At 54.4% G+C, this 48976-nt stretch carries 45 protein-coding genes; 22 read left to right on the forward strand and 23 right to left on the reverse strand.

The annotated features are described in order from the left end of the window. From JTI98_RS03175 to ppiA, 5 genes are all read right to left on the reverse strand, one after another. On the reverse strand, positions 1 to 1210 hold a 1210-nt coding region (locus JTI98_RS03175), incomplete at its 3' end, for an aspartate aminotransferase family protein (protein WP_216081908.1). An 85-nt stretch (positions 1211 to 1295) separates the two neighbouring features. Next, positions 1296 to 1859 carry an aminodeoxychorismate synthase component 2 gene (pabA, locus tag JTI98_RS03180; RefSeq protein ID WP_058587483.1) on the reverse strand — a complete coding sequence of 188 codons (564 nt, stop codon included), beginning with the start codon at positions 1857 to 1859 and terminating at the stop codon, positions 1296 to 1298. Between the two features lie 31 nt (positions 1860 to 1890). After that, positions 1891 to 2493: a putative adenosine monophosphate-protein transferase Fic gene (locus JTI98_RS03185; protein WP_042998398.1), complete on the reverse strand. Its 603-nt coding sequence runs from the start codon at positions 2491 to 2493 to the stop codon at positions 1891 to 1893. Then, positions 2483 to 2650 (reverse strand): YhfG family protein, encoded by a 168-nt coding sequence (locus JTI98_RS03190; RefSeq protein ID WP_044253468.1) that lies wholly within the window; start codon positions 2648 to 2650, stop codon positions 2483 to 2485. Before JTI98_RS03190 ends, JTI98_RS03185 begins: the two co-directional genes overlap by 11 nt. A gap of 108 nt (positions 2651 to 2758) precedes the next feature. Next, on the reverse strand, positions 2759 to 3331 hold the full coding sequence (ppiA, locus tag JTI98_RS03195; protein ID WP_044328150.1) for a peptidylprolyl isomerase A: 573 nt from the start codon (positions 3329 to 3331) through the stop codon (positions 2759 to 2761). A 265-nt stretch (positions 3332 to 3596) separates the two neighbouring features. Here ppiA and tsgA point away from each other — a divergent pair, with 265 nt between their 5' ends. The 6 genes from tsgA (at position 3597) to JTI98_RS03225 (ending at position 10711) form a co-directional block, all read left to right on the forward strand. Beyond that, a complete protein-coding gene (tsgA, locus tag JTI98_RS03200) occupies positions 3597 to 4778 on the forward strand; it encodes an MFS transporter TsgA (RefSeq protein ID WP_044263792.1) in 1182 nt (393 codons plus the stop codon). 320 nt (positions 4779 to 5098) lie between these two features. Then, positions 5099 to 7642 carry an NADPH-nitrite reductase large subunit gene (gene nirB, locus JTI98_RS03205; RefSeq protein WP_044263793.1) on the forward strand — a complete coding sequence of 848 codons (2544 nt, stop codon included), beginning with the start codon at positions 5099 to 5101 and terminating at the stop codon, positions 7640 to 7642. Next, complete coding sequence (nirD, locus tag JTI98_RS03210; protein ID WP_042998403.1) at positions 7639 to 7965, forward strand: nitrite reductase small subunit NirD; 327 nt, start codon at positions 7639 to 7641, stop codon at positions 7963 to 7965. The genes nirB and nirD overlap by 4 nt, the downstream gene beginning before the upstream one ends. Positions 7966 to 8101: 136 nt before the next feature. Beyond that, positions 8102 to 8911 carry a nitrite transporter NirC gene (gene nirC / locus JTI98_RS03215; RefSeq protein WP_042998404.1) on the forward strand — a complete coding sequence of 270 codons (810 nt, stop codon included), beginning with the start codon at positions 8102 to 8104 and terminating at the stop codon, positions 8909 to 8911. An 11-nt stretch (positions 8912 to 8922) separates the two neighbouring features. Next, positions 8923 to 10296: a siroheme synthase CysG gene (gene cysG / locus JTI98_RS03220; RefSeq protein ID WP_044328716.1), complete on the forward strand. Its 1374-nt coding sequence runs from the start codon at positions 8923 to 8925 to the stop codon at positions 10294 to 10296. A 247-nt stretch (positions 10297 to 10543) separates the two neighbouring features. After that, positions 10544 to 10711 carry a DUF4223 family protein gene (locus tag JTI98_RS03225; protein WP_042998406.1) on the forward strand — a complete coding sequence of 56 codons (168 nt, stop codon included), beginning with the start codon at positions 10544 to 10546 and terminating at the stop codon, positions 10709 to 10711. A gap of 67 nt (positions 10712 to 10778) precedes the next feature. Here JTI98_RS03225 and trpS read toward each other — a convergent pair whose 3' ends face one another. The 12 genes from trpS to JTI98_RS03285 form a co-directional block, all read right to left on the reverse strand. Beyond that, entirely contained in the window at positions 10779 to 11783 is a 1005-nt protein-coding gene (gene trpS / locus JTI98_RS03230; protein ID WP_216081909.1) for a tryptophan--tRNA ligase, read from the reverse strand. Next, positions 11776 to 12534, reverse strand: a complete 759-nt coding sequence (gene gph / locus JTI98_RS03235; RefSeq protein ID WP_042998408.1) for a phosphoglycolate phosphatase — start codon at positions 12532 to 12534, stop codon at positions 11776 to 11778. The genes trpS and gph overlap by 8 nt, the downstream gene beginning before the upstream one ends. Further along, positions 12527 to 13204 (reverse strand): ribulose-phosphate 3-epimerase, encoded by a 678-nt coding sequence (rpe, locus tag JTI98_RS03240; RefSeq protein ID WP_042998409.1) that lies wholly within the window; start codon positions 13202 to 13204, stop codon positions 12527 to 12529. The genes gph and rpe overlap by 8 nt, the downstream gene beginning before the upstream one ends. 17 nt (positions 13205 to 13221) lie before the next feature. Then, positions 13222 to 14058 (reverse strand): adenine-specific DNA-methyltransferase, encoded by an 837-nt coding sequence (gene dam / locus JTI98_RS03245; protein ID WP_042998410.1) that lies wholly within the window; start codon positions 14056 to 14058, stop codon positions 13222 to 13224. Between the two features lie 66 nt (positions 14059 to 14124). Then, positions 14125 to 15405, reverse strand: a complete 1281-nt coding sequence (damX, locus tag JTI98_RS03250; RefSeq protein WP_216081910.1) for a cell division protein DamX — start codon at positions 15403 to 15405, stop codon at positions 14125 to 14127. A gap of 96 nt (positions 15406 to 15501) precedes the next feature. Continuing rightward, complete coding sequence (aroB, locus tag JTI98_RS03255) at positions 15502 to 16590, reverse strand: 3-dehydroquinate synthase (protein WP_042998412.1); 1089 nt, start codon at positions 16588 to 16590, stop codon at positions 15502 to 15504. A gap of 58 nt (positions 16591 to 16648) precedes the next feature. Next, the gene (aroK, locus tag JTI98_RS03260; protein WP_042322869.1) at positions 16649 to 17170 is read right to left on the reverse strand and encodes a shikimate kinase AroK; all 522 of its coding nucleotides are present in this window, start codon (positions 17168 to 17170) and stop codon (positions 16649 to 16651) included. Between the two features lie 306 nt (positions 17171 to 17476). Then, a complete protein-coding gene (gene hofQ / locus JTI98_RS03265; protein WP_216081911.1) occupies positions 17477 to 18715 on the reverse strand; it encodes a DNA uptake porin HofQ in 1239 nt (412 codons plus the stop codon). Then, a complete protein-coding gene (locus JTI98_RS03270) occupies positions 18627 to 19031 on the reverse strand; it encodes a HofP DNA utilization family protein (RefSeq protein ID WP_044253488.1) in 405 nt (134 codons plus the stop codon). The genes hofQ and JTI98_RS03270 overlap by 89 nt, the downstream gene beginning before the upstream one ends. Further along, complete coding sequence (locus tag JTI98_RS03275; RefSeq protein ID WP_058587478.1) at positions 19021 to 19479, reverse strand: hypothetical protein; 459 nt, start codon at positions 19477 to 19479, stop codon at positions 19021 to 19023. The genes JTI98_RS03270 and JTI98_RS03275 overlap by 11 nt, the downstream gene beginning before the upstream one ends. Beyond that, a complete protein-coding gene (locus JTI98_RS03280; protein WP_042998416.1) occupies positions 19463 to 20002 on the reverse strand; it encodes a PilN domain-containing protein in 540 nt (179 codons plus the stop codon). Before JTI98_RS03280 ends, JTI98_RS03275 begins: the two co-directional genes overlap by 17 nt. Beyond that, the gene (locus JTI98_RS03285) at positions 20002 to 20781 is read right to left on the reverse strand and encodes a DNA utilization protein HofM (RefSeq protein ID WP_216081912.1); all 780 of its coding nucleotides are present in this window, start codon (positions 20779 to 20781) and stop codon (positions 20002 to 20004) included. Before JTI98_RS03285 ends, JTI98_RS03280 begins: the two co-directional genes overlap by 1 nt. 120 nt (positions 20782 to 20901) lie before the next feature. Here JTI98_RS03285 and mrcA point away from each other — a divergent pair, with 120 nt between their 5' ends. Then, positions 20902 to 23454: a peptidoglycan glycosyltransferase/peptidoglycan DD-transpeptidase MrcA gene (mrcA, locus tag JTI98_RS03290; RefSeq protein ID WP_044327315.1), complete on the forward strand. Its 2553-nt coding sequence runs from the start codon at positions 20902 to 20904 to the stop codon at positions 23452 to 23454. A gap of 48 nt (positions 23455 to 23502) precedes the next feature. Here mrcA and nudE read toward each other — a convergent pair whose 3' ends face one another. Next, positions 23503 to 24063: an ADP compounds hydrolase NudE gene (nudE, locus tag JTI98_RS03295; RefSeq protein WP_042998419.1), complete on the reverse strand. Its 561-nt coding sequence runs from the start codon at positions 24061 to 24063 to the stop codon at positions 23503 to 23505. A gap of 324 nt (positions 24064 to 24387) precedes the next feature. Here nudE and igaA point away from each other — a divergent pair, with 324 nt between their 5' ends. The 5 genes from igaA to pckA all read left to right on the forward strand — a co-directional run bounded on the left by igaA (position 24388) and on the right by pckA (position 30562). After that, entirely contained in the window at positions 24388 to 26520 is a 2133-nt protein-coding gene (gene igaA / locus JTI98_RS03300; protein WP_042998420.1) for an intracellular growth attenuator protein IgaA, read from the forward strand. Positions 26521 to 26585: 65 nt separating this feature from the next. Beyond that, the gene (gene yrfG, locus JTI98_RS03305) at positions 26586 to 27254 is read left to right on the forward strand and encodes a GMP/IMP nucleotidase (RefSeq protein WP_216081913.1); all 669 of its coding nucleotides are present in this window, start codon (positions 26586 to 26588) and stop codon (positions 27252 to 27254) included. Positions 27255 to 27264: 10 nt separating this feature from the next. Continuing rightward, positions 27265 to 27666: a ribosome-associated heat shock protein Hsp15 gene (hslR, locus tag JTI98_RS03310; protein WP_058587475.1), complete on the forward strand. Its 402-nt coding sequence runs from the start codon at positions 27265 to 27267 to the stop codon at positions 27664 to 27666. Positions 27667 to 27690: 24 nt separating this feature from the next. After that, complete coding sequence (gene hslO / locus JTI98_RS03315) at positions 27691 to 28569, forward strand: Hsp33 family molecular chaperone HslO (RefSeq protein WP_043001765.1); 879 nt, start codon at positions 27691 to 27693, stop codon at positions 28567 to 28569. A gap of 373 nt (positions 28570 to 28942) precedes the next feature. After that, positions 28943 to 30562: a phosphoenolpyruvate carboxykinase (ATP) gene (gene pckA / locus JTI98_RS03320; protein WP_042998423.1), complete on the forward strand. Its 1620-nt coding sequence runs from the start codon at positions 28943 to 28945 to the stop codon at positions 30560 to 30562. A 51-nt stretch (positions 30563 to 30613) separates the two neighbouring features. On the opposite strand, the gene envZ is transcribed toward pckA, so the two are convergent. Beyond that, positions 30614 to 31966, reverse strand: a complete 1353-nt coding sequence (gene envZ, locus JTI98_RS03325; protein WP_042998424.1) for a two-component system sensor histidine kinase EnvZ — start codon at positions 31964 to 31966, stop codon at positions 30614 to 30616. Beyond that, positions 31963 to 32682: a two-component system response regulator OmpR gene (ompR, locus tag JTI98_RS03330; protein WP_001157751.1), complete on the reverse strand. Its 720-nt coding sequence runs from the start codon at positions 32680 to 32682 to the stop codon at positions 31963 to 31965. Before ompR ends, envZ begins: the two co-directional genes overlap by 4 nt. A 226-nt stretch (positions 32683 to 32908) precedes the next feature. Between ompR and greB the strand changes: the two genes are divergently transcribed. The 5 genes from greB (at position 32909) to feoC (ending at position 38984) form a co-directional block, all read left to right on the forward strand. Continuing rightward, positions 32909 to 33382, forward strand: a complete 474-nt coding sequence (greB, locus tag JTI98_RS03335) for a transcription elongation factor GreB (RefSeq protein WP_042998425.1) — start codon at positions 32909 to 32911, stop codon at positions 33380 to 33382. Positions 33383 to 33480: 98 nt separating this feature from the next. Continuing rightward, complete coding sequence (locus JTI98_RS03340) at positions 33481 to 35796, forward strand: Tex family protein (protein WP_216081914.1); 2316 nt, start codon at positions 33481 to 33483, stop codon at positions 35794 to 35796. Between the two features lie 374 nt (positions 35797 to 36170). Further along, complete coding sequence (feoA, locus tag JTI98_RS03345) at positions 36171 to 36398, forward strand: ferrous iron transporter A (RefSeq protein ID WP_012908346.1); 228 nt, start codon at positions 36171 to 36173, stop codon at positions 36396 to 36398. A gap of 18 nt (positions 36399 to 36416) precedes the next feature. Further along, positions 36417 to 38738 carry a Fe(2+) transporter permease subunit FeoB gene (gene feoB, locus JTI98_RS03350; protein ID WP_044326698.1) on the forward strand — a complete coding sequence of 774 codons (2322 nt, stop codon included), beginning with the start codon at positions 36417 to 36419 and terminating at the stop codon, positions 38736 to 38738. Between the two features lie 9 nt (positions 38739 to 38747). Beyond that, the gene (gene feoC / locus JTI98_RS03355; protein WP_044326699.1) at positions 38748 to 38984 is read left to right on the forward strand and encodes a [Fe-S]-dependent transcriptional repressor FeoC; all 237 of its coding nucleotides are present in this window, start codon (positions 38748 to 38750) and stop codon (positions 38982 to 38984) included. 158 nt (positions 38985 to 39142) lie between these two features. Here the strand turns inward: feoC and bioH are convergent, their stop codons facing one another. Further along, complete coding sequence (gene bioH / locus JTI98_RS03360) at positions 39143 to 39913, reverse strand: pimeloyl-ACP methyl ester esterase BioH (protein WP_216081915.1); 771 nt, start codon at positions 39911 to 39913, stop codon at positions 39143 to 39145. A 37-nt stretch (positions 39914 to 39950) separates the two neighbouring features. On the opposite strand from bioH, the gene gntX reads away from it, so the two are divergent. The 3 genes from gntX (at position 39951) to gntT (ending at position 42907) form a co-directional block, all read left to right on the forward strand. Continuing rightward, positions 39951 to 40634, forward strand: a complete 684-nt coding sequence (gntX, locus tag JTI98_RS03365) for a DNA utilization protein GntX (protein WP_216081916.1) — start codon at positions 39951 to 39953, stop codon at positions 40632 to 40634. A gap of 58 nt (positions 40635 to 40692) precedes the next feature. Continuing rightward, positions 40693 to 41268, forward strand: a complete 576-nt coding sequence (gene nfuA / locus JTI98_RS03370) for a Fe-S biogenesis protein NfuA (protein ID WP_042998432.1) — start codon at positions 40693 to 40695, stop codon at positions 41266 to 41268. A gap of 322 nt (positions 41269 to 41590) precedes the next feature. Next, a complete protein-coding gene (gene gntT / locus JTI98_RS03375) occupies positions 41591 to 42907 on the forward strand; it encodes a gluconate transporter (protein ID WP_042998433.1) in 1317 nt (438 codons plus the stop codon). Between the two features lie 37 nt (positions 42908 to 42944). Here gntT and malQ read toward each other — a convergent pair whose 3' ends face one another. Both malQ and malP read right to left on the reverse strand, forming a co-directional pair. Next, entirely contained in the window at positions 42945 to 45032 is a 2088-nt protein-coding gene (gene malQ / locus JTI98_RS03380) for a 4-alpha-glucanotransferase (protein WP_216081917.1), read from the reverse strand. A 9-nt stretch (positions 45033 to 45041) separates the two neighbouring features. Further along, a complete protein-coding gene (gene malP / locus JTI98_RS03385; protein ID WP_216081918.1) occupies positions 45042 to 47435 on the reverse strand; it encodes a maltodextrin phosphorylase in 2394 nt (797 codons plus the stop codon). A 376-nt stretch (positions 47436 to 47811) separates the two neighbouring features. Between malP and JTI98_RS03390 the strand changes: the two genes are divergently transcribed. After that, positions 47812 to 48291 carry an Hcp family type VI secretion system effector gene (locus JTI98_RS03390; RefSeq protein WP_042998436.1) on the forward strand — a complete coding sequence of 160 codons (480 nt, stop codon included), beginning with the start codon at positions 47812 to 47814 and terminating at the stop codon, positions 48289 to 48291. A gap of 28 nt (positions 48292 to 48319) precedes the next feature. Next, entirely contained in the window at positions 48320 to 48952 is a 633-nt protein-coding gene (locus JTI98_RS03395) for a hypothetical protein (RefSeq protein WP_231500465.1), read from the forward strand. Positions 48953 to 48976 lie beyond the last annotated feature (24 nt).

Here is a 48976-nt window from a genome sequence, read left to right on the forward strand (position 1 = left end):
CAACCTTCGCGACAGCCTGTGCAAAACGCTGCATCCCTTCGTCGATATCCGCCTCTTCCACCACCAGCGATGGAGCAAAGCGCATCACATCAGGACCGGCATTCAACACCATCACACCCGCGTCGGCTGCCGCATAGAGGAAATCACGCGCACGCCCTTTGTATTGTGATTTCAGCTCGGCCCCAATCAACAGCCCCATACCGCGAATATCGCTGAACACGTGGTACTGCTCATCAATCTGCTGCAGATGTTGAACGAATCTCTGGCGTTTTGCATTCACGCCTCCCAGAACCTCTGGCGTGTTGATGATGTCGAACGCGGCTTCCGCCACCGCGCAGGCCAGCGGGTTACCGCCGTAGGTCGAACCATGAGAGCCGACATGAAACGCCGAGGCGATTTCCTGCGTCGTCAATACCGCGCTCACCGGGAAGCCGCCGCCCAGCGCTTTCGCGCTGGTGAGGATATCCGGCGTCACGCCATAGTGCATATAGGCAAACAGATCGCCGGTACGCCCCATTCCGCTTTGTACTTCATCAAACACCAGCAATGCCTGGTGCTCGTCGCAGAGCTCGCGCAGCCCTTGCAGGAACTCCGGCGTCGCGGCCAGAACGCCACCTTCTCCCTGTACCGGCTCAACCACCACCGCGCAGGTATGGTCATCCATCACCGCTTTCACCGCATGGAGATCGTTAAACGGTACATGGATGATATCCGCCGGTTTCGGCCCAAAGCCATCGGAATACTTCGGCTGACCGCCCACCGTGACGGTAAACAACGAGCGACCGTGGAACGCGTTATGAAAGGCAATGATTTTGGTTTTGAACGGGCTATGGCGCACGCAGGCGTAATGACGCGCCAGCTTGAACGCCGTTTCGTTGGCTTCTGTTCCCGAGTTCATAAACAGCACGCGCTCAGCAAAGGTGGCATCGATTATTTTTCGTCCCAGACGCAGCGCGGGTTCGTTGGTGAAGACGTTACTGGTATGCCAGAGCGTTTCGCCCTGCGCTTTTAACGCATCGACCAGTACAGGATGGCAATGCCCCAGCGCGGTCACTGCAATTCCGCCCGCGAAATCAACATAGTCTTTGCCCTGCTGATCCCAGACCCGGCTGCCTTTGCCTTTTACCGGAATAAATTCCGCCGGTGCATAAATCGGCAGAATGACTTCATCGAAAGTTGCCCGGGTTACTGCCGTTTGTTCAGTTGCCATCTCATGCCCATCCAGTTATGCAAAAATGAATGTGAAAATATAATCACAAAATATGCATAAAAAATCACAGGATAGCAACCACAAATCACCGATTGAGGAAATTTGCCAGCAATTGATGTCCCTGCTCGCTGAGAATACTTTCCGGGTGGAACTGCACCCCTTCCAGATCCCACATCGTATGGCGAATCCCCATAATTTCCTGTGTTTCGCTCCAGGCGGTCACTTCAAAGCAGTCTGGCAGTGTGGTGGGGTCGATGACGAGCGAGTGATAGCGGGTGACGGTAAGCGGGTTAGTTAACCCCTGAAACACGCCCTGTCCCGTATGGTGAATGGGCGACGTTTTTCCGTGCATCACTTTTTCGGCGCGTATGATCGTTGCGCCAAAAGCCTGCGCCATCGCCTGATGCCCCAGGCAGACGCCCAGTATCGGCAAACGTCCGGCATAGTGGCGAATCACCTCCAGCGAAATTCCGGCATCATCCGGGGTGCAGGGACCGGGCGAAATGACGATTTTTTGCGGCTGTAGCGCATCGATCTGCGACAGCGTCAATTCATCATTGCGCTTAACCTGCACGTCAGCGCCCAGCTCACAAAAATACTGGTAGAGGTTCCAGGTGAAAGAATCGTAGTTATCGATAAGCAGGATCATGGCGGCTCCGGTCGAGGAAAACCGCGCTATTCTACTCAGTTTCCTCGGCTTCGCTTACCCCTTTACGAAATATCGCCTGCAATGCGCTAAGGTCGCCCATCGCCCCTTCCTGATTCGCCCGACGCCACTCCGCCACCGGCACATCTGCCCAGTGAAGAAGATAACCCGCATGAATAGCCAACTGCTCGAAGAAAATCCGCTGCGCCATGCCGCTGCCAAGACGAAACGGATGTAGTACGTTGATCTCACAGTAATAATGGGCAAGGCGACTGACGAACTTCTCTTTCGGCAGCCCCATCAGGTAGCCCTCTTCTTCCAGATCCTGCATCAGGGCATTTCCCTCTTTTTCGATGTACGCGAAATGGCAGAAACGGGTATCCCCCTGATAGATATCCACTTCACGCAGATGACCCGCCCAGTCAAAGACGTCCTGGTAAAGCTGCCGATGAATCGCACACAGATGAGGCAAGCCACGCTTCGCCGGGCCCAGTTCGATAGTCGCCGCTCGTAGCGCAGTCAGTTCATAAGCGGCCTGTTCCAGACGTGCAACCTGGTGGATCCCCAGACGGTTACGCATCACATTCAGTCCGGGGTAAAGATACGGATCGCGGTCGTCGCCGATTTTATCGCTCATAGTGCCTCCGGAGTTCTTCCAGACGCGCCAGCGCCTCTGCGGCATTAAGCGTGACTAACGGACTTTCGACGCCCTCAAGACGGCGGCTGGCCTGGAAATTCACGTTGCGCTGCTGTTCCCAGAGCCGGGATTTTTGCCTGTCGGTGAGTTTTTTCACTTTACACCTCCCTGATTGATCCATGTTTGCCACAAGTATAAGCAGCAAAACGCGGTTACGCAGGGAAGATAAAGCAACGCGGGCCTGCAATGCCCGCGCGGGGAAGGATTACGGCAGAACTTTTGCGGAGAGGATAACCACTGGTTTTGACGGCACATTCTGGTAAGGGCCGACATCATGGGTCGGCACCTGGGAAATCTTATCGGCCACCTCCATCCCTTTCACAACTTTACCAAATACGGCATAGCCGAAATCACGCTGGCCGTGATCGAGGAAGGCATTATCGGCCACGTTGATAAAGAACTGGCTGGTCGCGCTGTCTTTATCAGCAGTACGCGCCATCGCGATGGTGCCGCGCGTGTTACGCAAGCCATTATCGGCTTCGTTTTTAATCGGGGGATTAGGTTTCTTCTGCTGCATCTGCTCGGTGAAGCCACCGCCCTGGACCATAAAGCCGGGAATTACACGGTGAAACGTGGTGTTGTTATAGAAACCATTGTTCACATAATCGACAAAGTTTTGCACTGAAACAGGCGCTTTCTGGCTATTCAGTTCCAGTTCAATATTACCTGCAGAGGTCGTCAGCAAAACGTGCGGATCCCCTTTTGCTGCCAGCACTGCGGGAGAGAGAGCAGAAAGGGCGAAAACAGCTGCAACAGCCGCCAGGGTCGATTTGAGCATGAGATTTCCTTTAGGAGAGCGGTAACAAAAGCCAGTGGTTTGATTCTAAAGAGCCTTCAGGGACAAGGCCATCCCTTTACCTAATTTTACGTACCTGAAACATATGTAACTTCATCAAAGCATTAATTATTGTGACTCACATCACCTTTAAAAATGTAACAGATCCTGTAATTTCCGATAAAAGTTTAAATGAATCACTAAAAAGCCTAAAATCCGCCCGTTCCCGGCGCCGTCAATGCGCTTTACTTCCATTTACAGGCCAGTCATGACTAACAGCAATCGTATCAAGCTCACATGGATTAGCTTTCTCTCCTACGCCCTCACCGGTGCGTTGGTTATTGTCACCGGGATGGTGATGGGAAACATCGCAGAGTATTTCCAGCTGCCAGTTTCCAGTATGAGTAACACTTTCACCTTCCTGAACGCCGGTATCTTGATCTCCATTTTCCTTAATGCCTGGCTGATGGAAATTGTTCCGCTAAAAACGCAACTGCGCTTTGGCTTTATCCTGATGGTACTGGCCGTTGCCGGTCTGATGTTCAGCCACAGTCTGGCTTTATTCTCTGCCGCAATGTTTGTGCTGGGGTTGGTCAGCGGGATCACCATGTCCATTGGTACGTTCCTGATTACGCAGATGTATGAAGGCCGTCAGCGCGGCTCCCGTCTGCTGTTTACCGACTCCTTCTTCAGCATGGCTGGGATGGTTTTCCCGATGGTCGCCGCGTTCCTGTTGGCGCGCAGCATCGAATGGTACTGGGTGTACGCCTGCATCGGTCTGGTCTATGTCGCTATTTTTCTTCTGACCTTTGGTTGTGAATTCCCGCCGCTGGGCAAACACGCGCCGCAAAGCGATACACCCGTCGTGAAAGAGAAATGGGGCATCGGCGTCCTGTTTCTGTCTGTCGCTGCGCTGTGTTACATCCTCGGTCAGTTGGGCTTTATCTCCTGGGTACCCGAGTACGCGAAAGGGCTGGGGATGAGCCTGAACGATGCCGGTACGCTGGTCAGCAACTTCTGGATGTCATACATGTTTGGGATGTGGGCATTCAGCTTCATTCTGCGTTTCTTTGATTTGCAGCGCATTTTGACCGTACTGGCGGCACTGGCCACCGTGCTGATGTACCTGTTCATCACCGGGACGCCTGAACATATGCCGTGGTTTATTCTGGCTCTAGGCTTTTTCTCCAGCGCCATCTATACCACTATCATCACTCTGGGCTCGCAGCAGACCCGTGTAGCCTCGCCAAAACTGGTTAACTTCGTCCTGACCTGCGGCACCATCGGCACCATGCTGACGTTTGTCGTCACCGGTCCTATCGTGGCGCACAGCGGTCCTCAGGCGGCCTTGCTCACCGCGAATGGCCTGTACGCTATCGTCTTCGTGATGTGCTTTATCCTCGGTTTTGTGACCCGTCATCGTCAGCATGAGGCCCCGACAGCACAGTAACGTGATTTGCCGGATGGCGATCCTCTTTATAGGCCGGATAAAACGCTACCGCCATCCGGCCTTTTCTCGTTTCTTTTCCCTTCCTCGAAGGATGTAAGGCAGCCAATCTTTAGTGGTAGCCCTCTTCTGCTAAAAACCCCTCATTTTGTACGTTATTTGTACAATCGCGAAAAGTCTGATATTTCCACAACTTAAGAAAATGCTGTCAAATCAGCAATATACTCCTTAAGAGGTATATAAAGGTGAATTTGATTTGCATCAATAAGTGGGGGTGCTGAATCGTTAAGGTAGGCAGTAATAGAAAAGAAATCGAGGCAAAAATGAGCAAAGTCAGACTCGCTATTATCGGTAATGGTATGGTCGGCCATCGCTTTATTGAGGACCTTCTTGATAAATCCGACGCTGCCAATTTTGATATTACTGTTTTCTGCGAAGAACCCCGCAAGGCATACGACCGTGTGCACCTGTCATCCTACTTCTCACACCACACCGCCGAAGAACTGTCTCTGGTTCGCGAAGGATTTTACGAGAAGCACGGCGTTAACGTGCTGGTCGGCGAACGTGCGATTACCATCAACCGCCAGGAAAAAGTGATTCACTCCAGTGCGGGCCGTACGGTTTACTACGACAAGCTGATTATGGCGACCGGTTCTTATCCGTGGATCCCGCCGATTAAAGGTTCCGAAACCCAGGACTGCTTCGTTTATCGTACCATTGAAGACCTCAACGCGATTGAATCCTGTGCTCGTCGCAGCAAGCGTGGTGCGGTCGTCGGCGGCGGTCTGTTAGGTCTGGAAGCGGCAGGCGCGCTGAAAAACCTCGGCGTGGAAACTCACGTGATTGAATTCGCCCCGATGCTGATGGCTGAGCAGCTTGACCCTATGGGCGGCGAACAGTTGCGTCGCAAGATTGAAAGCATGGGCGTGCGCGTGCACACCAGCAAAAACACCCAGGAGATCGTCCAGCAAGGCACTGAAGCCCGTAAAACGATGCGATTTGCCGACGGTAGCGAGCTGGAAGTAGACTTCATCGTCTTCTCGACCGGTATTCGCCCACGCGACAAACTGGCGACCCAGTGTGGTCTGGAGGTTGCGCCACGCGGCGGGATCGTGATCAACGATGCCTGCCAGACGTCCGACCCGGATATCTACGCCATCGGTGAATGTGCCAGTTGGAACAACCGGGTATACGGTCTGGTCGCGCCGGGCTACAAAATGGCGCAGGTCGCCGTTGACCATATTCTCGATAACGAAAACGCCTTCGAAGGCGCAGATTTAAGCGCCAAGCTGAAACTGCTGGGCGTTGACGTAGGCGGTATTGGCGACGCACATGGCCGCACGCCGGGTGCCCGTAGTTACGTTTACCTCGACGAAAGCAAAGAAGTCTACAAACGCCTTATCGTAAGCCAGGATAACAAAACCCTGCTCGGCGCTGTGCTGGTGGGAGATACCAGCGATTACGGCAACCTGCTGCAACTGGTACTGAATGCCATCGAACTGCCGGAAAATCCGGACTCGCTGATCCTGCCGGCCCATGCAGGCAGTGGTAAACCGTCTATTGGCGTGGATAAACTGCCGGACAGCGCGCAGATTTGCTCCTGTTTCGACGTCACCAAAGGGATGCTGGTCGCCGCCATCAACAAAGGCTGCCACACCGTTGCCGCGCTGAAAGCCGAAACCAAAGCCGGTACCGGCTGCGGCGGTTGTATCCCACTGGTTACCCAGGTGCTGAACGCCGAACTGGCGAAACAGGGTATCGAAGTGAACAACAACCTGTGCGAGCACTTTGCTTACTCGCGCCAGGAACTGTTCCACCTGATTCGAGTGGAAGGCATCAAAACCTTCGAGGAACTGCTGGCAAAACACGGTAAAGGTTATGGCTGCGAAGTGTGTAAACCGACCGTGGGATCTTTGCTGGCCTCCTGCTGGAATGAGTACATCCTGAAACCGCAACACACCCCGCTGCAGGATACCAACGACAACTTCCTGGCGAACATCCAGAAAGACGGGACCTACTCCGTGATCCCACGCTCTGCCGGCGGTGAAATCACACCGGAAGGTCTGGTTGCCGTAGGTCGTATCGCCCGTGAATTTAATCTGTACACCAAAATCACCGGTTCTCAGCGTATCGGCCTGTTCGGCGCGCAAAAAGACGACCTGCCGGAAATCTGGCGCCAACTGATTGAAGCTGGCTTCGAAACCGGCCATGCCTACGCCAAAGCGCTGCGCATGGCGAAAACCTGTGTGGGCAGCACCTGGTGCCGTTATGGCGTGGGTGACAGCGTGGGCTTCGGCGTTGAGCTGGAAAACCGCTACAAAGGCATTCGCACCCCGCACAAGATGAAGTTCGGCGTTTCCGGCTGTACCCGTGAATGTGCCGAAGCCCAGGGCAAAGACGTCGGTATCATCGCTACCGAGAAAGGCTGGAACCTGTACGTCTGCGGTAATGGCGGGATGAAACCGCGTCATGCGGATCTGCTGGCAGCGGATATCGATCGTGAAACGCTGCTCAAATATCTCGACCGTTTCATGATGTTCTACATCCGTACGGCGGACAAACTGACCCGTACCGCCCCGTGGTTAGACAACCTGGAAGGCGGCATTGAGTATCTGCGTTCCGTCATCATCGATGACAAACTAGGTCTGAACGAACATCTGGAAGAAGAGATGGCCCGTCTGCGCGAAGCCGTAGTCTGCGAGTGGACGGAAACCGTCAACACGCCATCTGCCCAGACGCGTTTCAGACACTTTATCAACAGCGATAAACGCGATCCGAACGTCCAGGTAGTGCCTGAACGTGAACAGCATCGTCCGGCCACGCCGTATGAACGCATCCCGGTCACTCTGGTGGAGGAAAACGCATGAGCCAGTGGACAAACATCTGCCACATTGATGACATCCTGCCCGCAACCGGCGTCTGCGCGTTGTTAGGTGAGGAACAGGTCGCTATTTTTCGTCCGTATCACAACGACCAGGTGTTTGCGATCAGCAACATCGACCCGTTCTTTGAATCCAGCGTGCTGTCTCGCGGATTGATTGCGGAACATCAGGGCGAATTGTGGGTCGCCAGCCCGTTGAAAAAACAGCGCTTTCGCCTGAGCGACGGCCTGTGTATGGAGGATGAACGTCATTCCGTGGCGCACTACGACGCGCGGGTAAAAGACGGCATTGTGCAGTTGCGCAGTTAATGAATTTTCGGGAGGCGCAACGCCTCCCTTTTTAACGTATTGGCAGTCCTGTTTTTTCGTAGGTCTGATGGCGGCATAAAGGCCTATCCGGCCTACGGTTACGTATTTATTTCATTTTTTATGGGTAATCAAAGTCATGTTCACAGATACAATTAACAAATGTGCGGCTAACGCTGCGCGCATCGCACGCCTGTCGGCAAATAACCCGCTCGGCTTCTGGGTCAGTTCAGCGATGGCAGGGGCTTACGTTGGCCTCGGTATCATCCTGATTTTCACTCTCGGTAACTTACTCGATCCGTCCGTGCGTCCGCTGGTGATGGGTGCGACCTTTGGGATTGCCTTAACGCTGGTCATTATTGCTGGTTCCGAACTGTTTACCGGTCACACGATGTTCCTGACGCTTGGCGTCAAAGCGGGCACCATCAGCCAGGGGCAGATGTGGGCGATTTTGCCGCAAACCTGGTTGGGTAACCTGGTGGGTTCCGTGTTCGTCGCGCTGCTGTACAGCTGGGGTGGCGGTAGCCTGCTACCGGTCGATACCAGCATCGTACACTCGGTCGCGCTGGCGAAAACCACGGCGCCGGCAACGGTACTGTTCTTCAAAGGCGCGCTGTGTAACTGGCTGGTTTGTCTGGCAATCTGGATGGCGATCCGTACTGAAGGCGCTGCGAAATTTATCGCTATCTGGTGGTGTCTGCTGGCGTTTATCGCGTCCGGCTATGAACACTCAGTTGCCAACATGACGCTGTTCGCCCTCTCCTGGTTCGGTCACCACAGCGAAGCCTATACCCTGGCGGGGATTGGTCATAACCTGCTGTGGGTAACACTCGGCAATACTTTGTCCGGTGTCGTGTTCATGGGGTTAGGTTATTGGTATGCTACGCCAAAATCGGAGCGACCTGCTCCGGCAAAAATCAACCAAACTGAGGCTACAGCCAATAATTAAGGGGTAATGTCGTGGATCATTTGCCTATATTTTGTCAACTACGCGACCGCGACTGTCTGATTGTCGGCGGTGGTGATGTCGCAGAACGCAAAGCACGGTTACTGCTGGAAGCAGGCGCTCGTTTAACGGTTAATGCGCTGGCGTTTATTCCGCAGTTCACCGTATGGGCAAATGAAAACATGTTGACGCTGGTGGAAGGACCGTTTGATGAAGCCCTTCTCGACCCGTGCTGGCTGGCGATAGCCGCGACCGATGATGATGCGGTGAATCAGCGCGTGAGCGATGCCGCAGAATCCCGCCGCATCTTCTGTAACGTCGTGGATGCGCCGAAAGCCGCCAGTTTCATCATGCCATCGATTATCGACCGTTCACCGCTAATGGTGGCGGTCTCTTCCGGCGGCACCTCACCGGTGCTGGCCCGTCTGCTGCGTGAAAAACTGGAATCCGTTTTACCTCAACATTTGGGTCAGGTTGCACACTACGCCGGGCAACTTCGTTCCCGGGTGAAAAAACAGTTTGCCACGATGGGTGAACGTCGCCGCTTCTGGGAAAAGCTGTTTGTTAACGACAGGCTGGCACAGTCGCTGGCGAATGCCGACCATAAAGCGGTAGAAGAAACCACCGAGCAGATGCTCAGCGAGCCGTTGGATCATCGCGGTGAAGTGGTGCTGGTGGGCGCAGGCCCTGGCGATGCCGGACTTCTGACGCTAAAAGGGTTGCAGCAGATCCAGCAGGCCGATGTGGTGGTCTATGACCGTCTGGTGTCTGACGATATCATGGACCTGGTGCGTCGCGACGCCGACCGTGTGTTTGTCGGTAAACGCGCGGGTTATCACTGCGTGCCGCAGGAGGAAATTAACCAAATCCTGCTGCGTGAAGCGCAACAGGGCAAACGTGTCGTCCGTCTGAAAGGCGGTGACCCGTTTATCTTTGGTCGTGGTGGTGAGGAGCTGGAAACACTGTGCCATGCCGGTATTCCGTTCTCCGTGGTGCCGGGAATTACCGCGGCGTCCGGCTGTTCCGCCTACTCCGGCGTTCCGCTGACCCACCGTGACTACGCCCAGAGCGTACGTCTGGTTACCGGGCACCTGAAGACCGGCGGCGAACTGGACTGGGAAAACCTGGCGGCAGAAAAACAGACGTTGGTGTTTTACATGGGGCTAAATCAGGCGGCCACTATCCAGCAAAAACTGATCGAATTTGGCATGCAGGCCGATATGCCGGTCGCACTGGTTGAAAACGGCACCTCGGTGAAACAACGGGTAGTCAAAGGTGAACTGAATAATCTCGGCGAACTGGCAACACAGGTGGCAAGCCCGGCGCTAATCATTGTGGGGCGCGTGGTGGGATTACGTGAAAAACTAAACTGGTTTTCTAATCACTAAGCCTTAATTGTCGGTAAGGTCAGCATCGCCTGGCCTTATCTTTTTGGCCCTACAATACAAGATCCAGATCCGGACATTGCATTAACTCATTAATTTTAAAAAGATTACCCCTTCCACCTCTCCTGCATGCCTATTCCCTTACTGACGCGAAAAATAGATTACGTTATCGTCGACCCCGGTTAGCGAATTAAGATTCACTAATTCAATTGATGGTTAAAAAATTATATTTTTTACAAAGGGAATGTAAATGAACACGTTTATCAAAATGGCACTCTTAGGTGCGGCACTGGCAACCCTGACAGCTTGTACAGGTCACATCGAAAACCGTAATAAGACCTGCTCTTATGACTATCTTCTGCACCCTGCCATTTCTATTTCTAAGATGATTGGCGGCTGCGGCCCGACCGCAGAATAATCTCGCTGATCATTGCGCCGATACAAAAAAACCGGGAATCTCCCGGTTTTTTCATTTCGCGTTCCCGTTACGGCCTGGCAACAAAACCAATCGCTTCATAAACCGCTTTCAGCGTAGCTGATGCACGCACGCCCGCTTTTTCCGCGCCGTCTTTCATCACCTGTTGCAGGAAGGCTTCGTCGTTACGGTAACGATAATAACGCTCCTGCAACTCGGTCAGCATGCCGGATACCGCATCGGCGACTTCGCCTTTCAGGTGACCATACATCTTGCCTTCAAACTGTTTTTCCAGTTCCGGAATACTCTGTCCGGTCACGGCGGAGAGAATATCCAGCAGGTTAGAGACGCCCGCCTTGTTCTGCACATCGTAGCGCACCACCGGCGGCTCTTCGGAATCCGTTACCGCGCGTTTAATCTTCTTGACCACGGATTTCGGATCTTCCAGCAGGCCAATCACGTTGTTGCGGTTGTCGTCCGACTTGGACATCTTTTTCGTCGGCTCCAACAGAGACATCACGCGGGCGCCTGATTTAGGAATAAACGGCTCAGGAACTTTGAAGATGTCGCCATACAGCGCGTTGAAACGCTGAGCGATATCGCGGCTCAGTTCCAGGTGCTGTTTCTGGTCTTCGCCCACCGGCACCAGGTTGGTCTGATACAGCAGGATATCTGCTGCCATCAGTACCGGGTAGTCAAACAGACCAGCGTTGATGTTCTCAGCGTAGCGCGCTGACTTATCTTTGAACTGGGTCATACGGCTCAGTTCGCCAAAGTAGGTGTAGCAGTTCAGCGCCCAGCTCAGTTGCGCATGTTCAGGCACATGAGACTGAACGAAAATGGTGCTTTTCTCAGGATCGATACCACACGCGAGGTAGAGCGCCAGCGTATCCAGCGTCGCTTTACGCAGTTGCTGGGCATCCTGACGAACGGTGATAGCATGCTGGTCAACGATGCAATAGATGCAATGGTAATCATCCTGCATGTTCACCCACTGACGCAGTGCACCCATGTAGTTACCAATGGTCAATTCACCTGAGGGCTGTGCGCCACTAAAAACGATGGGCTTAGTCATTTTTCGATTCCTGATTTTCGCTATGCGGAAGCCCGAGAGCGGGCAGTAGTTCATTAATGCGGTCATACATGACGTCTGGCTGGCTCAGCGCGATGGGTTCACCATAGTTGTAACCATAGGTGAGGCCAACGGACGGGCAACCAGCGGCTTTTGCCGCCTGAATATCATTACGCGAATCCCCCACGAAGAGCAATTGCTCTGGCGCAATGCCGAGCTTACTTGCCACCAGCAGCAGCGGATCCGGATGCGGTTTTTTGTTCTGGACGTCGTCACCGCCAATAACGACGCTGAAATATTTACTGATATCCAGCGCGTCAAGCAATGGCGCAACAAACGGCGTCGGCTTGTTGGTCACCAGACCGAGCGGCAGTCCTTTGGCGTGCAGTGCGCCCAGCGTGTCGGCGACATCAGGGAACAGAAACGTCCCTTCTTCTGCGACATCTCCGTAGTAGCGGTCAAATAGCTTACGCAGAATACGGACCTGCTCCTCGGCGGGAATATCTTCATCGACCGGCGGCTTGCCCATCGTCTTACGAAGTGTGGCGCGCTCCTGACGAGACCAGGTTAACGCCCGCTCCATCAATACATCAGCACCATTACCAATCCAGGTAATGACGCGCTCTTCACCGGCAACCGGCAGCTCCAGCGCATACAGCGCCATGTCCACTGCGGCGCTCAATCCCGGCGCGCTGTCCACCAGCGTTCCGTCGAGGTCAAAGGCAACGCCCCGAATATCCTGCAATTTATCCATGACTTACCTTAGCCAGTTCGCTGCGCATGTCATCAATGACTTTTTTGTAGTCTGGCTGATCGAAGACGGCGGAACCGGCGACAAACATATCGGCTCCTGCGGCGGCGATTTCAGCTATGTTACTCACCTTCACGCCGCCATCCACTTCGAGGCGAATGTCGTAACCCGACTCGTCAATGCGACGACGGACTTCGCGCAGTTTGTCCAGCGTTTGCGGAATGAAGGACTGACCGCCAAAACCTGGGTTAACGGACATCAACAGGATCACATCCAGCTTGTCCATTACATAGTCCAGATAGCTTAATGGTGTCGCCGGATTGAAGACCAGCCCGGCTTTACAGCCGTGCTCTTTAATCAGTTGCAGCGATCGGTCAACGTGTTCGGAGGCTTCCGGATGAAAGGTAATGATGCTGGCGCCCGCGGCTGCGAAATCCGGGATGATTCGATCGACCGGTTTCACCATCAGATGCACATCGATGGGAGCCGTAATGCCATATTTACGCAGGGATTTCAGTACCATCGGACCCATGGTCAGATTCGGTACATAGTGGTTGTCCATGACGTCAAAATGCACGACGTCACCACCGGCAGCCAGAGCTTTCGCGGTGTCCTCACCCAGGCGAGCAAAATCAGCCGACAGGATTGAGGGGGCAATCAAATACTGTTTCATCCGCTTCTCCTTGAGAATTATTTATTCGCGGGTGAAACGACTCCTGGTTTGTACAGAGCCAGCAGTTCGTCCACCTTTTTACGTGTGCCGCCGTTGCTGCTTATACTGCGCCGCACTTTGACCTGAAAATGTTCCGCCGCTTTATACCATTCGCGGGTATCCGGCGTGTCATGGTTCGAAATTAACACCGGGATCTGCTTACTGACCAGCTTTTCGGCCATTTTAGCCAGATGGGCCTGCTCTTTCGGGCTGAAGCTATTGGTATGATACGCGGTGAAATTCGCCGTTGCTGACAGCGGGGCGTAGGGCGGATCGCAATAGACAACCGAGTTCGCATCCGCTTGCTCCATGCACTCATCATATGAGAGGCAGTGGAATTCCGCATTCTGCGCTTTTTCCGCAAAGTGATACAACTCAGCTTCCGGGAAGTAAGGCTTTTTGTAACGTCCAAACGGCACGTTAAACTCACCGCGCAGATTATACCGGCACAGGCCGTTGTAACCATATCGGTTCAGATACAGGAACAGAACCGCACGACGGAAAGGATCCTGGCTGGCATTGAACTCTTCACGGAACTGATAGTAGAGCTCAGCCTGATTGGTTTCCGGGTTAAACAGTTCACGGGAAGCCTTCACGTACTCGTCGGTACGGGTCTTCACGATCTTATAGAGACTGATGAGGTCGCTATTGATATCGGCAAGAATATAACGAGAAAAGTCGGTGTTAAGAAACACCGACCCTGCACCCACAAAGGGTTCGACCAGGCATTCGCCCTGCGGTAAATGCCGTTTGATGTCGTCAAGCAGGGGATATTTACCCCCTGCCCACTTCAGAAAAGCGCGATTTTTTTTCATGCTGACTAACTAATTACACCTTCTCCGGCTGTGGAGAAAGCTCCGACAGCATCCTGCGCTTTAACATTATTTCAGATCGGCCTGTACCTGATGCAACGGTTTGGCCCACGGATTTTTTGCCTGCACATCGGCTGGCAGCGTGGAAACCGCGCGTTTCGCATCTTCTTTCGAGGCATACACGCCAGACACCAGAACATACCACGGTTGGCCGTTACGCGTCGTCTGATACACCACATAGTTTTTCAGATTCTCTTTCTTCGCCCAACCATTCAGGTTGTCGTAGTTTGAAGAGCTGCTGAGCTGCAGGGTGTAATGACTGGACGGTGCGGACTTCAGCGATCCGACGTTACCGGCGCTTTTAGCGCCAGATGCGCTACCTGCCGTTGCCGCTGGCGTGGTCTGAGCAGGTGCTGGCGTTTGCGCGGGCGCTGCTGTCTGTGCCGGTGCGGTGCTGACCGTCGCTTTTGGCGTCGTCGTGGCCGTAGGCGCTGCGGGTTCAGTCCGTTTAGGCTGAGCCGCCGGTTTCGGTGCTGCGGACGTCGTTTTCGCGGTGGTCTGCGGTTTCTTCGGCTCGATCACAGCCTGTTTACTTTCAGGTCGCTGGGCGCTGGCGGCGGGTGCCGTCGCCGTCTGGCTTGACGCAGTACCATTACGCACGGGCGCAACGGTCGCCGGTTCTGTTGGCAGCGTAGAGTTTACCGCCACATTATTTAGCTGTTCCTGACCCTGCGGTTGCGTCAGTGCATTGTTCAGATCGCCCTGCACTTCTACACGCTGTTGACCTTCTGTGGTCACAGGCGTTTGACCCTGCGTTGGCGTGGAGGAAATTGGTGGCAAAGAAACATCCTGCTGCGTGTTACCCGCAGTCTGTTCAGCGGAAGTGCTTCCCGGAGCGGGTTGGGCGCCGTTTGCCTGGTCAGCGGCATTGCCGGTGAGATCGATATTCTTCTCGCCAGACGCCGTTTGTTCACTTGAAGACGGGGTGGAAGGCGCTTTCAGCGCGGAGCCAATGCCGATGATCAGCAGCAGCAGGACCAGCACGCCCACGCCCATCATCATGTACTGACGTGAAGCGGGTTTACCGGCGGCTTTTTTACGCTTACGCGGACGACGCTCGACGCGTTCTTCATCCACGAACTCTTCATCATCGGATTCGTAATCCTCTTCCCTCTCTTGCTCATCAAGGCGTTCTTTACGCCCGCGCGCAGGACGGCGATCGTCAGCGTCCAGATCAACATCATCAAAGTTGATCTGCGGTTCACCGCGTTCTGAAGATTGACGAGAACGACCAGTACGACGATCGCTGGGATCGGGTTTCAGCTCGTCTTCTGGTTTGAATTCATCCATTTAACACCCCACTCAAAGGCTAATGCTTACGACGTTGCAACTAACCTGAATCTAAATGGCCGATACGTGAGCCGTATCAGTCCGCCTTTCTTGTTGTTACGCCTGCTGGCAATCAGCAATAGCGTTAAGAACCACCTCATGCGACACGCCGCCGCGTACTTCACTTTTCCCTATTGCCAGCGGAAGGACTAAGCGCATTTCTCCCGCCAACACTTTTTTATCACGCAACATGTGCGGCAGGTAAGCCTGCGCGGACATCTCGCGCGGTCCGTGGACCGGCAAGCCAGCACGTTTAAGTAACGTGATGATGCGCTGCGTATCTTCTGGCGCAAACTGCCCCAGACGTTCCGACGTCCGCGCAGCCATTACCATACCTGCTGCGACCGCTTCACCATGTAACCAATTGCCATAACCCATTTCAGCTTCAATGGCATGACCGTACGTGTGCCCCAGATTCAGTAAAGCACGTAAGCCGGTTTCGCGCTCGTCTGCGGCAACAACTTCGGCTTTCAGCTCACAACAACGACGAATACACCAGGCCATTGCCGGTCCGTCCAGACGCAGTAACGCATCCAGATTCTCCTCCAGCCAGCTAAAGAATTCGCCATCAAGGATAATGCCGTACTTGATCACTTCCGCCAGACCGGATGCCAGTTCACGGGCAGGGAGCGTTTTCAGACAGTCGAGATCCACCACCACGGAGGCCGGCTGGTAAAACGCGCCGATCATGTTTTTGCCGAGTGGATGGTTTACGGCGGTTTTACCGCCAACGGAGGAGTCAACCTGCGACAAAAGTGTCGTTGGGACCTGGATGAAGCGCACACCGCGCTGATAGCTGGCAGCGGCAAAACCGGTCAGGTCGCCAATGACGCCACCGCCCAGTGCGACCAGCGTCGTATCACGACCATGCGGTTTTTGCAGCAAGGCGGTGAATACCGTATCCAGCACCGTCAGGCTTTTGTACTGCTCGCCGTCAGGCAGGATGACGCTATCAACGTTCACACCCGCTTGTTCAAGTACGCTGCGAATCTTATCAAGATAAAGGGGAGCCAGGGTTTCGTTGGTGACCAACATAACCTGATCGCCCGATTTCAGCGGTAAGAATGAAGCTGGTTCGTTAAACAAACCAGCCGCGATGGTGATAGGGTAACTACGTTCCCCGAGAGTGACGGTAATCCTCTCCATGACGCGACATCCACCTTAATGACTTATACCCGCTTACCGAGTGTGTATTAAGCCAGAATCAGTTGCTTTCCAGCATATGAATAATCTGGTTTGCAACGACTTTGGCGCTCTGATCATCGGTACGAATGGTTACGTCGGCAATCTCTTCATACAGCGGATTGCGTTCGTCGGCCAACGCTTCCAGAACTTCACGAGGCGGCGCTTCTACCTGCAACAGCGGACGTTTTTTATCGCGCTGCGTACGCGCAAGTTGTTTTTCGATGGTCGTTTCGAGATAGACCACGACGCCACGCGCGGAAAGACGATTACGGGTTTCACGCGATTTTACAGAGCCACCACCGGTAGCCAGCACAATACCCTGTTTTTCCGTCAATTCGTTGATGACTTTCTCTTCACGATCGCGGAAGCCGTCTTCACCTTCTACGTCGAAGACCCAGCCCACATCAGCTCCGGTTCGTTTCTCAATCTCTTGATCAGAATCGTAAAATTCCATATTGAGTTGTTGAGCTAACTGGCGCCCAATAGTGCTTTTTCCGGCACCCATAGGCCCAACCAGAAAGATATTGCGTTTCTCTGCCATTTTTTCGGTACTACTAAGACTATTCGTTAATGATAAACCCGCGTCGCAGACACTGAGCGCAGCAGGACATGAACTGAAACCTCATAAGATATTGCGAGAGTCAGACTGAAAATTATCTCAATACTCAAGCAGGTTTGGCAACTGAATAAATCATCAAACCAGATTGTAGACAACCCGAGTCGGCATTGCCGGACGGCGATGAGAAGTACCGACTCTCAAATCGGTACTCCTTGTATGCTAAATAGCTGCGCACGTCAAATCCCTGAAACGAGTTAAGTGCAAAAACAACGGTGTTTCATGCATAAATCATTCTGTCGAGACCAATCTGGGCGTAATAAATACCACCAGCTCACGACGTTCGTTTTCTTTCCCATCGTGGCGAAAGAGTTGTCCAAACCAGGGAATATCACCTAACAGCGGAATACTGTCCTTCCCGGTTTTACTCTTGTTTGAAAAAATGCCGCCCAGCGCCAGCGTCTCTCCACTTTTCACCTCGACCTGCGTTTCAATTTCCTGCTTATCGATGGCCAGTACCTCGCCATCCGCTTGTTGCAGCATCTGCCCCGGCATGTTCTGACTGATACGTAGCTTCAGGCGGATCCGCCCCTTCGGTAAAACCGTTGGGGTGACTTCCATCCCTAGCACGGCCTCTTTAAATTCAACCGACGTCGCACCGCTTTCGCCGCTGGAAACCTGATAGGGGATCTCGCTCCCTTGCTTGATGCTGGCAGGCTGTAGGTGAGAAGCCAGCAGTCGCGGACTGGCGATAATATCGAGCTGTTGCTGTTGCTCCAGTGCAGACAGCTCCAGATCCAGCAACCGCCCATTAATACGACCAATATTGAACCCGACGCGGGTGGTCGCATTCGCGACCGAGAGATCGCTGGCTATCTTTGTCACTTGCCCCACAGCACCGGCCTTCTCGGCCTCTGCCAATGTCCATTTCACCCCCAGTTCACGCAGACTTTTTTCATTAATGGTGACGATATGCGCCGCCAGTTCGACCTGTTCTATCGGGAGATCCATTTGTGCCACCCACTGTTCCACCCGCGCCAGCGTCGGCGAGTTATCCCTGACCAGCAGTCGATTGGTACGCTTATCTACCGTGAGGCTACCTTTGGCACTCAGCAGTTTATCCCCCGCTTTCGCCAGTTCAGTGGCATCGGCGTAATGCAGGGCAATATGCCGATTCTCCAGCGGTAAGTTCGCCTGGCGTCTTGCGACCTCCGCCTCCTGTCGCGCCGCCTCTTCGCTCTGCCAGCTCTCGGAATGCACATGTAAAATCGCCCCTTCCTGACGTAACACCAGTCCAGCGCTTTTCACTACCGTCTGGAGCGCCTGTTTCCACGGGACGTCCGTCAGATGCAACGACACCACGCCGCTGACATCCGGCGATATCACGAGGTTTTTTCGCTCCTGTTCAGCCAGTGCCTGAAGAACCTGCGTGACAGGCACGTCATCCACCACCAGCGTCACGTTCTGGTTTTTTCCGGCCTGAACCGGCTGCAGGATGGCGATCAACACCACCAGTATCCATTGCTTCATTACCCTCTCCTTGTCGTTGCCACTGCCACTGGGGCGGGTCACACTCTTTACCTGTGCTCACTGTCAGCGTCTGTGCCGTGAGTTGCACGATAGTCCAGCCATTATCCAGAACCTCATGTTGCTCGACACGCCGCCAGTGATGCTGCCCGTCCTGAAGCAGTCCAATATTTCGCTCTCCCCTGCTCACCATCCCCTGGTATTGCCATTGCGCCAGCTCGGCACCATGGCAATGATCTTCCGGCTGGCGGAACGGATCGCGCATGCCAGTCAGCATCAACAATGAAAGAGCCACCAACACCGCGTTCTTACCCTTCATGGATAGACTCCAGCCTGAGCGTTAACACTCGCTCGTCGTTTTCTGCTTTCAGCGAAAATCCACTCACAGACATGCCTCGTGCCGCCAGGTATCCGAACAATGACACCATCGCCTCCCAAGGCGCCTTCACCGCAAGTTCTCCGCCCTGCGCCGATGGACGCCAGTACAGTAGCTGCACATTCGGCACCTGAAGCGTGAGCGGTGAAAACACCGGCGTTTGCGATGCCGATGAAAGCTGTGCCTCTGCCTGCGCGCCAGAGAGGTGATACAACGTTGAACTGAGCTGGCGGTTGGCCACCCGTTGCTGGCTAAGCGCACCCTCATCACGCATTCCCGGGAAGAACAGAAAAGACAACGCGATCGTACTTAACGCAGCCACCCAACTTACCCAGCAGACAATGCGGGTACGCGGCGAAAAAGCGCACCAGACGTCAAAGAGGGCGATCATGCGCTTCTCTCCATATCACACGGTACTGGAACTGCCAGTATCCCTGCGCATCCTGCAGGGTGGCGCCGGTATGGTTTATCTCAAACATCGGCGAGTCGCGCAGGGCGGCTTCCAGTGCGCTGAGCGCAGAAAAGGTGAGCGCTTTTCCACTGAGTTCCAGTGAGCTCTGCTGGTAGTCCATACTGGTTAGCCAGGCCTGTGCCGGCACACTCAACGCAAGACTTTCCAGCGCGGGCTGCCAGCGGCGGGTCTGCTCGCGCAATCTGTCTCGTTGAATGACCTGCTGCGCCTGACGCTGGCGCGCCTCAAGCCGGGGTTTCACTGTCGTAAGCGCCGTGGCAAGTTGTTGCTCCGCCTGCAACAACACCCCATTTGCCTGCCCGCTCGTGGCGCGGGCGAGGTATCCGATCAGCGTTAGTGCCAGCACGATCGCCGCTGATGCGCCGAATAGCCCACCCCACATACGCAGACAGGCATTACGCCGCTGTTGCCGCCAGGGCAAAAAATTGACGGGAGGATGCATCAACGCATTTCTCCCAGCGCCAGTCCAAGCGCAACGGCGAATGCATGACCTTCCCTGGGTACGGGAGGCTGACGGATTGAAACCGCCCGCCAGGGGTCAAACCCCTCTTCTGCGCAGAGCGCCACCTCTTCGCTACTGAGGGAGAGCCCGTCTACCAGGTCGTGAAGATGAGCTATCTCTGCCCGCGATTTACGCCCCCATGCGTTGCGCGTCGCCCACAGCCACTGCGTGTCATCGCGCCACACCAGGCAGGTTTGTTCCGGGGAAAGAAAAGGCAGCAGACGCTGCAATGCGCAGGCATCTGGGGTGATCGCCGTGACGTTTACACCGAGTGTTTTCGCCAGCGTTAACAGACCCGAAATCTCTTTGTCCTGCGCGGCGGTGACCGTATAGGCCGGGGCGAGCGCATCTTCGCTATAGTCAAAGCGCAGAGCCGCCGACTCCATATCCAGTTCACGCGCCATCGAACCGGTCAGCCAGGCCGTTTGTTCACGCTCGCGAAGCGACATTGAGGGGCGGGGAAAGCGCTTTTGCCGCGTCCGACTCGCAGGAAAAGAGAGGTGTATATGGTGGCGTTGCGGCAGCTCGCGACTCCACGGTTGTAACACCGCCACAAGCTGTTCGGCGTCGTGGAAATGTCCGTCGCTGATTGTGTGTTGCGCCAGCGGCAGACGCCACCAGCGCTGTAGATACCAACCCGACGCGCCGCGAACGACGGCAACCGCCAGGGCTTCGTGTGGCTGAATGTGCAGGCCGACTTGCCAGAATCTGAAAGCCATTGCTGATGATCTCCTTATCACCCGTCGCTCTCACGGGTATATCAATGCGTCTGGCTTGCCTTTATACTACCGCGCGGTTGTTTATAAACTGCCCAAATGAAACTAAATGGGAAATCTCCGGTGAAGTTCGTAAAGTATTTATTGATCCTTGCAGTATGTTGCATCCTGCTGGGAGCAGGCTCGATTTATGGCCTCTATCGCTATATTGAGCCACAGTTACCTGACGTCGCGACGCTTAAAGATGTGCGTTTGCAGATCCCGATGCAGGTTTACAGCGCAGATGGCGAGCTCATTGCGCAATATGGTGAAAAACGTCGTATTCCGGTGACGCTCAATCAGATCCCGCCGGAAATGGTCAAAGCCTTTATCGCCACAGAAGACAGTCGTTTCTATGAGCACCACGGCGTTGACCCGGTGGGGATTTTCCGTGCGGCAAGCGTAGCGCTGTTCTCCGGCCACGCCTCGCAAGGGGCGAGTACCATCACGCAGCAGCTCGCAAGAAATTTCTTCCTCAGTCCTGAACGCACGCTGATGCGTAAGATTAAGGAAGTGTTCCTGGCGATCCGCATTGAGCAGTTGCTGAGTAAAGATGAGATCCTCGAACTCTATCTGAACAAGATCTACCTCGGTTACCGCGCTTATGGCGTCGGAGCGGCGGCACAGGTCTATTTCGGTAAATCAGTCGACCAGTTGGATCTGGGTGAGATCGCGGTAATTGCCGGCCTGCCGAAAGCGCCTTCTACCTTTAACCCGCTTTATTCGATGGACCGCGCGACCGCACGTCGTAACGTGGTGCTGTCGCGCATGCTGAGCGAAGGGTACATCACTCAGGCACAGTACGATCAGGCGCGGAATGAGCCGATCGACGCCAACTATCATGCGCCGGAAATCGCTTTCTCAGCCCCGTACCTGTCAGAAATGGTGCGTCAGGAGATGTACAACCGTTATGGCGAAAACGCCTATGAAGACGGTTACCGCATTTACACCACGATTACCCGTAAGGTGCAGCAGGCCGCGCAACAGGCAGTACGTAATAATGTGCTGGACTATGACATGCGCCACGGCTATCGCGGTCCGGCCAACGTGCTGTGGAAAGTGGGTGAAACCGCATGGGACAGTAAGAAAATCACCGATACGCTGAAAGCGCTGCCAACTTACGGGCCGTTGCTGCCAGCGGTGATCACCAGTGCAAACCCGCAGGAAGCGACGGCGACTCTGGCAGACGGCACTTCGGTCTCGCTGCGGATGGAAGGCATTCGTTGGGCGCGTCCTTATCGTTCGGATACTCAGCAAGGCCCGACGCCGCGTAAGGTCACTGACGCGGTGCAGACCGGTCAGCAGATCTGGGTGCGGAAGATGGGCGAAGCCTGGTGGCTGGCGCAGGTTCCGGATGTGAACTCCGCGCTGGTCTCAATCAATCCGAAAAACGGGGCCGTGCTGGCGCTGGTCGGCGGTTTTGACTTTAACCAGAGCAAGTTCAACCGTGCCACTCAGGCGCTGCGTCAGGTCGGTTCTAACATTAAGCCGTTCCTCTACACTGCCGCGATGGACAAAGGTCTGACGCTGGCGAGTATGCTGAACGACGTGCCAATTTCTCGCTGGGATGCTGGCGCCGGTTCCGACTGGCGTCCGAAAAACTCACCACCGCAGTACGCAGGCCCGATTCGTTTACGTCAGGGGCTGGGCGAATCGAAAAACGTGGTAATGGTACGCGCCATGCGGGCCATGGGCGTGGACTACGCGGCGGAATATCTGCAGCGTTTCGGCTTCCCGGCACAAAACATTGTGCGTACCGAATCCCTGGCGCTGGGCTCCGCGTCATTTACCCCGCTACAGGTGGCGCGTGGTTATGCCGTCATGTCGAACGGCGGCTTCCTGGTCGATCCCTATTTCATCAGCAAGATTGAAACGGACCAGAACGGCGTAATTTTCGAAGCGAAGCCGAAAATCGCCTGCCCGGAGTGTGATATTCCGGTGATTTACGGTGATACCCAGAAATCCAACGTTCTGGAAAACAGCAACGTCGAAGATGTCTCCATCTCTGGCGAGCAGCAGAACGCCGCCGTGCCAATGCCCAAACTGGAGCAGGCAAATCAGGCGTTAGTGGCGCAGACCGGGGCGCAAGAGTACGCACCGCACGTGATCAACACGCCGCTGGCTTTCCTGATCAAGAGCGCGCTGAATACCAACATTTTCGGCGAACCCGGCTGGATGGGTACAGGTTGGCGTGCAGGTCGTGATCTGAATCGCCACGATATCGGCGGTAAAACCGGTACCACCAACAGCTCGAAAGACGCCTGGTTCTCCGGCTACGGTCCAGGGGTAGTCACCTCCGTATGGATTGGATTTGACGATCACCGCCGTGACCTGGGGCGCACCACCGCCTCTGGCGCGATCAAAGATCAAATCTCTGGCTACGAAGGCGGTGCGAAAAGTGCGCAACCCGCGTGGGATGCTTACATGAAAGTGGTGCTGGAAGGGGTTCCTGAGGAGCCGCTGACGCCGCCACCAGGCATCGTCACGGTCAATATCGATCGCAGCACCGGACAACTGGCAAACGGCGGTAACAGCCGGGCAGAATATTTCATCGAAGGCACGCAGCCGACACAGCAGGCGGTGCATGAGGTGGGAACGACCATCACTGACGGTGGTGAGACACACGAACTGTTCTAAATAAAAAAGGCGCTGCGGCGCCTTTTTTCATTCCTTCAGGGTGCTCGTTTACAGCCGTCCCTGCCCTTTCAGCCATTCGCGTACAAGAAACAACGCGCTCACGTTTCGTGCTTCGGTAAAGTCGGGGTCTTCCAGCAGATCCATCAGATGCGCCAGCGGCCAGCGCACCTGCGGCAACGGTTCGGGTTCATCGCCTTCCAGTGACTCGGGAAAAAGGTCTTCCGCCACCACGATATTCATCTTGCTGGAGAAGTAAGACGGCGCCATGCTGAGTTTTTTTAAAAAAGTCAGATCGTTTGCCCCAAACCCGACCTCTTCTTTCAGTTCCCGGTTCGCCGCTTCAAACACGCTTTCACCCGGGTCGATCAACCCTTTGGAAAAGCCCAGTTCATAGGACTCCGTTCCCACCGCGTATTCACGAATCAGAATCAGGTGATCGTCAACGATCGGAACAATCATTACCGCTTCACGGGTAGAGGGACGCATCCGTTCATAGACACGACGCACGCCGTTGCTGAATTCGAGGTCCACGCTTTCAACGCTAAATAGCCGCGACTGTGCGACAGTTTCGACGTTCAGAATGGTGGGTTTTTGTAATGATTTGCTCATCGTGAGAATCTATGCCGTGAAATCAGTCGTTATTGTGCGATACGCAACACGGTTTCGGCAATGCGAATTGCCAGTTATTTACATTTATGTAACCTAATAAAAATATAATTCCTATTTCAAATTAAAAGTCAATAGGTTGAAATAGGTCCAGGAATTTGCTGATATTCCGCTTTTGCAGGTTTTGCTATCATCAGCATTCACTGGGATGCGCTGAAAAATGCTCAAGTTCAACTCCATGCTTGCCGATAGCCAACCACGGGATCACGTTCATTGTGACAGGGTGCGACTGACCACACCTGACAGATTAAGTAAGATGGGGAAAGCATGAGCACCATTCTGATTTTTTTAGCGGCGTTGCTGGTCTGCGCATTGCTGGCCTGGTGGCGACTTAACGTTCGTGCCAGACGGCGTAAGCTGCCGTGGACAAATGCATTCTCAGAGGCGGCAACGCGCAAACTCACGCCTGAAGAACGCAGCGCCGTTGAAAATTATCTTGATAGCCTGAGCCAAATCCAGCAGGTACCCGGTCCGACGGGCGCCAGCGCGGCCCCTGTTTCCCTGACGCTGAATGCTGAAAGCAATAACGTCATCATTCTGACCCACTCAATCACCCGCTACGGCATCACGACGGACGATCCGAATAAGTGGCGCTACTACCTCGATTCCGTCGAAGTCCATCTGCCTCCCTTTTGGGAACAGTACATTAATGATGAAAACAGCGTTGAGCTGATCCACACCGATACGCTGCCGCTGGTGATCTCGCTAAATGGTCATTCCCTGCAAGAGTATATGCAGGAGGCGCGTGGTTACGCGCTGCAACCGACCACATCCACACAGGCGTCGATTCGCGGCGAAGAGAGCGAACAAATTGAGTTGCTGAACATTCGTCAGGAGACGCATGAAGAATATGCGCTCAGCCGCCCGGCCGGTTTCCGCGAAGCGCTGTTAATTGTCGCAGCCTTCCTGCTGTTCTTTTTCTGTCTGGTTACGCCGGACGTCTTTGTGCCGTGGATGGTGGGCGGAGCCGTGCTGTTGCTGGCGGCAGGATTGTGGGGCTTATTCGCGCCGCCATCGAAATCCGCACTACGCGAAATTCACTGCCTGCGGGGAACACCGCGCCGCTGGGGACTGTTTGGCGAAAATGACCAGGAGCAGATCAACAATATCTCGCTGGGGATTATCGACCTGGTGTATCCAAGCCACTGGCAGCCTTACATTGCGCAAGATCTCGGCCAGCAAACGGATATTGATATTTATCTCGATCGCCACGTCGTGCGTCAGGGACGGTTTTTATCCCTGCATGACGAGGTCAAAAACTTCCCGTTGCAGCACTGGGTACGCAGCACGATCATCGCCGGAGGCTCACTGCTGGTGCTAATGATGCTGTTGTTCTGGATCCCGCTCGATATGCCGATTAAGTTCACGCTGTCGTGGATGAAAGGCGCACAAACCATCGAAGCGACCAGCGTAAAACAGCTTGAACAGTCCGGCGTGCGCGTCGGCGACACGTTAAACCTTCGCGGGACCGGCATGTGTAATATTCATGCGCAGGGCACCTGGAGCGCACAAACCAGTTCACCGTTTATGCCGTTTGACTGCTCGCAAATCATCTGGAATGACGCCCCTGCGCTACCGTTGCCGGAATCCGATCTGGTGAACAAAGCCACTGCGCTCTCGCAGGCCGTTAACCGCCAGTTGCACCCCAAACCGGAAGATGACTCTCGCGTCAGCGCGGCCTTGCGCTCCGCCATTCAGAAATCGGGCATGGTGCTGCTGGATGATTTTGGCGATATCGTCCTGAAAACCGCCGAGTTGTGCGCGGCAGAAGACGAGTGCGTACGCCTCAAAAATGCGCTGGTTAACCTGGGGAACAGTAAAGACTGGAGCGCGCTGGTGAAACGGGCCAACGCGGGCAAACTGGATGGTGTTAACGTTCTGCTGCGTCCCGTCAGCGCCGAATCGCTCGACAATCTGGTTACCACCTCCACGGCGCCCTTTATTACCCGCGAGACCGCCCGAGCCGCCCAATCGCTGAACAGCCCCGCCCCTGGCGGATTCCTGATTGTCAGCGATGAAGGCAGCGATCTGGTCGATCAGCCCTGGCCGACCGTATCGCTGTACGATTACCCGGCGCAGGAACAGTGGAGCGCCTTCCAGCGACTGGCACAAATGCTGATGAACACGCCGTTTAGCGCCGAAGGGATTGTCACCAATATCTATACTGACGCCAATGGCACGCAGCATATCGCCCTGCACCGCATCCCCGATCGTTCTGGTTTGTGGCGTTACCTCGGCACCACGCTGCTGATGCTGACGATGTTAGCCTGCACACTCTATAATGGCGTACAGGCATTCCGCCGCTACCAGCGTCATCGCACCCGCATGATGGAGATTCAGCAGTACTATGAAAGCTGTCTGAATCCGAAGCTCATCAGCGCTCCGGAAAGCCTCATCTGATAACATGTCTGCGGCACCGGGTGTGCTACCCTGTGCCGCATCGCGTTTTCTTCTGGAGAGTTCCCATGCATATTGATATTGCCTGGCAGAACGTGGATACCGTTCTGTTAGACATGGACGGCACGCTGCTCGACCTGGCGTTTGATAACTACTTCTGGCAAAAGCTGGTGCCTGAAACCTACGGCGCGCAGTACGGGATCTCGCCACAAGAGGCGCAGGAACGCATCCGCCAGGAATATCATGCCGTGCAGCATACGCTAAACTGGTACTGTCTTGATTACTGGAGCGACCGTCTGGGTCTGGATATCTGCGCGATGACTACCGCAATGGGGCCGCGAGCGGTGTTACGTGACGATACAATCCCCTTTTTAGACGCGCTCAAAGCCTGCGGTAAACGGCGGATTTTGCTGACCAATGCGCATCCGCATAATCTGGCCGTGAAGCTGGAGCATACCGGTCTGGCCTCACACCTTGATTTATTACTTTCTACCCACACATTTGGATATCCCAAAGAGGATCAGCGGTTATGGCGCGCCGTGGCGGAAGAAACGGGAATGAGTGCAGAGAAAACGCTGTTTATCGACGATAGCGAACCTATTCTCGATGCGGCGGCGAAGTTTGGTATTCGTTATTGCCTCGGCGTGACTAACCCCGACTCTGGCGTTGCGGAAAAACAGTATGCGCGCCATCCGTCACTGAATGACTACCGCCGACTGATCCCCTCACTGATGTGAAGGAGACGCCATGAAAGAGAAGCCCTCGGTTGAGGTCAGACTGGATAAATGGCTTTGGGCTGCGCGGTTTTATAAAACCCGCGCACTGGCCCGCGAAATGGTGGACGGCGGGAAAGTTCACTATAACGGACAGCGCAGTAAGCCGAGCAAGATCGTCGAACTGAACGCCACGCTAACGCTGCGTCAGGGCAACGACGAGCGAACGGTGGTGATCAAGGCGATCACCGAGCAGCGTCGTCCGGCCAGCGAAGCCGTCACTCTGTACGAAGAGACGACGGAAAGTGTAGAGAAACGCGAAAAAATGGCGCTGGCGCGTAAGCTTAACGCTCTGACCATGCCGCACCCGGACAGGCGACCGGACAAAAAAGAACGCCGTGACCTGTTACGATTTAAACACGGCGACAGTGAATAACTGTCGCCCGCTAGAGAGATGATTATGCCGCAACATGACCAATTACACCGCTATCTGTTTGAAAATTTTGCCGTGCGCGGCGAACTGGTAACCGTATCGGAAACCCTGCAACAGATCCTCGAAAACCATACTTATCCGCAGCCAGTGAAAACCGTTCTCGCTGAGTTACTGGTTGCCACCAGTCTGCTCACGGCGACGCTGAAGTTCGCCGGTGATATCACCGTTCAGCTCCAGGGTGATGGTCCGCTGAGCCTGGCGGTGATCAACGGCAACAACAATCAGCAGATGCGTGGTGTGGCGCGCGTCCAGGGCGAGATCCCGGAAGATGCTGACCTGAAAACGCTGGTCGGTAATGGTTATCTGGTCATTACCATTACCCCGGAAGAAGGCGAGCGTTATCAGGGCGTTGTCGGTCTGGAAGGCGATACGCTGGCGGCATGTCTGGAAGATTACTTCCTGCGTTCTGAGCAATTGCCAACCCGTCTGTTCATTCGTACCGGTGATGTTGACGGGAAAGCCGCTGCCGGCGGAATGCTGTTGCAGGTGATGCCAGCCCAGGATGCGCAAGCAGATGACTTCAACCATCTGGCCACGCTGACCGAAACTATCAAGGCGGAAGAGCTACTGACCCTGCCAGCCAATGAGGTGCTGTGGCGTCTGTATCACGAAGAAGAGGTCACCCTTTACGATCCGCAGGACGTTGAGTTCAAATGCACCTGCTCGCGCGAACGCTGTGCTGGCGCACTGAAAACGCTGCCGGACGAAGAGGTGGATAGCATTCTGGCGGAAGAAGGCGAAATCGATATGCATTGCGACTATTGCGGGAGCCACTACCTGTTCAATGCCATGGATATTGCCGAGATACGTAATAACGCCTCCCCTGCCGATCCGCAGGTTCACTGATCGATATCCTGTACCGGTCGGATGACGCGATGCGTCTCCGACCGTCCGCACTAAATTCCGCACTTTTTGCTAAAATTTTCTTTCGTGGTGAATCGATATTTTGTATGTAAGTGGTTTGTTAATTTCCTGCATGAATGCGATTACACTCACAACATTCCCGTGAAAAATACTAATCCTTAACCTTTTAGGAACATTTTCCACAACTAAAAAGTCATTCCTGCCATAATAAGCCCCGCTTCGTGACTGGAGTCACAGCGTTTTCAGTCAATCGTGATTTTGTCCAGATAAGTAAATCTATGAGCCTTGTCGCGGTTAACACCCCCAAAAAAACCTTACTATTCCAGGTAATACATATTGGCTAAGGAGCAGTGATATGCGCGTGAAACGATTAACCCCGCAAGATCTCAAGGCTTATGGTATCAGCGACGTTCAGGATATCGTCTACAACCCCAGCTATGAAACCCTTTATCAGGAAGAGCTAGACCCAAGCCTGGAAGGTTATGAGCGTGGTGTGTTGACGAACCTGGGTGCCGTTGCAGTTGATACCGGTATTTTCACCGGACGTTCGCCGAAGGATAAGTACATTGTTCGTGATGACACCACGCGTGACACGCTGTGGTGGTCCGACAAAGGAAAAGGCAAGAACGACAACAAACCGCTATCCCAGGAAACCTGGCAGCACCTGAAAGGATTAGTCACTAAACAACTTTCCGGTAAACGTCTGTTTATCGTTGATGCTTTCTGTGGCGCAAACGCCGATACTCGTCTCTCTGTCCGTTTCATTACCGAAGTGGCGTGGCAGGCGCATTTCGTGAAGAACATGTTCATCCGCCCAAGCGATGACGAACTGGAAGGCTTTGAGCCTGACTTTATCGTGATGAACGGCGCGAAGTGCACAAACCCACAGTGGAAAGAGCAGGGTCTGAACTCCGAAAACTTTGTCGCCTTTAACCTGACCGAACGTATCCAGCTGATTGGTGGTACCTGGTACGGCGGCGAAATGAAGAAAGGTATGTTCTCGGTGATGAACTATCTGCTGCCGCTGAAAGGCATTGCCTCCATGCACTGTTCCGCCAACGTGGGCGAGAAAGGCGACGTTGCGGTGTTCTTCGGTCTTTCCGGCACCGGGAAAACCACCCTCTCCACCGACCCGAAACGCCGTCTGATCGGCGATGACGAGCACGGCTGGGATGACGATGGCGTGTTCAACTTTGAAGGCGGTTGCTACGCAAAAACGATCAAGCTGTCGAAAGAAGCGGAACCGGAAATCTACAACGCTATCCGCCGTGATGCGCTGTTAGAAAACGTCACCGTGCGCGACGATGGGACTATCGATTTTGACGACGGCTCGAAAACCGAGAATACCCGCGTTTCCTATCCTATCTACCACATCGAAAACATCGTTAAACCGGTTTCCAAAGCCGGCCATGCCACGAAGGTGATCTTCCTGACCGCTGATGCTTTTGGCGTGCTGCCACCGGTTTCTCGCCTGACCGCCAACCAGACGCAGTACCACTTCCTGTCTGGCTTCACGGCTAAACTGGCGGGTACGGAACGCGGTGTCACCGAGCCGACGCCAACCTTCTCCGCCTGCTTCGGCGCGGCATTCCTGTCGCTGCACCCGACGCAGTATGCTGAAGTGCTGGTGAAACGCATGCAGGCCTCAGGTGCGCAGGCATACCTGGTCAACACTGGCTGGAACGGTACGGGCAAACGTATCTCCATCAAAGATACCCGCGCCATTATCGACGCTATCCTGAACGGTTCTCTGGACGATGCAGAAACCTTCAACCTGCCGATGTTTGATCTGGCGATCCCGACCGAACTTCCAGGCGTGGATACCCGAATTCTCGACCCGCGTAATACCTACGGGTCTCCGGAACAGTGGCAGGAAAAAGCCACTGCGCTGGCGAAACTGTTCATCGAGAACTTCGAGAAATACACCGATACCCCAGCAGGCGAAGCATTGGTCAGCGCCGGGCCGAAGCTGTAAGTCAGTCCGGATAAAGTAAAAATAGCAAGGGAGGCATTTCGCCTCCCTTTTTTACGCCTCTTTAGTCGTCCCCTGGACGCGGACCACAGGAACCGGTAGCCAGGCGCGGATAGAGAGCCCGCCCCGCTCGCTGGTGCCGATCTCCAGCAGCCCGTTATGGTTGTCCACGATACGCTGCACAATCGCCAGTCCCAGACCGGTTCCGCTGGTGCTACGCGCACTGTCGCCACGGACAAACGGCTGGAACAGGTGTTTACGCTGCTCAGGTTTAATGCCGGGGCCGTCATCTTCCACCTGGAACCAGGCGCGATGCGGTTCCGTCCCGCTACTGACTTTGATCCATCCGTTGCCATAACGCGCAGCGTTCACCACCATGTTGGCGACTGCACGCTTGATAGACAGCGGGTGCATCTTCACCTGAATGCTACCCGGCTGAAGCGCCGTCTCAATTTCGCGCTCATAGCCACTTTCTGCCGCCACCACTTCGCCCAGCACGGCGTTGAGATCGGCCATCTCCATCGGCATCTCCTGTCCGGTGCGCAGGTAGTCGATGAATTGTTCAATGATCGCGTTGCACTCTTCGATATCTTTATTGATGGACTCCGCCAGATAACCATCCTGCTCGCCCATCATCTCTGTCGCCAGACGAATACGCGTCAGCGGGGTGCGGAGATCGTGACTGACCCCCGCCATCAGCAGCGTTCGGTCATCCGCGAGCTGCTTCACCCCGGCTGCCATATGGTTGAAGGCGCGGGTCACCGAGCGGACCTCAGAGGCGCCGTACTCACGCAGCGGCGGTGGAATAATGCCTTTCCCTACCTGCAGCGCGGCATGTTCGAGATCCACAAGGGGTCGGTTTTGTATACGAATAAACAGCCACGCCCCTCCTATCGCCAGCAACATGATGGCCAGCGTATAGCGAAACAGCGGGGAGAAATCGCCCTGATGAATTTCCGTTAACGGAACGCGCACCCAGATATTGGGTGACAGCCAGGTTTTCAGCCAGACAACCGGCGAGCTTTTGTTGACCTCAACGCGCACTTCCGTCGGCCCGCCCAGCTGCTGCGCCATCTGATGGCTTAAAAATTCATAGTGTTGCGCCCAACGCAGTCCAGCCTCTTCGGCGGCTTCGTTGGAATAAAGAGAAATCCCCAGCTCACGGTAAATTTCCCGGCGAAAAGCGGGAGGCACCACCAGTTGCGTGCCGTCCTCCAGTTGCAGTTTATCGGTCATCAGCATACGCACTTCGTAGGCCAGGACCTTATTAAACTGCTGGAGACTCGGCAGAATCGCAAAGTTCAGCACCACCAGATAGGTCGTTACCAGACTGACAAACAGCAGGGTGACGATGAGCAGCAGCGTGCGGGCAAATGAACTTCGTGGCGAGAAGCGCATTCGCCTCATGCTTTAGAACCGTCCGGTACAAAAACGTAACCCAGGCCCCACACGGTCTGGATATAACGCGGGTGAGCGGGATCTTCTTCCACCATGCGGCGCAAACGAGAAATCTGTACGTCGATGGAACGCTCCATTGCGGAATACTCACGACCACGCGCCAGGTTCATCAGTTTGTCACGGGACAGCGGCTCACGCGGGTGGCTCACCAGCGCTTTCAGTACCGCAAATTCACCACTAGTGAGCGGCATCGGCTCGTCTTCACGGAACATTTCGCGAGTGCCCAGGTTTAATTTGAACTTACCAAAAGCGATGACCGCCTCTTCCTGAGAAGGCGCGCCCGGCAGTTCGTTCGCCTGACGACGCAGCACCGCCCGAATACGCGCCAGCAGTTCGCGTGGGTTAAACGGTTTCGGGATATAGTCATCAGCGCCAATTTCCAGCCCGACAATACGGTCAACTTCTTCCCCTTTCGCCGTGACCATGATGATCGGCATCGGGTTACTCTGGCTGCGCAGACGGCGGCAAATAGACAGGCCATCTTCACCCGGCAGCATCAGATCCAGTACCATAAGGTGGAAAGATTCGCGGGTTAGCAGGCGATCCATTTGCTCAGCGTTAGCGACGCTTCGAACCTGGAAGCCCTGCTCGGTCAGATAACGCTCAAGCAGCGCACGCAGACGCATATCGTCATCGACCACCAGAATTTTATAGTTCTCTTGCATTATTAGTACTCCCAAAGGTTCGCAACAATTGATGGTATGTATTCTTAAAAAAGCTAACGTTCGCCACCAGTGAATTCTGGTATGAATTCCAGGCTAAATTGTTACAAAGCATATTTAACAGCAGCTTAAGTATACAATGAAACGCGCAGCACATTATTTATTCTGTCAGTGGGATGACGTAATACGAATTGTGCGCTTCGTCACAGACTTAAAGGTAATCAATAAGATGAAAACGCCTCTGATCACCCGGGAAGGGTACGAAAAACTCAAAAGCGAGCTCAACTACCTGTGGCGTGAAGAGCGCCCGGAAGTCACAAAGAAGGTGACCTGGGCGGCGAGTCTGGGTGACCGCAGTGAGAATGCCGACTACCAGTATAATAAAAAGCGCCTGCGTGAGATCGACCGACGCGTCCGTTACCTGACTAAATGCATGGAGAATTTGAAGATCGTCGATTACTCCCCGCAGCAGGAAGGCAAAGTGTTTTTCGGCGCATGGGTAGAAATTGAGAATGACGATGGCGATACCCGTCGCTTTCGGATTGTCGGCTACGATGAAATTTTTGGCCGCAAAGATTACATCTCCATCGACTCGCCGATGGCGCGCGCACTGCTGAAAAAAGAGGTCGGCGATCTCGCGGTGGTCAACACGCCTGGTGGGGAAGCAAGCTGGTACGTGAATGCGATCGAATACGTAAAATGAGCAGGAACAATCCTAAGCCCCGCGCTATGGCTGGCGTTTTTGCCCATCAATCCGTATAACTGTTCCCTGATTTTTTACTCAGTAGATGAAGCCAATCCATGATGAATGATTCTTTCTGCCGCATTATTGCGGGTGAAATTCAGGCCCGGGCCGACCAGGTCACCGCTGCCGTTCGCCTGCTTGACGAAGGGAACACCGTGCCGTTTATCGCACGTTACCGTAAGGAAATCACCGGCGGCCTGGATGATACGCAACTGCGTAATCTGGAGACCCGACTGGGCTATTTGCGTGAACTGGAAGAGCGCCGCCAGGCCATTCTCAAGTCCATTTCCGAGCAAGGCAAACTGACCGATGATCTGGCGACTGCCATCAACGGCACGTTAAGTAAGACCGAACTCGAAGATCTTTACCTCCCGTATAAACCCAAACGCCGCACCCGTGGACAAATCGCGATTGAAGCCGGTCTGGAGCCGCTGGCCGACCTGTTGTGGAACGACCCGTCACACGATCCGGACACCGAAGCGGCAAAATATATCGATGCAGAGAAAGGGGTTGCCGACAGCAAAGCCGCGCTTGATGGCGCACGCTATATCCTGATGGAACGCTTTGCCGAAGACGCCGCGCTGCTGGCGAAGGTACGTGACTATCTGTGGAAAAATGCCCATCTGGTTGCCAGCGTAGTCAGCGGCAAAGAAGAGGAAGGCGCAAAATTCCGCGACTATTTCGATCATCACGAGCCGATCGCCTCCGTGCCTTCTCACCGTGCGCTGGCAATGTTCCGCGGTCGTAATGAAGGCGTGTTGCAGCTTTCGCTGAATGCCGATCCGCAGTTCGATGAGCCGCCGAAAGAGAGCTACTGCGAGCAGATCATTATGGATCACCTCGGCCTGCGTCTGAACAACGCACCGGCAGACAGCTGGCGCAAAGGCGTGGTGAGCTGGACGTGGCGTATCAAGGTGCTTATGCACCTCGAGACCGAGCTGATGGGGACTGTCCGCGAGCGCGCGGAGGACGAAGCAATCAACGTATTCGCCCGCAACCTGCACGACCTGTTGATGGCGGCACCAGCGGGTCTGCGTGCCACTATGGGCCTCGATCCGGGTCTGCGTACCGGGGTAAAAGTCGCCGTGGTGGATGGCACTGGTAAGCTGGTCGCCACCGATACCATCTATCCTCACACCGGTCAGGCGGCGAAAGCCGCCGTGGTAGTGGCTGCGCTGTGTGAAAAGTACAATGTGGAACTGGTGGCGATTGGTAACGGCACCGCCTCGCGTGAAACCGAACGCTTCTTCCTCGATGTACAGAAACAGTTCCCGAAAGTGACGGCGCAGAAAGTGATCGTCAGCGAAGCCGGGGCGTCAGTCTATTCCGCGTCAGAACTGGCAGCCCAGGAGTTCCCGGATCTCGACGTCTCGCTGCGCGGCGCGGTCTCTATTGCGCGCCGTCTGCAGGATCCGCTCGCTGAGCTGGTGAAAATAGATCCGAAATCGATCGGCGTCGGTCAGTATCAGCATGACGTCAGCCAGACACAGTTAGCCCGTAAGCTGGACGCAGTAGTGGAAGACTGTGTGAACGCCGTCGGCGTTGATTTGAATACGGCATCGGTTCCGCTGTTAACCCGTGTAGCCGGTCTGACCCGAATGATGGCGCAGAATATCGTGGCCTGGCGCGACGAGAACGGGCAGTTCCAGAATCGTCAGCAACTGCTGAAAGTCAGCCGACTGGGACCGAAAGCCTTCGAACAGTGCGCAGGCTTCCTGCGTATTAACCACGGTGATAACCCGCTGGATGCTTCCACCGTTCACCCGGAAGCCTATCCGGTCGTGGAACGTATTCTGGCGGCAACCCAACAGGCGCTGAAAGATCTGATGGGCAACAGCAGCGAACTACGCAATCTGAAAGCCGTCGATTTCACCGACGACAAGTTCGGTGTCCCGACCGTCAGTGACATCATCAAAGAGCTGGAGAAACCAGGTCGCGATCCGCGTCCGGAATTCAAAACCGCGCAGTTTGCCGATGGCGTTGAAACCCTGAACGATTTGCAGCCGAGGATGGTTCTCGAGGGTGCCGTCACCAACGTCACCAACTTTGGTGCGTTTGTGGATATCGGCGTTCACCAGGATGGACTGGTTCACATCTCATCGCTGTCGAACAAGTTTGTTGACGATCCTCACACCGTGGTGAAAGCAGGCGACATCGTGAAGGTGAAAGTGCTGGAAGTTGACCTGCAACGTAAGCGTATTGCCCTGACGATGCGTCTGGACGAACAGCCGGGTGAAACCAATGCCCGTCGCGGCGGCGGCAATGATCGTCCGGCAGCGAAAGCGGCAAAACCACGTACTCGTGAAGCGCAGCCCGCCGGTAACAGCGCGATGATGGATGCGCTGGCGGCAGCGATGGGTAAAAAACGTTAAGTTTAGATCGAGTGCCGGATGGCGGCGGAACCGCCCTGTCCGGCCCTTTACCGCATCCACCTTCTCCATCGCGTTATATTTATCACGTCATTAACAGATGAAACCTTAATTAAACATTAACAACGTTAATTTATTAAGAATTCAAATCATTTCACCTGCTGGTTATTATTTTTGAGCCATATCAAAAATGACGCAGATTATTATTCAAACCAACATTCCGTCACATTTAATCGGTTGAAGATAAAAACCATTCTCATTATCATTGCATTGTTGATTATTTACTCTTTCCTTCGTTGGCTAATCATCTGGTCTCATGCCGCGCCCCTTTGCCCCATGAGGTAAACATCCAGTTAGCGAGAAATAAGTAGGCTCTTATGCAATTTACTCCAGATACTGCGTGGAAAATTACCGGTTTTGCCCGTGAAATAAGTCCTGCATACCGTCAGAAACTGCTTTCCCTCGGCATGCTCCCGGGTTCCTCATTTAACGTGGTGCGCGTCGCCCCCTTAGGCGATCCTGTCCATATTGAAACGCGTCGCGTTAGCCTGGTATTGCGTAAAAAAGACCTGGCATTATTAGAAGTGGAAGCGGTTTCCTGTTAATACAGTGAGTCTATAACGATGAAAAAATTAACCATTGGCTTAATTGGTAATCCAAATTCCGGCAAGACAACCCTGTTTAACCAACTGACCGGTGCGCGCCAGCGCGTAGGCAACTGGGCTGGGGTCACCGTGGAACGTAAAGAGGGGCAATTCACGACCACGGATCATCAGGTCACGCTGGTCGATCTGCCCGGCACGTATTCGCTCACTACCATCTCTTCGCAAACCTCTCTGGATGAGCAGATTGCCTGCCACTACATTCTGAGTGGCGACGCCGACCTGTTAATTAACGTGGTAGATGCCTCAAATCTTGAGCGTAACCTCTATCTGACGCTGCAACTGCTTGAGCTGGGCATTCCCTGCATTGTTGCACTCAACATGCTCGACATTGCGGAAAAACAGAAAATCCGCATTGATATCGACGCCCTTTCAACCCGCCTTGGCTGCCCGGTCGTCCCGCTGGTTTCTACCCGTGGACGCGGTATCGAAGCGCTGAAGCTGGCGATTGACCGCCACAACAAGAACGAAAACGTTGAACTGGTGCATTACGCCCAGCCGCTGCTGCGTGAGGCCGATAAACTGGCAAACGCCATGGCTAAAGAAATGCCGGTACAACAGCGCCGCTGGCTCGGCCTGCAAATGCTGGAAGGGGATATCTACAGCCGGGCATACGCCGGTGACGCTGCTGCGCAACTGGATATTTCGCTGGCGCATCTGAGCGACGAGATGGACGACCCGGCACTGCATATCGCCGATGCGCGTTACCAGTGCATTGCGGCGATCTGCGACGTGGTGAGCAACACTTTAACAGCAGAGCCCAGCCGCTTTACAACGGCGGTGGATAAAATCATCCTCAACCGTTTTCTCGGTCTGCCGATCTTCCTGTTTGTGATGTACCTGATGTTCCTGCTTGCCATTAACATTGGCGGCGCGCTGGCCCCTATTTTTGATGCTGGCTCTGTGGCGATTTTTATTCACGGTATCCAGTGGATCGGTTATACCCTTCACTTCCCGGACTGGCTGACCATTTTCCTCGCCCAAGGGCTGGGCGGTGGGATTAACACCGTTCTGCCGCTGGTTCCGCAGATCGGCATGATGTACCTGTTCCTCTCGTTCCTCGAAGACTCCGGTTACATGGCGCGCGCAGCGTTTGTGATGGACCGTCTGATGCAGGCGCTGGGACTGCCGGGCAAATCATTCGTCCCGCTGATTGTCGGCTTTGGCTGCAACGTACCATCGGTGATGGGGGCCCGCACCCTGGATGCGCCACGTGAGCGCCTGATGACTATCATGATGGCACCGTTCATGTCCTGTGGGGCACGACTGGCGATTTTCGCCGTGTTTGCGGCGGCCTTCTTCGGGCAGAACGGCGCGCTGGCGGTGTTCTCCCTGTATGTGCTGGGCATTGTGATGGCGGTATTGACCGGCCTGATGCTCAAACACACGATCATGCGTGGCGAAGCGTCTCCGTTTGTTATGGAGCTTCCGGTTTATCACGTCCCGCATATCAAGAGCCTGATCATCCAGACCTGGCAGCGCCTGAAAGGGTTTGTGCTGCGCGCCGGTAAAGTGATCGTCATTGTCAGCATCTTCCTGAGCGCGTTTAACAGCTTTTCACTCAGCGGCAAGATTGTCGATAATATCAACGATTCGGCGCTGGCCTCCGTCAGTCGCGTCATCACCCCCGTCTTTAAACCGATTGGTGTTCATGAAGACAACTGGCAGGCAACGGTTGGGCTGTTCACGGGCGCGATGGCGAAAGAAGTGGTGGTCGGTACACTCAACACGCTCTATACCGCAGAAAACATTCAGGATGAGGAATTTAATCCGGCTGAATTTAATCTTGGCGATGAGCTGCTGAGCGCGCTGGATGAAACCTGGCAGAGCCTGAAAGATACTTTCAGCCTCAGCGTACTGGCGAACCCTATTGAAGCCAGCAAAGGCGACGGAGAAATGGCGACTGGCGCAATGGGCGTCATGGATGCGAAATTTGGCAGCGCGGCGGCAGCCTACAGCTACCTGATTTTCGTCCTGCTGTACGTTCCCTGCATCTCGGTAATGGGGGCAATTGCCCGTGAATCGAGCCGCGGCTGGATGGGCTTCTCCATTCTGTGGGGGCTGAACATCGCCTACTCGCTGTCAACCCTGTTCTACCAGGTCGCCAGCTACAGTGAGCATCCGCGCTACAGTCTGGTTTGTATCCTGGCCGTGATCCTGTTTAACGTTGTGGTGCTGGGACTGCTGCGCCGGGCGCGTAGCCGGGTGGATGTCAATCTGCTGGCCACGCGGAAAAAAGCCAGCGACTGCTGCGCCAGTACAACCACCGGCGATTGTCACTAAGGCGTCACGATGGCTTCGCTCATTCAGGTTCGCGATTTATTGGCCTTGCGGGGGCGCATGGAGGCAGCGCAAATCAGCCATACATTGCATACGCCGCAGCCGATGATCGACGCCATGCTCAGTCAACTGGAAATGATGGGTAAAGCTATGCGGATTCAGGAAGAACCTGACGGCTGTCTCTCCGGAAGCTGCAAAAGTTGCCCGGAAGGCAAAGCCTGCCTGCGTGAATGGTGGGCGCTGCGTTAAGGTATTACGGAGAGTCCGCAAGCAGCACGGCGTTTGTATGGTGCGTCGTTGCCACTGGTGGTTACCGTCGTTCCTGATGACGAGATTATGCTGCATCGCGCGGAACCATTAATCTCCGGCCCGGTAAGTAAGGCACTTTCCGGGCATTTTTCTTCGCGTTACAGTCTTTGCTTTAGCGCCACCAGCGTCTGACAGAATTCATCAGGATGCGAAATAAACGGGGCATGCGCTGCCCTGGCAAAGATCAGCGATTCGCTCGCTGGCCATAGTGCATCAAGCAGTGGCACCACCTTGCGGGGAACCAACCCGTCAAGATAGCCGTACAAACGCAGGAACGGTACCGTTAACGATGTCAGTGACTCGCGCAGATCAACCATTTTCAGGATCTCCAGCCCTCCGTTAAGCACATCTACCGGCGGCATCGGCAGCGCCAGCACGGTCTTTTTCAACGCGCGGGCATCCTGACGCGCCGTTTCCGTTCCCATCGTTTGCAATGCCAGAAAGCGCTCTACCGTCCGCTGGAAGTCTTCACTCAGTTGCTGCTGGAACCCCGCCAGGACTTCCGGCTTAATCCCCGGCCAATTTTCACGTGCGCTGAAACAGGGCGATGACGCCACCGTCACCAGCGCCTGAACGCGCTCGGGATGAGTTAATGCCACCTGGCTCGCCACTAACCCGCCAAGACTCCAGCCGAGCCAGATAGCGCTCTCTGGCGCCAGTTCCAGGACGCGCTCCGCCATTTCCTCAAGCGTCATGGCCCCAAGACCCTGGCTGCGGCCAAAACCCGGTAAATCGACCAGATGCAGCGTGAAATGCGAGCTCAGTTCCTCGCTAATGCAATGCCACACTTCGGCGTTAAGTCCCCATCCGTGCAGCAGCACAAGATGACAATTTCCCTCTCCACGGGTCTGCCACCAGATGTCATTCATCAGTTACTGTTCTCTTTTCGCCAACAAGGATGAATCTATGCTAACAGTACCGGGATTATGCTGGCTATGCCGAATGCCGCTGGCGCTGAGTCGTTGGGGGATCTGTTCTGTATGCGAACGCGCTGCGCGTCGGCACGTCTCGCTCTGTCCACGATGTGGACTCCCCTCCGCGCATCCCACAATGGCCTGCGGGCGCTGCCTGCAAAAACCGCCGCCCTGGCAGCGACTGATTACCGTCAGCGATTATGCCCCGCCGCTCAGCACGCTCATTCATCAACTTAAGTTTTCCCGGCGCAACGACATCGCCCCCGCGCTGTCGCGCGTTTTGCTGCTGGAGGTATTGCAGGCGCGTCGTCAGACCGGGCTGACCCTGCCGGACAAGCTGATTAGCGTTCCTCTATGGCAGCGCCGCCACTGGCGCAGGGGGTTTAATCAGAGCGATCTGTTGTGCCAGTCGCTGTCTCGCTGGCTGCGTTGTCCCTGGGACTGTCGAAGCGTTACGCGCATTCGCCCTACCGCCACTCAGCACCATCTCAGTGCCAGATTGCGCAAGCGCAACCTGAAAAATGCCTTTCGCCTTGAATTGCCGGTGAAGGGACTCCATATGGTTGTTGTGGATGATGTCATCACGACCGGGAGTACCGTCGCGGAGATCGCACAGCTGCTTTTACGCAACGGCGCGGCGACTGTCCAGGTATGGTGCCTGTGTCGAACCTTGTAGAGCCTCGATGATGGGCGTATTATAACCAACTAAAATAGTCAACTATTAGGCCATTACTATGATCCGTATTTCCGATGCTGCACAAGCGCACTTTGCCAAACTGCTGGCAAATCAGGAAGAAGGGACACAAATCCGTGTATTTGTGATTAATCCCGGTACGCCTAACGCTGAATGTGGCGTTTCTTATTGTCCGCCGGACGCCGTGGAAGCAACCGACACCGCCCTGAAATTTGACCTGCTGACCGCTTATGTTGATGAGCTGAGCGCGCCCTATCTGGAAGACGCTGAGATCGATTTCGTGACCGATCAACTGGGTTCCCAACTGACGCTAAAAGCGCCGAACGCGAAAATGCGTAAAGTGGCTGACGATGCGCCGCTGATGGAACGCGTGGAATATATGCTCCAGTCGCAAATCAACCCGCAGCTTGCCGGCCACGGTGGTCGTGTCTCTCTGATGGAGATCACCGACGAAGGCTACGCCATTCTGCAGTTTGGTGGCGGCTGTAACGGCTGCTCCATGGTCGATGTGACCCTGAAAGAAGGGATCGAGAAGCAGCTGCTGAACGAGTTCCCGGAACTGAAAGGCGTTCGCGACCTGACCGAACACCAGCGCGGCGAACACTCCTACTACTAAGTTCGCTGCTCGCGTATTGCCCGATGGCGCTAACGCTTATCGGGCATAGCGCCCCTCTTTGCGACTTCAGCAATATCCTCTTCGATAATTTGACCTGCCTCGCATAATTTAAATTTTGCCTGCCGGGGTGATTCTCAATCACCCTATGTTACCCGTATCATTCATATGGGCACCAAACACACACATCACATCCGACTAAACTAGATAGTTTTAAGGGTAATCCGTCGAGGTGCCGTTACGTCTCTGTTCCCGGTTGGGACAAACGTAGTTTGTCGTCAAAACATTGACGTTACCCATAACAAATTGAAAGGCCAGGTAAATCATGCCATTAGTCATCGTTGCTATCGGTGTAATTTTGTTATTACTCCTGATGATCCGCTTCAAAATGAACGGTTTCATCGCTCTCGTCCTGGTGGCGCTTGCGGTTGGATTGATGCAAGGAATGCCGCTCGATAAAGTCATTGGCTCCATCAAAGCGGGTGTCGGCGGCACCCTGGGAAGTCTTGCCCTGATTATGGGCTTTGGTGCCATGCTCGGCAAAATGCTGGCAGACTGCGGGGGTGCGCAACGTATCGCCACCACGCTGATTGCGAAATTTGGTAAGAAACACATTCAGTGGGCCGTGGTATTAACCGGTTTCACCGTCGGTTTTGCCCTGTTCTACGAAGTGGGCTTTGTGCTGATGTTGCCGCTGGTGTTCACTATTGCCGCCGCGGCTAACATCCCGCTGCTGTATGTCGGTGTTCCGATGGCTGCGGCGCTCTCCGTCACGCACGGCTTCCTGCCGCCGCACCCAGGCCCGACCGCTATCGCGACCATTTTCCATGCCGACATGGGTAAAACCCTGCTGTTTGGTACGATCCTGGCAATCCCGACCGTCATTCTGGCGGGTCCGGTCTTCGCTCGCTGCCTGAAAGGCATCGATAAGCCGATCCCGGAAGGTCTGTACAGCGCGAAAACCTTCACGGAAGAAGAGATGCCGAGCTTTGGCGTCAGCGTCTGGACCTCATTGGTTCCGGTGGTACTGATGGCAATGCGCGCTATTGCAGAGATGATCCTGCCGAAAGGCCATGCGTTCCTGCCTGTTGCCGAGTTCTTTGGTGACCCGGTGATGGCAACCCTGATTGCAGTCCTGATCGCCCTGTTCACCTTCGGTCTGAACCGTGGCCGTTCAATGGATCAGATTAACGATACGCTGACCTCTTCCATCAAAATTATCGCAATGATGCTGTTGATCATCGGCGGTGGCGGTGCGTTCAAGCAGGTGCTGGTCGACAGCGGCGTGGACAAATACATTGCGTCCATGATGCACGAAACCAATATCTCTCCGCTGCTGATGGCATGGTCTATCGCCGCCGTTCTGCGTATCGCGCTGGGTTCTGCTACCGTCGCCGCAATTACGGCGGGTGGGATTGTCGCACCGCTGATCGCGACCACCGGCGTCAGCCCTGAGCTGATGGTTATCGCTGTCGGTTCCGGTAGCGTTATCTTCTCTCACGTAAACGACCCTGGCTTCTGGCTGTTCAAAGAGTACTTTAACCTGACCATCGGCGAGACTATCAAGTCCTGGTCGATGCTGGAAACCATTATCTCTGTCTGCGGACTGATTGGCTGTCTGCTGCTGGGAACGGTGGTTTAACGCTAAAAAGAACCCGCCAGTTGGCGGGTTCTTTTTTTTACGTCTTCTTCGCTGCCGCTTTTCGCCGTTTATCCAGATCCTTAATCAGCTTGTTCACCCGTTCATCGGCAAACATCGCTTCAAGAGTCACGGAGAGCTTACGACGCCAGTTTTTGTACTCTGAACTGGTCCCCGGAATGTTGACCGGTTCCGCCATATCCAGCCAGTCTTCCGGCTGCAACCCTAATAACGCACTGTTACTGTCGGCGATATAACGCTGCATCCCCCGATTGAGCATCGGCGTCATCGCCATCAGCGAAGCTTTACGCCCGGCACGTTTTGGCAGGCAACCGTACTTGTGCAGCGCATCTAATAGCCCTTGTTTCGCCCGCTCACGGTCCTGATACAGTCCGCGCAGCACCACTTCATCAGGATACAGTCCCAGCGCTTTACCCAGCGTCAAATCACCGCTGTCCCAATAACCTTTGAGCGTAGGAAGATCATGCGTCGTCGCGACAGCCATTGATTGTTCCGGATACGCTTTCGGCGCACGGTAGTTCTTCTCATGGTCGTTCTCGAAATAGAGCACTTTGTAAGAGTACACGCCGCTGGTTCGCAGTTTGCCAACAATCTCCACCGGAACGGTACCCAGGTCTTCACCAATCACCATGCAATGGTGACGCTGACTTTCCAGCGCCAGAATCGACAACAGGTCGTCGACCGGATAGTGAACATAGGCGCCGTGGTCGGCGGTTTCACCGTAGGGGATCCACCACAACCGCAGCATCGACATGACATGATCGATGCGCAGCGCGCCGCAGTTTTGCATATTCGCCCGCAGGAGTTCGATAAACGGCTCGTAGGCACGCGCCGTAATGATATGCGGATCCATCGGCGGCAGGCCCCAGTTCTGTCCAAGCGGACCGAGGATATCCGGCGGCGCGCCAACAGAGGCTTTCAGGCAATACAGCTCGCGATCGCACCAGGTTTCCGCCCCACCTTCCGCCACGCCCACCGCCAGATCGCGATACAGGCCAATTGGCATCTTAAAGCCCTGACTGTTTTCCCAGCAGGCGGCAAACTGGATGTACGCCAGCCACTGTAACCAGAGATAAAAATCCACTTCATCACGATGTTCGTGACAGAATTTTTCCACCTCCGGCGAATCAACAGACTGATACGCTTCCGGCCAGGCAGGCCAACCCCAGCGCAGTTCATCCTCTTTCACCTGCCAGGCATGCAGCGCATCAAACGCCGCCTGCCAGTACAGGCTGTCGCCTTCCTGAGCCACGAACGCCCGGAATGCCGCCATCTGTTCATCGTCGCGCGTGGCAAACCCTTTCCATGCCATGCGCAGCGCGGTCATCTTCAGCGTGGTGACTGCCGAGTAATCCACCCATTGGGCATCCCGCGCCTGTTGCAGTATTTTCTGCGTATCGGGCATCTGCCACCAGGCCTGCGCTTCTTGACTCAGGCGAAAATCATCGACAGCGTTCACATCAATGTAAATGACGTTCAGCCAGCGACGTGAAGACGGGCTGTACGGGCTGGCGCTCTCCGGGTTTGCCGGATAGAGCGCGTGGATCGGATTGAGGCCGATAAACGCCCCCCCGCGTTTTGCTACATCCACCAGCATTGACTTCAGATCGCCGAAATCACCGATTCCCCAGTTGTGCTCTGAACGCAGCGTATAGAGCTGTACGCAGGCACCCCAGAGTTTCTGCCCGGTCAGCAGCGCCTGCGGCTCGTAGCAGCGTTTTGGCGCCACGATGATGCGGCAATGGTGTCGCTGTTCATCCTGCGTCAGGGTCAACGTGTGATAACCCAGCGGCAGCTTTGTCGGCAGAGTAAAGGATTTCCCGCCGGTGGCGTGCCCCTTAAACTGCACACCCTCTTCGGTGGTCAACAGCCAGTTGAATTCACCGTGTCCCTCTACCGCTAGCGACATCTTTTTGCCTGCGGTGTAGACCATCACATTCGGCACCGCCGTCACCGCTACCTTTGCGGCGGCAGCGGTACGGTGCATAGCATCCAACAAACGTCGCTTGGTTTCGGCACCAATTGACTGCGGCTTGCCGTGGGCATTGATATAATTGGGACTGATCCCCGCCGCCAGCGCGGCATTATCCAGACGTTTGCTATCCATCGCGCTTCCTTAGCGTTTCGCCTGCCAGATTCGGGTCTGATAATCGCGAATGGAGCGATCCGAGCTGAACATACCGCAGCGTGCGGAGTTCAGGATCGCCGCACGCGTCCAGGCCTCCTGGTCACGATACAACACATCCACCTGTTTCTGCGCCTCAACGTAGGCCGCAAAGTCCGCCATCACCAGATACGGATCGCCCCCCTGTTTGCCTATGCTGTGCAGCATCTGATCAAAGGCATGCTTATCGCCGGCGCTGAACTTACCGCTCTCCAGCTCTTTCAGCACGGCATCGAGTACTTTATCCTTTTTGCGCCATTTCAGCGGATCGTAGCCTTTGGCTTTCAGCGCCTTCACCTGTTCCACGGTATGCCCAAAGATAAAGATATTCTCATCACCCACTTTCTCGGCGATTTCTACGTTCGCGCCGTCCAGGGTGCCGACCGTCAGTGCGCCGTTTAGCGCCAGCTTCATGTTGCCGGTGCCGGAAGCTTCTTTCCCCGCTGTGGAGATCTGCTCGGAGATATCCGCCGCCGGAATCAGCATTTCTGCTGCTGACACGCAGTAATCCGGCAGGAACACCACTTTCAGTTTGTCGCCGACGTTCGGGTCGTTATTAATGGTTTCCGCCACCTTGTTAATGGCAAAGATGATGTTTTTCGCCAGGTAGTAACCCGGAGCCGACTTCGCGCCAAACAGGAACACGCGCGGTACGCGATCGGCCTGCGGGTTTTCGCGAATCTCTTTATACAACGCCAGGATATGCAGCAGGTTCAGGTGCTGACGTTTGTATTCGTGCAGACGCTTAATCTGAATATCGAAAATCGCCTGCGGGTTAATCTCAATCCCAGTACGAACTTTCACAAACTCAGCCAGACGTACCTTATTGGCCTGCTTGATATCACGCCAGGTCTTGCGGAATTTAGCATCATCAGCGTACTTCTCAAGATTGATCAACTGATCGAGATCGTTCGCCCACTCTTTCTTCAGCGTTTTATCAAACAGCGCAGCCAGTTCCGGGTTGCACTGTTTGATCCAGCGACGCGGCGTGATGCCGTTGGTCACGTTATGGAACTTGTTCGGCCACAGTTGGTGATATTCCGGGAACAGATCTTTCACCACCAGATCGGAGTGCAGTGCGGCAACGCCGTTGACCGCAAAGCCGCTGACGACGCACATGTTCGCCATGCGCACCTGTTTGTCGTGAACCACCGCCAGCTGTGCCCAAACCTGCTTGTCGCCAGGCCAGGTTTTATCGACCAGCGTCTTAAAGCGATCGTTAATCTCTTTGATGATCTGCATATGACGCGGCAGCAGCGCTTTCACCAGCTTCTCATCCCAGCACTCCAGCGCTTCTGGCATCAGGGTATGGTTGGTATAGGCGAACGTTTTGCTGGTGATCGCCCAGGCGTCGTCCCAGCTCATCTGATGCTCGTCAAGCAGCACGCGCAGCAGTTCCGGAATCGCAATGGTCGGATGGGTATCGTTCAGTTGAATGACTTCGTAATCCGCCAGCTCATGCAGTTTGCGGCCAGCCAGATGATGACGACGCAGAATGTCTGCCACTGAACAGGCGCACTGGAAGTATTGCTGCATCAGACGCAGCTTCTTACCCGCCGTGTGGTTATCGTTCGGGTAAAGCACTTTGGTCAGTTTATCGGCGTCAATCCCCTGCTGTTCCGCACGCAGGAAATCGCCGTCATTAAATTTGGTCAGGTTAAACGGATGAGCGTGAGTGGCCTGCCACAGACGCAGCGGTTGCGCCACGCCGTTACGGTAGCCCAGCACCGGCAGATCCCACGCCTGCCCGGTAATCACAAAGCCGGGTTCCCAGTGACCGCCTTTTGTCACCTTACCGCCAATACCCACCTGCACATCAAGCTGCTCGTTATGACGGAACCACGGATAGCTGCCGCGATGCCAGTCATCCGGCGCTTCCATTTGCTGGCCGTCGGCAAAGGATTGACGGAACAGGCCGTACTGATAGTTCAGACCATAACCGGTGGCAGATTGACCCACGGTCGCCATTGAGTCCAGGAAGCAGGCGGCAAGACGCCCTAATCCTCCGTTGCCCAGCGCCGGGTCGATCTCTTCTTCCAGCAAATCGGTAAGCTGGACGTCGTACGCTTTCAGCGCATCGCTCACCGCCTGATACCAGCCCAGGTTAAGCAGATTATTCCCCGTCAGACGACCAATCAGGAACTCCATCGAGATGTAGTTCACATGGCGCTGATTTTTCGCCGGTTTCGCCACAGGTTGGGCACTGAGAAGTTCCGCCAGCGCGCCGCTGACGGCGTGCCACCATTGACGGGACGTCATCTCGTGAGCTGACAGTAAACCGAAACGCTGCCACTGACGTGTCAGGGCTGCCTGAAATTGCTCTTGATTGAAGGTTGGCTGTGACATAGGAATTCCGGGTCCTTTGGTAAAAAACAACGTTATCGCTAGTTTGCCAGGCTCAATGTTGACCTTCCTCATCCCACTCTTGATTAGGCGGGGAGGAGTAGTGGGGATGAGCGTAAAAGTGTGATCGGTGCCACTCTCGCGTACCGCACCCGACTGTTCAGTTCACAGTCATACACTTATTTTAAACCATTTTTATATTTTACCTGGCTCTAATCACAGAATCAGGGAAGAAATGATATAACGCGGATATGAAGAATCTCTCTGGTTTCAAGTCCATATAAAAACAAAACCAGTTGAAATGACAATAATACAAGCGCACACTAATTTTATTGTATTTTAATATATTATCACCACTAATAAATTAAAAGGAAATAATATGTCCCATTTATCCTGGCTCACGCTGACAGGAGAGATTCAGGGAGATATATCAGCGCAGTGCGGCTCCCGGAGTTCAATAGGTAATAAATCTCAAACCCGTCATATTGATCAGATAATGATTTACGCACTTGAACATGAAACATCACGGCAACAAAATGTTTGTCATCATGAATTGCAAATAATTAAGCCCGTTGACCGTTCGTCGCCGTTACTCAGCAAAGCCATCAACGATAACGAAACACTTGAGTGTGAACTCGACCTGTATCGCGTTAATCCAGGAGGTCAACAGGAGATCTACTATAAAATTAAACTATTCAAAGCTCATATTTCTAACATCAAAATAATTGTGCCACATAATATTATTGAACATGGAAACGAAGCACAGGAACGTGTTTGTTTTACGTATGAGTCCATCAGTTGGGAACACTGTATGGCGAGCACCAGCGCCTTTAGCTTTTGGAGCGACCGGCTCTTCTGAGTCTGAATAACATATATAAGGAAATAGCATGCGTCATCGTCCCTCTTCTTCGTTGTACGAGAACACTTCACGTCATCCCGATGGCGATCCGCTGCGCGGCTCAGCAGACATCCACTGGAGTTCAATGAACCCTGTGCAGCGCGATATGGCTTTTATGGATGGATCATTCATCACACAACACCACCATATCCTCCTGTTGACGATAGAAGAAGCACAGCAAGTCGTGGATGACTTAATGGGAGGAATTGATCAGTTTTTTTCGTACCGCGCAGCGCCGGGGAATATGAAAGATGGACTGGATGCCTTTCGCAGTCTGTCTAAGCTCACAACATATTACAACCCGGCTAACGAATTGGTTTTTAACTTTACTGTATTAAAAATAAAAGCGATCGAGTACAACGTGGGCGGCAAAGCCTATATAAAAATTACGGGATACCCTGCGTTACGCCGTATTCTTAACGGGACCCGCTACGGTGCCAGGCATCCGCAAATACTGGAAATGGCCATCGGTAAACGTGGGCTTTACAACAGTATCAGCAGTGGTGTCAGATATTGCCTCTATTTTTCTCTGGCCTGGCGAGCCATCGAATTGATTTTTAAACAGATTATCAGATGGTGGATTTTCTGGTCGATATTTCAATGGACATGGCTAAAGCGGTAGTGTCGGGGGTTGTGATTGGGGTGG

This window comes from Citrobacter sp. MGH 55 (genome assembly GCF_016906145.1).
GTDB classification, from domain to species: Bacteria; Pseudomonadota; Gammaproteobacteria; order Enterobacterales; family Enterobacteriaceae; genus Citrobacter_A; species Citrobacter_A amalonaticus.

Excerpts from the sequence above, each read along its gene's own strand:
- rpe (WP_042998409.1), bottom strand. The coding sequence starts at position 13,204 with ATGAAACAGTATTTGATTGCCCCCTCAATCCTGTCGGCTGATTTTGCT.
- ppiA (WP_044328150.1), bottom strand. The coding sequence starts at position 3,331 with ATGCTCAAATCGACCCTGGCGGCTGTTGCAGCTGTTTTCGCCCTTTCT.
- malQ (WP_216081917.1), bottom strand. The coding sequence starts at position 45,032 with ATGGATAGCAAACGTCTGGATAATGCCGCGCTGGCGGCGGGGATCAGT.
- ompR (WP_001157751.1), bottom strand. The coding sequence starts at position 32,682 with ATGCAAGAGAACTATAAAATTCTGGTGGTCGATGACGATATGCGTCTG.
- JTI98_RS03390 (WP_042998436.1), top strand. The coding sequence starts at position 47,812 with ATGTCCCATTTATCCTGGCTCACGCTGACAGGAGAGATTCAGGGAGAT.
- yrfG (WP_216081913.1), top strand. The coding sequence starts at position 26,586 with ATGCATATTGATATTGCCTGGCAGAACGTGGATACCGTTCTGTTAGAC.
- hofQ (WP_216081911.1), bottom strand. The coding sequence starts at position 18,715 with ATGAAGCAATGGATACTGGTGGTGTTGATCGCCATCCTGCAGCCGGTT.
- nirB (WP_044263793.1), top strand. The coding sequence starts at position 5,099 with ATGAGCAAAGTCAGACTCGCTATTATCGGTAATGGTATGGTCGGCCAT.
- damX (WP_216081910.1), bottom strand. The coding sequence starts at position 15,405 with ATGGATGAATTCAAACCAGAAGACGAGCTGAAACCCGATCCCAGCGAT.
- gntX (WP_216081916.1), top strand. The coding sequence starts at position 39,951 with ATGCTAACAGTACCGGGATTATGCTGGCTATGCCGAATGCCGCTGGCG.
- envZ (WP_042998424.1), bottom strand. The coding sequence starts at position 31,966 with ATGAGGCGAATGCGCTTCTCGCCACGAAGTTCATTTGCCCGCACGCTG.
- gph (WP_042998408.1), bottom strand. The coding sequence starts at position 12,534 with ATGGATAAATTGCAGGATATTCGGGGCGTTGCCTTTGACCTCGACGGA.
- JTI98_RS03285 (WP_216081912.1), bottom strand. The coding sequence starts at position 20,781 with ATGGCTTTCAGATTCTGGCAAGTCGGCCTGCACATTCAGCCACACGAA.
- nudE (WP_042998419.1), bottom strand. The coding sequence starts at position 24,063 with ATGAGCAAATCATTACAAAAACCCACCATTCTGAACGTCGAAACTGTC.
- pckA (WP_042998423.1), top strand. The coding sequence starts at position 28,943 with ATGCGCGTGAAACGATTAACCCCGCAAGATCTCAAGGCTTATGGTATC.
- nirC (WP_042998404.1), top strand. The coding sequence starts at position 8,102 with ATGTTCACAGATACAATTAACAAATGTGCGGCTAACGCTGCGCGCATC.
- JTI98_RS03225 (WP_042998406.1), top strand. The coding sequence starts at position 10,544 with ATGAACACGTTTATCAAAATGGCACTCTTAGGTGCGGCACTGGCAACC.
- trpS (WP_216081909.1), bottom strand. The coding sequence starts at position 11,783 with ATGACTAAGCCCATCGTTTTTAGTGGCGCACAGCCCTCAGGTGAATTG.
- JTI98_RS03275 (WP_058587478.1), bottom strand. The coding sequence starts at position 19,479 with ATGATCGCCCTCTTTGACGTCTGGTGCGCTTTTTCGCCGCGTACCCGC.
- aroB (WP_042998412.1), bottom strand. The coding sequence starts at position 16,590 with ATGGAGAGGATTACCGTCACTCTCGGGGAACGTAGTTACCCTATCACC.
- bioH (WP_216081915.1), bottom strand. The coding sequence starts at position 39,913 with ATGAATGACATCTGGTGGCAGACCCGTGGAGAGGGAAATTGTCATCTT.
- nirD (WP_042998403.1), top strand. The coding sequence starts at position 7,639 with ATGAGCCAGTGGACAAACATCTGCCACATTGATGACATCCTGCCCGCA.
- JTI98_RS03395 (WP_231500465.1), top strand. The coding sequence starts at position 48,320 with ATGCGTCATCGTCCCTCTTCTTCGTTGTACGAGAACACTTCACGTCAT.
- feoA (WP_012908346.1), top strand. The coding sequence starts at position 36,171 with ATGCAATTTACTCCAGATACTGCGTGGAAAATTACCGGTTTTGCCCGT.
- JTI98_RS03340 (WP_216081914.1), top strand. The coding sequence starts at position 33,481 with ATGATGAATGATTCTTTCTGCCGCATTATTGCGGGTGAAATTCAGGCC.
- greB (WP_042998425.1), top strand. The coding sequence starts at position 32,909 with ATGAAAACGCCTCTGATCACCCGGGAAGGGTACGAAAAACTCAAAAGC.
- nfuA (WP_042998432.1), top strand. The coding sequence starts at position 40,693 with ATGATCCGTATTTCCGATGCTGCACAAGCGCACTTTGCCAAACTGCTG.
- feoB (WP_044326698.1), top strand. The coding sequence starts at position 36,417 with ATGAAAAAATTAACCATTGGCTTAATTGGTAATCCAAATTCCGGCAAG.
- dam (WP_042998410.1), bottom strand. The coding sequence starts at position 14,058 with ATGAAAAAAAATCGCGCTTTTCTGAAGTGGGCAGGGGGTAAATATCCC.
- tsgA (WP_044263792.1), top strand. The coding sequence starts at position 3,597 with ATGACTAACAGCAATCGTATCAAGCTCACATGGATTAGCTTTCTCTCC.
- gntT (WP_042998433.1), top strand. The coding sequence starts at position 41,591 with ATGCCATTAGTCATCGTTGCTATCGGTGTAATTTTGTTATTACTCCTG.
- JTI98_RS03185 (WP_042998398.1), bottom strand. The coding sequence starts at position 2,493 with ATGAGCGATAAAATCGGCGACGACCGCGATCCGTATCTTTACCCCGGA.
- igaA (WP_042998420.1), top strand. The coding sequence starts at position 24,388 with ATGAGCACCATTCTGATTTTTTTAGCGGCGTTGCTGGTCTGCGCATTG.
- aroK (WP_042322869.1), bottom strand. The coding sequence starts at position 17,170 with ATGGCAGAGAAACGCAATATCTTTCTGGTTGGGCCTATGGGTGCCGGA.
- malP (WP_216081918.1), bottom strand. The coding sequence starts at position 47,435 with ATGTCACAGCCAACCTTCAATCAAGAGCAATTTCAGGCAGCCCTGACA.
- feoC (WP_044326699.1), top strand. The coding sequence starts at position 38,748 with ATGGCTTCGCTCATTCAGGTTCGCGATTTATTGGCCTTGCGGGGGCGC.
- hslR (WP_058587475.1), top strand. The coding sequence starts at position 27,265 with ATGAAAGAGAAGCCCTCGGTTGAGGTCAGACTGGATAAATGGCTTTGG.
- hslO (WP_043001765.1), top strand. The coding sequence starts at position 27,691 with ATGCCGCAACATGACCAATTACACCGCTATCTGTTTGAAAATTTTGCC.
- pabA (WP_058587483.1), bottom strand. The coding sequence starts at position 1,859 with ATGATCCTGCTTATCGATAACTACGATTCTTTCACCTGGAACCTCTAC.
- JTI98_RS03270 (WP_044253488.1), bottom strand. The coding sequence starts at position 19,031 with ATGAAGGGTAAGAACGCGGTGTTGGTGGCTCTTTCATTGTTGATGCTG.
- JTI98_RS03280 (WP_042998416.1), bottom strand. The coding sequence starts at position 20,002 with ATGCATCCTCCCGTCAATTTTTTGCCCTGGCGGCAACAGCGGCGTAAT.